Genomic DNA, 52,179 nt, shown 5'->3' with positions numbered 1-52,179 from the left:
GGTGGGGCTGCCGGCCGTGCGCCTGTCCGGAGACGTCGCAGGCTGGCGGCGGAATCAGCGTCGGGGCGTGTAGCGACCCTTGGACTGGCTGAGGAAATGATACGTGTTGTTCTTCGAATCCACCTCGAAGCCGACACCGGACTGTTCCATGCCGGGCCGGGTCATGGTCACCTGCGCATCGGTGCGGGCGCGGTTCTCCCGGGGGAACACGTCCAGGTGGTCGGTGCGGAAGGTGGTGGGCACCACGCCCGGGCCGGCCGGGCTGTCGCCAGCGACATTGCCGCGCAGCTTCAGTTCATCGCCCTTGGCGCTGAGCCAGCCGGTTTCGGCGCGCAGGGTCCAGTGCTTGCCGTCCTTGTCCGGCATCTCGAACAGCGGGGTGGTGAGGTTGATCGTCTGGTCGCCGCGCTGGCGCTCCAGCCGGGGCGCACGCAGGGTGGTGGATTCCTTGCCCTTTTCGTCCAGCGCGACGATCTGGAAATCGTGCAGGATGTAGTCCACGCCGATGTCCTGGCCTACCTTGGCCGGCCCTTTGTCACGATTGCGCAGTGCCGCCCAACTGCTGATCAGCGCGGCCAGCAGCAGGCCGATGCCAAGCAGGGTGCGCCAGTTCAGAGAAGGAGCATTCATGCGCCGAACCCCGCCAGCACCGCATCGACCCGGCCCTGTGCGGCCAGCAGCACGTCGCACAGTTCGCGCGCGGCGCCCCGCCCTCCCTCCGCGCGGGTCTGCCAGTGCACGCGCTCGGCGATCCACGGGTGGGCGTTGGCCGGGGCCACTGCCAGCCCGACTGCACCCAGCGGAGCGAGGTCCGGCAGGTCGTCGCCCATGAATGCCACCTGATCCAGGCCGATGCCGTGCTGCGCGCAGAGCGCCTGCACGCTGGCCAGCTTGTCGCCCACGGCGATCTGGGTGTCGATGCCGAGGTCCGCGCCGCGCCGGAGCGCAGACTGGCTGTTGCGCGCGGTGATCAGCACGGGGTGGATGCCGTGCTGCTGCAGCAGCTTCAGGCCCAGGCCGTCCTGCACGAAATATGCCTTGCTCTCGTTGCCGTCCCTGTCGTAGTACAGCCGACCGTCGGTGAGGGTGCCGTCCACGTCGAAGCAGGCCAGGCGGACACGGGCCGCAGCGGCATGCAGGTGGGCGGGGAAGGCGGGCAGGGGGGACCAGGGCATCAGGGCAGCGGGCTCGGCGGGGTCGGGTGGCACTACAGACTGAATGGGGTCTACGGACTGTCGGTTAAACCACCCGGGCCCGCAACAGGTCATGAATGTTCAGGGCGCCGACCGCGCGACCCTGGCCATCGACCACGATCAAGCCGTTGATCTTCTGGGTTTCCATCTGCCGCGCGGCCTCGACGGCCAGCTGGTCGGCACCGATGGTGCGCGGGTTACGGGTCATCACATCGGCGATCTTCGCGGTGCGCACGTCCAGTGCGCTGTCCAGCGCCCGGCGCAGGTCGCCGTCGGTGAACAGGCCGATCAGCACGCCATCGGCGTCGACCACGGCGGTCATGCCCAGCCGCTTGCGGCTCATTTCCACCAGCGCCTCGCTGAGGCTGGCCTCGGCGCCGACCCGGGGCAGGTCCTCACCGGTGTGCATGACGTCGGTGATGTGCAGCAGGAGGCGGCGGCCCAGGCTGCCGGCCGGATGCGAGCGGGCGAAATCGTCGGCAGTGAAGCCGCGCGCATCGAGCAGCGCCACGGCCAGTGCATCGCCCATCGCCAGCGAAGCGGTGGTGCTGGAAGTCGGCGCCAACGCCAGCGGGCAGGCCTCGGCCGGCACGCTGACGTCCAGGTGGACATCGGCAGCCGTGGCCAGGCTGGACTGCGGCCGGCCGGTCATGGAGATCAGCACGTTGCCCTGGCGCTTGAGCACCGGCAGCAGCATCAGCACTTCGTCGGACTCGCCCGAGTAGGACAGGGCCAGCACCACGTCATCTTCGGTAATCATGCCGAGGTCGCCATGGCCGGCCTCGCCCGGATGCACGTAGAAGGCCGGCGTGCCGGTCGACGCCAGGGTGGCGGCGATCTTGCGGGCGATATGGCCGGACTTGCCCATGCCGGTGGCGACCACCCGGCCGCGGCTGGCCAGAATCGCCTGGCAGGCCTGCTGGAAGGCCCCGCCCAGGCGGGAGGCGACCGCTTCCAGCGCCTGCCGCTCGATCTCGAAGACACGGCGGCCGCTGGCGACCAGGCTGGCCGGATCGACGGAACGGGGGGGCAGGAGGGACTCGGCCATGCGGACGCCACGCAGCGGAAGTAGAATGAGCGCTCATTTTATTAGGAAAGCCCGTTGGACGCCGACACCATCCGCAACCTGATCGAAACCGGCCTGCCCGGCGCCCGCGCCGACGTGCGTGGCGACGATGGCGTGCATTTCGAAGCGACCGTGGTCTGCGAGGCCTTTGCCGGCAAGATACCGTTGGCCCGCCACCGGATGGTCTATGCCACCCTGGGCGACCTGATGGGTGGCGCGATCCACGCGCTGGCGCTGAAAACCGTGACCCCGGCCGAAGCCGGCTGAACCGCAGAAGATCCCGAATACATGGCCAAGATCGTTGTGACCGGCGGCGCTGCGCTGCACGGTGAAGTGAGCATCTCCGGCGCCAAGAACGCCGTCCTTCCCATCCTCTGCGCGACCCTGCTGGCCGATGAGCCGGTGGAGATCACCAACGTGCCGCACCTGCACGATGTGGTCACCACGGTGAAGCTGCTGGGCGAGCTGGGCGCCAAGGTCACCATCGACCAGGGCACGCTGTCGCGCGGCAGCGCGATCGTGGTCGATCCACGCTCGGTGAACCAGCACGTGGCGCCATACGAGCTGGTCAAGACCATGCGCGCGTCCATCCTGGTGCTGGGTCCCCTGCTGGCCCGCTATGGCGCGGCCGAAGTCTCGCTGCCTGGCGGCTGCGCGATCGGTTCGCGTCCGGTCGACCAGCACATCAAGGGCCTGCAGGCGCTGGGTGCCGACATCGTGGTCGAGAACGGCTTCATCAAGGCCTCGGCCAAGCGGCTGAAGGGCGGCCACTTCACCTTCGACATGGTCAGCGTCACCGGCACCGAGAACGTGCTGATGGGGGCCGTGCTGGCCGAGGGCACCACCGTCCTCGACAACTGCGCGATGGAACCGGAAGTGACCGATCTGGCGCATTGCCTGATCGCACTGGGCGCGAAGATCGAAGGTGTCGGCACGGCCCGGCTGACCATCGAAGGCGTTGAGAGCCTGTCCGGTGGCCGCCATGAAGTGCTGCCTGATCGCATCGAGACCGGTACGTTCCTGGTCGCGGCAGCCATGACCGGCGGCAGGGTCACGGTCAACCGTGCGCGCCCCAACACCATGGACGCGGTGCTGTCCAAGCTGGTCGAGGCCGGTGCGAAGATCGAGACCACCGACGACACCATTACCCTGGACATGCAGGGCCGGCGGCCGAAGGCGGTCAACCTGACCACCGCGCCGTATCCGGCGTTCCCGACCGACATGCAGGCGCAGTTCATGGCGCTCAACTGCGTGGCCGACGGTGTCGGCGTGATCAATGAAACGATCTTCGAGAACCGTTTCATGCACGTCAACGAACTGCTGCGCCTGGGCGCGGACATCCAGGTCGAAGGCCACACCGCCATCGTGCGGGGCAGCGAGCATCTCAGCGGTGCACCGGTGATGGCCACCGATCTGCGCGCTTCGGCGTCGCTCATCCTGGCCGGCCTGATGGCCAGCGGCGAGACCACCATCGACCGCATCTACCACCTTGACCGTGGTTACGAGAACATCGAAGAGAAGCTGTCTTCGCTCGGCGCCACCATCCGGCGCGTGCCATGATCCTGCGCGGCAGGTTCAGCCCGCGGCGCAAGGCACTGCTGGTGCTGGTGCTGATCGTGCTGGCGTGGCTGGGTTATGCCTGGTACGCCGACATCGCGATCACCCGGGGCATCGAGCAGAAGGACATGGACTGGAACGGCGACGGCACGGTCTCGCGCGACGAGATCATCCAGTCGTTCTACGCGGTGGCGGTGAACGACCGCCAGGACGGAAACCGCCATTGCCGCACCTTTGTCTGGCGGGGGAGCGGCGAGCAGATCCGGGTGGACTGCCGCACCGAGTTCAAGCCGGCTGAAGCGCTACCGGCCGAAGCGAAGAAATAAGAAAACGCCCGCGCAAGCGGGCGTTTTTTTGCGTGGGTGGGGTCAGAGCCCATCCCGGAGGGGATGGGATCCGACCCCGGCACTCAGTTCATCGACTTGATGGTCAGGTCCAACGCGTCGCGGCCGCTTTCCCGCTGCAGCATCCGCGCCGGGACCGGGAACTCCGGCACGATCCAGGCGATCAGCTCCTTGTTGCCATCCGCACGCGAGACCTTGGTGGCCTCGTAGCTCCTGCCACCCACGGTGATCGACTCCTTGCCGACCACGCGGTAGGTCATGTTCTTGACCCGGCCCTCGTCGACCATGCGGTAGGTCAGCGGCTTGCCGGCAGCCAGGTCGCGCGCGATCGCCAGGTTGATCAGCAGCGCATCCATGTCACCGGATCTCAGGGCGATCGGCCCGGCGCGGTCCGGCTTGATGTCGCCGGTCCAGGTGGCCTGGTTGCTGGTCCAGTTGTAGTTGGCCTGCACATTGCGCTTCTTCACCAGCAGCGCCGATCGGTCCTGGCTGCTGAGCGGGCGCAGCTGTCCACGGACTTCCTCGAACACCGTGCTCTGGCTGAGGTCGGCGAGCTGGTTCTTCACCTGCAGGCTGTAGCGCCATCGGTTGGCACCTTCGCTGGCCAGGGTCATGGTGCCGTTGGCCTGCATGCCCATGTAGCTGGCCAGGTAATCGGCCTTGAACGGCTGCAGGGCCATGGCCGGCAGGCTGGCCACGGACAGGGCGGCCGCGGCGATCCAGGTGAGAGGGCGGGTCAGGGTGCTCATGCTCAGACTCCTTGGTATTCGATCAGGCGCAGGTCGACGCGGTCCTCGCCGTCTTCGCGTTGCAGGATGCGCACCGGAGTGGGGACACCGTTGGCGATCCAGAGAATGGTCTCGTTGTTGCCGCCGTTGGTCCGGTAGACCCGCAGCGCGTTGTAGGACAGGTCGCCGACCTCGACGTTCTCGGTCTGCGGCGCGGCCTGGTAGTCATGCTGGCGGACCTTGCCCATGTCCACGTAGCGGTAGTGCATGGTGGTACCCGGACGGGCATCACGCATGATTGCCAGGTTGATCAGCAGCGCGCTCTGGTCGCCCGGCTGCAGCGCAATCGGCTGCGCACGCTTCTTCTCGACATCGCCGCTCCACTGCGCGGTACCGGCCTGCCAGTCGTACGTGCCGACCGCCTTCTTGCCGAGGAACAGGCCCTTGCGCACCGTGCTTTGGCTAAGGGGGGCGTACTGGCCCCCGCGCTCCTCGAATACCGTGCTCTGTTCGATGTTCAGGCCCAGCACGCTGGCGAAGCCGCGGCGGCCGACCACCTGCATGTCCACCCGCCACTGGTTACCACCGGTATGGGTGACCTGCATGCTGGCATCGCCGGCCTCCCGGCCCTTGTAGAAGGCCTGGTAGGTGGCGCTGAACGGCTGCAGCGGCGGCGGCTCCCAGGCCAGGGCCGGCAGCATCGGTGCGGCCGGGGCGGCGGGAGCCTGCGCGGCTGGTGCCGGACTCGGCGGCGTGGGTGCCTGCTGGCCCCGGCCCGTGCCAGGGAACACGGCAAGCGACAGCAGCAATGACGTGGGCAGCAGGGTCGAGGTCTTCATGGAGGACAGGGCCGCAGGGGGAAACAGGATGCCAGCCGCGCAGTCAGCAGGGCGTGTGCATCGGTATCACCGGTTCAGGTTTCCGGCGGAATCTAGGACCAACGGGCTAAACAGGGGGTGACCGTCCAGCCACGGCTGGCCCTTCCGTTCAGCCAGGCGCCCGGCGCACAACAGCTCCAGCGTGGCGATCAACAGCGGGTGCTCCACGGCCAGCACGCGCTCGGCCAGCGTCTGCGCATCGTCGCCTGGCAGCACCGGCACCCGTGCCTGGGCCAGCACGGAACCGGCGTCCAGTTCGGGGACCACGAGGTGCACGCTGGCACCGTGCTCGGCATCGCCGGCCTGCAGCGCCCGCGCGTGCGTGTCCAGGCCCTTGTGCAGTGGCAGCAACGAGGGGTGGATGTTGACCAGGCGGCCATCGAAACGCTGCACGATGCCGGCGCCGAGGATGCGCATGTAGCCGGCGCAGACGATCCAGTCCGGCGTGACGGCGGCCAGTGCATCGCCCAGTGCCTGCTCGTAGGCGGCGCGATCAGTGAATTCCTTCGGCGCGTGTGCCCAGCGCAACGCCGGGCCGACACGCTGCAGGGCCTGTGCCGTGGGGCGGTCGGAAAACACGCCGACGACATCGGCGGGCAAGCGGCCGCTGCCGATCGCATCAAGGATGGCCTGCAGGTTGCTGCCACGGCCTGAGGCGAGCACCGCAATGCGGGTGGACGGGCTCATCGCGGTGCACTCGGCCGCATCAGCGGCCAGGCCAGCAGACTGCCCACGGTGGCCAACAGCATGTCGGCATGCGCGTCCCACATGTCGCCCTGCTGTCCGTTGTAGGCCTCGGCGGCATCCGGCGACAGCGCAAGCGCGATGGCCCACTCGAACCATTCGTAGGCCAGGCTGGAGCACATCACCGCCATCACGGCCAGGGCGAAGGCCTGGCCCGCGCGCAACGCCGGCCACGCATGGCGGGCCAACTGCAGCAGCGCAGGGGTGAAGCAGGCGCCATACAGGAAGTGGATGAGGCGGTCGAAGTGGTTGCGACGCCAACCGAACGCCGCATCGGGTGACCAGCCGGTCAGCGCCTGCACCCAGGCGTCATAAGGCACGTTGGAGTACAACCAGCGGGCCGCCACGCAATGCAGGATGATGAAGCCGCAGATCGCGATGAACGCGCCGTTGCCCAGCCAGCCGCGCCGGTCCACCCACAGCAGGGTGGCCAGTCCGACCACGGTCAACGTGCTGTGCAGGGCCTGTTCGACGGGCCACAGCGGATGGACCCAGCTGATCGCGAACACGGCCAGCGTCGCGGCAAAGGCCAGCTTCTTGGGCGCCGAAAAGCGGTAGGTACGGACGGCGTTGGTTGCGGCAATGGCAGGGCAGGACATGTCGGTCGATCTGGAGGGGGACGGTCGTTTGCCTGCCGGCTCAGACACTGACGTGGTCGCCGCGGTCAAACAGGGCGGCCATGTCAGGCTTGGACAGGAAGACCCAGGCATAGGCGGTCAGGGCCATGCCCAGTGGGCCCGCCAGCACCGCCAGCCACGCCGCGCGCCGGCACCAGGCCAGCCCGGTGCGATGCGACAGCAGGCGCGCGGTATGCAACTGCACGAAGCCGAGCACGGCAGCCAGCAGCGCGACCACGCCGTAAACCGTGGCCAGGGCCGCGCCATCATCCAGGCCGCGCGAGCCGGCGACCAGGCCGATGAAGCCGAGAAAGGCCAGCGCGGCCACCCAGTGGAAACCCGCCAGCGCGTAGAACAGCACTTTGAGCGTCTGCAGGTGGCTGGCCAGTTGCAACTGCGCCAGGGTCTGCCGTGGCAGCGGCGGCGGGGCGCCCTGGATCGTCATGCCGCCGTTCCCGGTACGTCGAAGGCGGCCTTGATCTGCGGGCGCAGCAGCGTGACCAGGGTGAACACCCCCAGAACGGTGCCGAGCGGCGCGCACAGGCAGAGCAGGCCGGCCACGATCAGGCACAGCAGGTGGCGACGGCGTCGGGCCAGGCAGCGACCGGCATGGATGACGAATGCGGCCATGCCCAGGCCGCCGGCGACGAACACGGTTCCCAGGATCGTGAACACCCAGCCGAACAGGCGCTGCTCGGCCGGCGACGAGGGCTGGCCCCCGGAGTTCATCGGCAGATGGCCGCTCAGCGCACTGATGCCGAGCACGATGTACACGACGAAGAACAGCGAGAGCAGCGCGATCAGGCCACCGAACACATAGTGGGCGATGGACAGCGCGCGCAGGTGGTCGCCATCCTGCGTGCTGAACGCCGGTACCGTCGCCAGTGGCGGCGGTACCGGGGTGGGGGCCAGGGGGGGCGTTGCGTCCATGCGGGATCCTCGGGGTCGGGTTCAGCCGATGCGGACGCGCTCGGCGCCTTCGGCGGTGACCACCTGGCCGATGGTCCAGTGCTCCAGGCCCTGGGCCTTGACCGCCTCGGACACCGCAGCGACCTGGTCGGCGGCCACGATCAGCACGAAGCCGATGCCGCAGTTGAAGGTGCGCCACATCTCGCTGTCGGCCACCGCGCCTTCCTCCTGCAGCCACTGGAACACCGGCGGCAGGGGCCAGCTGGACGCCTGGATGTCCAGGCCGAGGCCGTCGGGCACCACGCGGATGATGTTCTCGGTCAGGCCGCCACCGGTGATGTGGGCCATGCCGTGGATGGCCCCGCCGTGCGACTTCAGCAGCGACAGGACCGGCTTGACGTACAACCGGGTCGGCGCCATCAGCGCGTCCACAAGCTTGACCCCGCCTTCCAGTTCCAGGTCGGCCGGGCGGCCGGCACGGTCGTAGATGCGGCGCACCAGCGAATAGCCGTTGGAATGCGGGCCGGACGAGGCAATGCCGATCAGCACGTCACCGGCGACCACGCTGGCGCCGTCCTTCAGCTCGCTTTTTTCGACCGCGGCGACGGTGAAGCCGGCCAGGTCATACTCGCCCGGTGCGTACATGTCGGGCATTTCGGCGGTTTCTCCGCCGATCAGGGCACAGCCGGCTTCGGTGCAGCCGTTGGCGATGCCGCCCACCACGGCCGCGGCGGTATCCACGTCGAGCTTGCCGGTGGCGAAGTAGTCCAGGAAGAACAGCGGCTCGGCACCCTGCACCAGCACGTCGTTCACGCACATGGCGACCAGGTCGATGCCGATCGTATCGTGGCGGTTCAGCTGGTGCGCCAGCTTCAGCTTGGTGCCCACGCCATCGGTGCCCGAGACCAGCACCGGCTCGCGGTATTTGTTGGACAGGTCGAACAGGGCGCCGAAGCCGCCCAGGCCGCCCATCACTTCCGGGCGGAAGCTGCGCTTGACCAAAGGCTTGATCCGCTCGACCAGCGCATTGCCGGCGTCGATATCGACACCCGCATCGCGGTAGGTGAGGGGGGAGGGGGCGGAAGACGGGGTGTTGGTCACGGGCGTCGGCGCTGGCAGGGGTTGAACGGGCGATTTTAACAGGCCGCATTGGCGCAAAGACCGTATTCGGGCAACAATTCCCCCCGGATACGTCGAGCCAATGGATGTCCTGATGCGCCGCAGCCTGATTCTGACCCTGCTCATTGCGCTGAGCCTGCCGGTGGCCACGATGGCCCAGAGCGGCCTGCGCACCGAGGGTGATGTCGCCACCGCCACTGGCGCGTACGAGGCCGAAGTGCCCGTCAACAGCCAGGCCGAAGCCGATCGCAACGGCGCCCTGGCCCGCGCCCTGAGCGTGGTGCTGGGCAAGTTGTCCGGCGATCGCAGCGTGATGTCGCGCCCGGGGGTGGTGCAGGCGCTTCGCAACGCCAAGGACTACGTCGCCAGCTACGACTACAAGCAGGACCAGAGCGTGAGCGCCAGCGGCGCCCCCAGCTTCCGGACCCTGCTGGTGGCCCGCTTCCGCGAGGATGACGTCGATTCGCTGGTATCGGCGCTGGGCCTGCCGCTGTGGCCGCAGCCGCGCCCGAAGCCGGTGGTGTGGTTGGCCGTGGACGACGGCAGCGGCCCGCGCCTGGTCAGCGTGCAGCAGGCCAATGCCGCCCGCCCGCTGCTGAATCGCGCCATCGAGCGCGGCTACAAGCTCGGCCTCCCCAGTGGCGGCGCTGCCGAACAGGCGCTCGTCGGCGCCATCTGGCGGCAGGACACGGCCGCGGTGGCTCGCGCCTCCTCGCGCTATTCGCCGCCGATGCAGCTGATCGGCAAGCTGTACCGCGCCAACGGCGGCTGGAAGGCGGACTGGGTGTTCGTCGACAACGGCCGTGAACTGAACAAGTGGTCCAGCAATGATGCCAATGCCATGCGGGCGATGGCGGCCGGTGCCGATGGCGCCGCCGATGCGCTGGTCCGGCGGTATGCCAAGGCGGGGGCCGCCACCGGTGCGGCGGGCACATATCGCATCGTAGTGACCGGTATCAACAGCGCTGATGACTACCTGCGGCTGGCCGCCGGGTTGCGCGAGGTGCCGGTCGTGCGCAACGTCATCCCGCTGCGCGCTTCGGCTGGCCAGCTGGAACTGAACCTGGAAATGACCACGGGCCTGGCGGGCTTCAATCGCATGCTGGGCGACGGGGGCGTGCTGGTGCCGGCAGCGCCGATGCCAGCGCCGATCGACGACACCACGGGTGCGCCGGCGCCAGTCAGCAACGAGTACCGCTTGCGATGATCCAGACTCCGGAAGCCGAGATCGCGCAGCTGCTGCGCTGGCTGAAGTACATCCTGTTCGCCGGCCTGATCGGCTGGGTGGTCTGGCTGCTGGCGCCGATCCTGACCCCATTCGTGCTGGCATTGGCGCTGGCCTGGCTGGGCGACCCGCTGGTGGACCGCATCGAGGCCACCGGCCGTTCGCGCATGACCGGCGTGGTGCTGGTGTTCGCGGCCATGGTGCTGGTGATCGTGGCGCTGCTGCTGGTGCTGGTGCCGATGATCGAACGCCAGATCACCACCCTGATCGCGGTCGCGCCACAGGCCCAGGTCTGGCTGATGGAAAAGGGGATTCCCTGGTTCGAGCAGAAGACCGGCCTGGAGGTGATGCAGTGGCTGGATCCGGACCGCCTGATCGAATGGGTGCGCAGCCACTGGCAGCAGGCCGGCGGCTTCGCCACCACGTTCATGGGCTACGTCTCGCGCTCGGGCTTCGCGATGGTGACCTGGGTGGTCAACATCCTGCTGCTGCCGATCCTGGCGTTCTACTTCCTGCGCGACTGGGACAAGCTGGTCGAGCGGGTGGCGTCGCTCATCCCGCGCAACCACATCGGTACCATCAGCGCGCTGGCGCGTGAATCCAATGAGGTGTTGGGTGCCTTCATCCGTGGCCAGTTCCTGGTGATGCTGGCGCTGGGCGTGATCTACGCCGGCGGCCTGTCGCTGGTCGGCCTCAAGCTGGGCCTGCTGATCGGCCTGATTGCCGGCCTGATCAGCTTCATCCCCTACCTGGGCGCGACCACCGGGATCCTGATGGCCATCGTGGCCGCGCTGGTGCAGGCACAGGGCTTGGACCTGAAGCTGCTGATCCTGGTCGGGGTGGTATTCACGGTCGGCCAGCTGCTTGAGAGCTACGTGCTGACCCCACGCATCGTCGGCGACAAGATCGGCCTGCACCCGGTGGCGGTGATCTTCGCGGTGATGGCCGGCGGCCAGCTGTTCGGTTTCCTCGGCATGCTGCTGGCGCTGCCGGTGGCGGCGGTGAGCAATGTGCTGCTGCGCTACGCCCACCAGCGCTACCGCCAGAGCGAGCTGTACGCGGGCGAGAAGCCGGCGATCATGCTTGATGGCGTGATCGACCAGCCTCATATCCTTCTCGATCCGAATGACAAGGGCCCCGACCTGAAGTGATGGGTGTGCCGCAACTTCCGCTGGCCCTGCATTACCCGCGGGACCAGCGCCTGGAGACCTTCATCGGTGCGCCGGATGGCGCACTGGCGCAGCTGCATGCGATCGCAGTGGGTGCCAGCCACGATTGGGTCTACCTGGAAGGCGCGGCGGGCACGGGCAAGACGCATCAGGCGCTGGCGATGTGCTCCAGCGCCGAGCAGGCCGGGCGCCTGCCAACCTACGTCCCGCTCGCCAGCGCCGCCGGCCGCGTGCGTGCGGCACTGGACGGACTGGAGGCACGGGAACTGGTGGCGCTGGATGGCCTGGACGCGGTGGCCGGCCACCGTGAGGATGAAGTGGCGCTGTTCGATTTCCACAACCGCGCCCGCGCTGCACGCGTGACCGTGCTGTATACCGCGCAGAAAGCACCGGGCGAACTGGGGCTGGTGCTGCCGGACCTGCGCTCGCGGCTGGGCCAGTGCGTGCGCGTGCGGTTGCAGCCATTGGATGAGGAAGGCCGCGCGGCGGTGCTGCGCGAACGCGCGCTGCGCCGCGGCCTGGCGATCGACGAGGCGGCCATCGAGTGGCTGCTGTCGCACACCGGGCGCGAGCTGGGTGGACTGATCACGCTGCTGGACTGGCTGGACCGCGAGTCGCTGGCGGCGAAGCGGCGGATCACCGTGCCGTTCCTGCGCCAGGTGCTGGAAGAAGGCCGGCCTCGTTACTGAGGGTGGGGGTTGTTTGCAGGGCTGCGCCCTGCACCCGCCGAAGCCGAAGCAACGTCAACGTCAAAGGCGGGCTTCCTGAGGGGAGGCGGGGTGGCTCAGGTTGCGGGGGACGGCGCAAGTACGTCCATGTAGCCTCGATCGCGCCATCCATGGCGCTCACGCCCCCGCAACCTGAGCCACCCCGCCTTCGACAGGTTCCCGCGATCTGCCCGGACTGCGTACTGCACTGCTGTTGGTGGGTGACGACCTTGGTCGACACGTGTCTTGCTTATGGTGGGTGACGACCGTTGGTCGTCACCGGAGCAAGCGCAGCGAAGCGACCCGCTTTTGCTCTTCTTTCTTCCGTGGCAGGACGCGCACGGAAACTGTCAGAGGCCGGGCGGGGTGGGTTCGCGGGGGTGTCCGCGGCATGGATGCCGCGGCCAAGCCCCCAGGGACGGGTTCACGGCGTCCCCCGCGAATCCACCCCGCCCGGCCAAGCAAGGCTTCTGCTCTCAAAACATCCAGCCACGAGGGGCTCAGCCGTTCGCCGCCAACTCCGCATCCAGTGCGCGCAGGCGATCCACAGTCCCGACGTCGGTCCAGCGCCCGCGATGATGCTGTCCTGTGATCAGCCCCTGCGCCATGAAGTGCTTCTGCAGCGGCACCACCGAGAACCTCGGCGGGACCCACTCGCTGCCCGGCGCATCACCGATCACCGCGCGCCAGTTGGCCACGATCGAGGGGCGGTAGACCCCGATGCCGGCATAGGTCAGGCAGGGCCCCTGGCGGTCATGGTGCAGCCGGCCCTGCGCGTCCAGCCGGTAGTCTCCGTCCGGGTGCTGCGCCGGATTGTCGACCAGCACCAGGTGGGCCTGGCCCTGCGGCTCGCGCGGTAGCGTGGCGAAATCGAAATCGGTCCAGATGTCGCCGTTCACCACCAGGAACGGGGCGTCGCCCAGCACCGGGAGTGCATTGAGGATGCCGCCGCCGGTTTCCAGTGGCGTCTGGCCTTCATGCATGAAATGCAGGCGCAGGCCCCATTGGCTGCCATCGCCCAGCGTTGCCGGGAACTGCTCGGCCAACCAGGCGGTGTTGACTACCACGTCGCGCACTCCCAGCGCCGCGAGGCGTTCCAGGTGCCAGGCGATCAGCGGCTTGCCGGCCACCACCAGCAACGGCTTGGGCGTATGCAGGGTCAGCGGGCGCATGCGCTCGCCGAGACCGGCGGCAAAGACCAGCGCCTTCATCGCGTCACGCGCATCGGTGCGGCCAGCTCGGCCAGTGCCGGCTTGATGCGCTCTTCCAGCAGCCGCTGCAGCGGCGCCAGTTCACGGTAGCGGGGCAGCACTTCGTCCAGATAGCCGATGAAGCGCGGAGCGTCGTCCAGGTAGTGGCCCTTGTTGTCGCGGTAACGCAGGCGGCAGAACAGGCCAAGGATCTTGACGTGGCGCTGGATGCCCATCCAGTCGGCATCACGCAGGAAGGTGGCGCGGTCGGGCACCGGCAGCCCGGCGTCATGTGCGCGCTGGTGGTACTGCGCCAGCCACGCGTCCACCCGCTGCAGCGGCCAGCTCAGGAAGGCGTCCTTGAACAGGCTCACCGCGTCGTAGGCGACCGGGCCGCGCACGAGATCCTGGAAATCCAGCACGGCCGGGCCGTCGTCAACCGGCATCAGGTTGCGCGGCATGTAGTCCCGATGGGTCATCAGCTGGGCCTGGCCGAGCGCGTTGTCCATCAGGCGGCGGTGCACCAGTTGCAGGCCTTCGATCTCACCGCAGTCCAGCTGCAGGTTCAGGTGGCGCTGCAGGAACCACTCGTCGAACAGGCCGGCATCGCGCTGCAGCAGCGCTTCGCCGAACTGGCCGAAGTCGGCCGGCACCGGGATCGCCTGCAGCCGCAGCAGCTGTTCGATCGAGCGGCCGAACCATTCATCGGCGTTGCGCTCGTCGAGGATTTTGGCCAGGGTCGGGCCGCCGAGATCTTCCAGCAGCAGGAAGCCGGCCTCCAGGTCCTGTGCCAGCAGCGCGGGCACGCGCAGGCCATTGTCGTGCAGCAGCCCGCGCATGCGCAGCCACGGCCGCGGATCTTCCAGCCCCGGCGGGGCGTCCATCACGATGTGGCTGCCGCGGGCGCTGGTGGTACGCCAGTAGCTGCGCATGCCGGCATCGACCGAGGCGCGCTCGACTATGGCGTTGGCATCCTCAAGCTGGATACGGGCCCACTGCAGGCGCTGCGCGCTGCGCTGGGGATCGGAGGCGGGTTCGGTCATGCAGGCCTGTCCGGGCGCACCATGCGCCCTGCGTCGGGAACGGGGAAGAAAAGGAACCGGGTCAGCGACGGCCACTGAACAGGCGCAGAAGGGCCAGCACGGCCACTGCACCCACCACGGCACCGAGGAAGCCGGCCGGCTCACCGGGGGCGTACCAGCCCATGTACTGGCCGAACCAGCCGGCCAGCAGGGCACCGACGATGCCCAGCACGATGGTCAGCAGGCAGCCCATGCGGTTGTTGCCGGGCATGAAGAAGCGCCCGAGCAGGCCGACAACGAAGCCGACCAGCAGGATATACAGCCAGCTGGTGCTGCCGAACAGACCATTCATGCGCGCCGATTCCGCTTGGGTGTGGACGCAGCCTAGCAAGGCCGGGCTGCGTCCGTCACGGGTGCTGGTCAGCAGCAGCCGTGGTCGCCGTGGCGGGTGCCGCTGTCGGCCGCCACCGGCGAACCGCTGGTCTCGCCGCGCAGGCTGGCCGCGTAGTGTTCGCTGATCACCTTGGACACGCAGGCGGTGACCTTCTTGCCCATCGGGATGTGCAGGAACTCGTTCGGGCCATGCGCGTTGGAGTGCGGGCCGAGCACGCCGGTGATCATGAACTGCGCGCCCGGGAACTTCTCGCCCAGCATGCCCATGAACGGGATCGAGCCACCTTCGCCCATGTACATCGCCGGCTTGCCGAAGAAGGCCTGGCTGGCATCGTCGATGGCCTTGGTCAGCCACGGCGCCATGGCCGGTGCGTTCCAGCCGGTGGAGGCCTTTTCAAGGTCCAGGGTGACCTGCGCGCCGTTCGGCGGATCACGCAACAGGGCCTCCTTCAGCAACTCGCCGCAGGTCTTGCCGTCGGCGGTCGGCGGCAGGCGCAGCGACAACTTCACCGAGGTCTGCGGGCGCAGCACGTTGCCGGCCGATTCCAGCGGCGGCATGCCGCCGATGCCGGTGACCGACAGCGCCGGACGCCAGGTGCGGTTGAGCACCAGCTCGGTCAGGTCCTCGTTCATCGGGCGCAGTCCGTCGACCATCGGGAATTTCTCGAAGATCTCGGTATCGACCACTTCAGCAGCGCGCCTGGCCTGTTCCAGGCGTTCGGCCGGGATCTCCACGTTCATGCCGTCGATCAGGATGCGGCCGGTGTCCTGGTCCTCGATGCGCGACAGCAGCTGGCGCAGCAGGCGGAAGCTGGACGGCACCACGCCGGAGGCATCACCGGAGTGCACGCCTTCGTTGAGCACCTTCACGGTGAAGTTGCCGCCGGTCAGGCCGCGCAGCGAAGTGGTGCACCACAGCTGGTCGTAGTTGGCGCAGCCCGAATCCAGGCAGACCACCAGCGACGGCTTGCCGATGCGCTCGGCCAGGTGGTCGACGTAGGCCGGCAGGTCGTAGCTGCCCGACTCTTCACAGGCTTCGATCAGCACCACGCAGCGCGCGTGCGGCAGGCCCTGGGCCTGCAGCGCCAGCACGGCGGCCAGCGAACCGAAGATGGCGTAACCGTCGTCCGCACCGCCGCGGCCATACAGCTTGTCGCCGCGCAGGACCGGCGTCCACGGGCCGAGGTCGTCGTCCCAGCCGGTCATTTCCGGCTGCTTGTCCAGGTGACCGTAAAGCAGGACGGTGTCGTCGCCGGTCTCGGCGCCGGAGGCAGGAATTTCCAGGAAGATCAGCGGGGTACGGCCTTCCAGGCGCACCACTTCAACCTTCAGGCCGGGCAGCTGCTGGGCCTTGGCCCAGTTCTCCATCAGGGTGACCGCCTGTTCCATGTAGCCGTTCTGCACCCAATTGGCGTCGAACATCGGCGACTTGTTGGGAATGCGGATGTAGTCGACCAACTGCGGGACGATTTCGCTGTCCCACTTGTCATTGACGAATTGGCCGAGCTTGGCGCTGTCCATCTGAAACTCCGGTTGCATGGGCTGATCCGCGCATTCTACGCCTGTGCCGCGGGTAGGGTTTTTCCTACATCACGTCGGGTATTTGGCTGGCTTACGGAAATCCGGGAAACCGATAGGCTGTGCACATGTGGTGACGGACACTGTTCCTGCCGACGGGATTGCCGGTCGGGGCGGCCAGAATCACAAGGAGATACACGTCGTGCCTTGGAGTGTCGTGTTGAGGGCACTGGTGCTGGTCATGGGGATCGCCGGGGCGCATGCCGCCGAACCGATCGACATCAACCGCGCCGATGCCCAGGCGCTGCAGCAGGGATTGACGATGGTCGGAGCCGCCAAGGCCGAGGCGATCGTCGAGCACCGGCGCAGACACGGCCCGTTTCACAGCGTCGAGGATCTGACGCAGGTGAAGGGGATAGGGAAAGCGATCGTCGAACGGAATCGGCAGCGGATCACCGTGGGCAACAGGTTGTTGCCGGCGGATCCGGTACCCGGATCGGTACCGGTGCGGACCGTACCCAGGCGCTGACAGCAGGAATCGTCGGAACCGGCAGGAAGCTGGTTCACCGGACACGGACAGGATGGCCGTGCCCACCGACTGCCGCAGGACGCGGCACCAATCACCAGGAGGGTGGCATCACAGACCTGTGGAAGGGGCTGAGATACAAGCAGGACATACGCGGCCGCGTGCAGGATGCGAGGCCGTCCCCGCAGCGCAGGAAGCGAGGGGACGGCAGCAGGCCGACAAGGACGTAACGATTGCCCGGTACGACACAGGGTTGTGTCGCCGGGCAATTTCATTTCCGGCGCCGGATCTTGCCGCGGCCACTACGGGCTGATGGTGTACGGTGGCCGCTCCACAAGGACAGGACACCCGCTGGATGGCTCCGCATCGCCGCACGCCCCTGATCATCGCCCTTGCGCTGGCCCTGCCGTTGCCGCTGCTGGCGCGCGCTGAGGCTCCGGATCCTGCCAGGCTGGCCGCTGCTGCGGCGGGAGCAGGAGCGGCAAAAGTACGGGGGCCGACCGACCTGAAGCCCGGCGAATACCTGTGGCATCCGGAAATCTCGCCGACCGGCCCGATCGTGCTGGTGGTCAGCCTCGATGAGCAGCGCGCCTACGTCTACCGCAACGGTATCGCCATCGGCCTGACCACGATCAGCTCGGGCAAGGCTGGCCACGAGACGCCGACCGGCGTGTTCACCATCCTGCAGAAGGACAAGGACCACCGCTCCAACCTCTACAACAGCGCGCCGATGCCGTACATGCAGCGCCTGACCTGGGACGGCATCGCCCTGCATGGTGGCAGCCTGCCCGGGCACCCGGCCTCGCATGGCTGCGTGCGCCTGCCGCAGGCCTTCGCGCAGAAGCTGTTCAGCGAAACCCAGCGCGGCGACACCGTGGTCGTGGCCGATGCCAAGAGCGCGCCGATGACCCTGGCCTATCCCGCCGTGCTGGCGCCGGTAAACGCGCGCGGCCAGGCCCTGCCGGAGACAGCGGGTGGCGCGTCGGCGCAGGCCTGGTGGAACGACGGGGCGGCCCCGGCCGGGCAGGTCGGCATCCTGGTCAGCCTGCACGACCAGCGCCTGTACGTGCTGCGCGATGGCGTGATGATCGGCGAATCGCCGCTGAAGGCCGACGCGCTGCCGGCGTTCCAGGGCACCACCCTGTTCGTGATGGGGCAGGGCTACAGCGATACGCCCAGCCCGCTCGATGTGAACCAGCGGCTGCACCAGTGGACGGCCTATCCGCTGCTGGGCCAGGACCGGGCCCAGGCCACGCCGGACCTGCTGGCCACGCCGTCGCTGCCGATGGCGCTGCCGGCCGATTTTGCCCGCCAGCTGTACAGGGTGCTGGTGCCGGGCACGACCCTGCTGGTGACCTCGCTGCCGGCGGTCCGCCCAAGCCCGGCTGAATCCGGGATGCAGCCGGTCTTGGAATCCGAGCCGCCAGGGCCCACCCTCAAGGACAACTGAGTCCTGCGTTGTGCCCATGACTGCATCCCGCCTGTGCCGGCTGGCCACCTTCGGTCTGCTGGCGATTTCTGCCAGCGCGCCGGCGCTGGCACAGACGCCCGCCCTCGCCACCAGCGCCGATGACCTGGCTGCCGCGCTGTCGCGCAGCGCGCCCAGGGCCGACCGCCACGTGCTGCAGCTGGCGGCGCACGCCATGCGCTGCGCCCTGCAGCGGCCGGAGCTGGGCATCAACGGTGATCGCCTCAGCGTGATCGACTATTCGCGGCCATCGACCGAGCCTCGGCTGTGGGTGTTCGACCTGGCCAAACAGCGCCTGCTGTTCGAGGAATGGGTGGCGCATGGCCGCAACAGCGGCGAGAACCGCACCGAGCACTTCTCCAACCGCGATGGCAGTTACATGTCCAGCCTCGGTGCGTTCACCGCGCAGGAGACCTACATGGGCGGCAACGGTTATTCGCTGCGCCTGGCCGGGCTGGAGCCGGGCTTCAACGACCGCGCGCGCGAACGCGCGATCGTCATCCACGGCGCGCCGTACGTGAACCCGGCCACCGCACAACTGCAGGGGCGGCTCGGCCGCAGCCTGGGCTGCCCCGCGGTGCGCCTGTCGGTGGCCAGGCCGCTGATCGACGCGTTGCGTGGTGGCACGATGGTGTTCGCCTATTACCCTGACCAGGACTGGCTGAAGCACTCGCGGCTGCTGGGCGGTGAGTGCAGCGGCCAGGGCACGCTCGCTACGCGCTGATGCATGACGGCGCGCGGCATGATGCAATGCGCCGATGAACATCGACTCCCTGCTGCACACCCCGAGCCAGGTGATTTCCAGCCTGGACTATCGCCGCGAACGTTGGCGCAACGGCCTGGGCTGGACCCGTGAGATCCTGCGCCTGCCGGCACAAGGCGATGACTGGGCGCTGCGCCTGTCGGTGGCCGAGATCGAGCAGGACGCCGCGTTTTCCGCCTTCCCCGGTGTGGAGCGTGAACTGGTGCTGCTGCGCGGCAACGGCGTGCGCCTGCGCTTCGAAGATGGCCGCGTGGCCGAGGTCCTGCCGCCACACGGGCGCGTGCGCTTCGCCGGCGAGGAAACGCTGCACGGCGAACTGGTCGATGGCACCACCCACGACTTCAACCTGATGTGGAAGCGCGGGTTGTTGCAGGCCGAACTGCTGCATCGGCCACTGGTCGGCTCGATGTTCTTCTTCTGCGAACCGGGCGTGGCCTGGGCGCTGCATCTGCTGGCCGGTCATGCCGACTTCGGCGCCGACAGCACCCTGCCGGCGCTGCAGGCTGGCGATACCGCATGGTTGTCGGCCCGTGAGCGGCGACGGCATGCGCTGCAGGGCGGCGGTGAGTTGTTGGCGATCCGGGTGAGCGCGGCGAAGGGATGATCCCCTGGCGGCGGGCACGATGCATGGCGTGGATCTGCTGGAAAGGTGGTTGCCAACATGCGTGGACACGCGATCCCGTAGAGCCGGGTCCATGCTCGGCTGCGGTGCCGTCAGCCGAGCACGGGTGCGGCTCTACATCGCCTAATACACATCACGCCGGTAACGGCCGGCCAGCAGCAACGCTTCCTTGCCCGCCGCACCCAGGACCTGCTCGATCACCGCGTCCACTGCCGGGGCCATGCCCTGCAGGCTGCCGCAGACCAGGATCGTCGCACCTTCATCGACCCATTGCCGCAGCGTTGCCGCTTCGGCCAGCAGGCGGTCCTGCACGTAGCGATGTGCGCCACCGTCGCGGCTGAACACCGCATCCAGGCGCGCCAGCGTGCCGTCGGCCAGCATCGCCTGCAGCTCTTCGCCGAAGTGGAAGTCGTGCGCAGCGGTGCGCTCGCCGAACAGCAGCCAGGTGCGGTGCGCGCCTGAGTGTGCGCGCTCGCGCAAGTGCGCACGCAGGCCGGCAATACCGGTGCCGTTGCCGATCAGCAGCAGCGGCACATCGGCGGCCACGCCATGGAAATTATCGTTGCGGCGCAGGCGCAGCTGCACCGTTTCCCCGACGACCGCGTGATCGCACAGCCAGCCGCTGCCGATGCCTGGCGTGCCGTCGGCGCGCAGTTGCCGACGCAGCAGCAGCTCCACCGCACCGTCGGCCATTACCGAGGCGATCGAGTACTCGCGATGCGGCAGTGGCTGCAGGGTCGCGAGCAACGCCGGCAGATCATCCGGCGGGACCCGCGAAGGCAGGTGCGAGCGTTCGACGCGGGCCAGCAGCGTCTGCCCGTCGTCCAGCACCGTGTCCGCATCGAAACCCTGCGCATCCAGCCAGGCGCGCGCGCTGTGACGGGCATGCTGCGGGCCGATCTCGGCAATGTCGCCGGCCTGCCACTGCGCAGTGGCGGCGGGAGGCGGCTGCAGGCGCAGCCAGTACACCGGGCCACCCGGGCTGCCCGGGTTCAGATGCTCGCGCCGCAGCAGCGTCCACGGCTGGTACTCGGCCGGGGTCCAGTCGGGCAGTTCGCTGGCGTCCGCGCCGAGTTGTCCCAGCAACTGTTGCCAATGACGCAGGGCCCCCGGATCGGCGTTGTCGACCTCGATCGCATCGAACAGCGGATGCGCACCGTGCTGGCGGAGCCACTGGTCGAGCTGGTGGCCGAATCCGCAGAAGTGGCCATAGCTGCGGTCACCCAGCGCCAGCACGGCGTAGTGCAGGTGCTGCAGCGACGGCGGCGTGGCCATCACGCCGCGCAGGAAGGGCAGGGCGTGGTCGGGTGGATCGCCCTCACCGGTGGTGCTGGCGATGAACAGCGCGCGCTGGCTGCCGGCCAGCAGCGCTGCATCCACCTCATGCAGTCCGCGCACGCGCGCCGGGAGCCCCGCGCCGCGCAGGACTTCGGCGCTGCGTTCGGCGAGTTCGCGAGCGAAACCGGTCTGGCTGGACCAGGCCAGCAGGATCGGCACGGTATCGCCGGATGCGGCATCGTTGCGCGGGCGTCCTCGCCACCACAGTGCAGCGCAGGCCAGCGCGTACAGTACCGTGGCGAGCACCGCGATCTGCGAGTGCCGCGCCGGTGGCGCGCCCTGCCACCAGGCTTCGCCGAGGTGCAGGCGCAGCAGCGCCCAGCCGATCAGCGCCAGCAGGAGCAGCACCAGGGTGTTGCCGAGCCAGGCGCGCGACGGCCGAGTGCTCATGCGTCCTGCTCGTCGAGCAGGCGCTGGAAGGCGCTGCTGAGAAATTCCTGCGGGCCGTCTGCGGCGCGCTGCAGATAGCGCGCGGCCAAGCCTTCGCGTTCGGCCAGCGCCATGCCCTGCTCGCGACCGAGTACGGTCAGCGCAGTGGCCCAGGCATCGGCGTGCATCGCGTCGTCGGCTACCACGGTGACCGCTGCGGCAACCTGCCGTACCGGTCTGCCGGTACGCGGGTCGAGACTGTGGCTGTAGGCCTCGCCATCGGCCTGGTACTGGTGCCAGCGATCGCCGGAGGTGGCCACCGCCTTGCCGTCCAGCGCCAGCACCCGTGGCGGAGCATCGGTTTGCGCGTCTTCTTCCGGCGCGGATTCCACCAGTACGCGCCACGGCTGGCCGTCCGGTTTGCGGCCGTAGCCGGCCAGTTCACCGCCGACCTCAATCAGCGCTGCGGCAACGCCTTGTCCACGCAGCCACGCGGTGACGTGATCGACGCCGAAGCCCTTGGCGATGGCAGAAAGATCCAGTTCCAGCCCGCCCGGTTGCAGCAGCGCATCGTCCTGCCACTGCAGGCGCTGCCAGCCGCACCGTTCGCGGGTGGCCTGCAGGAGGCCGGCATCGGGCTGGCGGCGTTTACCGGCATGGGCACCGAAGCCCCACAGTGCAACCAGCGGACCCACGGTGGGATCGAACGCGCCGTTGCTGGTGGCGGCGATCGCCTGCGCACAGGCCAGGACGTGGCGCGTTTCGGCGGGCAGCGCGCACCACTGGCCGGCCTCGGCGCGGTTGTAGCGGCTGATGTCCGAGCCGCACTCCCAGGTGCTCATCTGCGCGACCACCTCATCCAGCCGCGCCTGGATGCCAGCATGCAACGGGTGCAGGTCGCGCTGGCACGGGGCGACCAGCGACACGCTCCAGGTGGTGCCCATGGTGGTGCCACCGAGGCGGGCGATGTCGAGCAGGGGATCGGTCATGGTGGTGTGCTGCGGGCACGATGCCGGGTGCCCGGCATCGCGCTCCAGGCCATTACTGCGGCAGTACCTCCAGCGTGGCGACGTAGCTCAGGCGGCGCTTGGCGGCCTGCTTCACCGAAGTCTTGCTGTCCTCGGTGCCGGTTTCCAGCCAGTACATGCCGGCTTCCGGCCAGGTCACCCTGATTTCGCCCTTGGCATCGCTGGTGACCTTCAGCTCGTCCTGCGCGTTGCGGTAGCGGGTGGCGCCACGCACGATCTCGAATTCCAGGCCTGCGGTCGGCTTGCCGTCGACCAGCACGCGGAACGTCGCTTCCTCGCCAGCGAACAGATCGTTCGGATGGCCGACGGCCACCAGCTCGATGCCACGGTTGGTCGGCTTCAGTGCGGTGTCGTTCGGCGCGCCGTTGGTGACGAAGGTCTCCACACGGCCGACCGACTGGCTTACTTCCAGCTTCTTCGCGTCCTTGGGCAGTTCACCGAAGGTGGCGGCGCTGCCGCGCCAGCGCTTGCGCTCGCCGTTCTGTTCGTAGGTGGCGAACAGGCCGTCATTGACCGACGCGATGCGGTAGGTGCCCGGCTGCTTCAGTTCGATGTCGAACACGCTGCGGTACTTGCCGGTGGACGCGTTCTGCGGCTGCACGCTGCTGCCGTCCGGCGCGGTGATCACCAGCGATTCCAGGCGCAGCGGCACGTGGTTGAAGTAGAACAGGTCGTTGGAGACCGCACCATCGACGGTGATCCACGGTGCATTGCCGGCGATCACGGTCTGCGAGGGCAGCAGCCAGGCCTTGTGGGCCAGGGCGGAGAAGGGAAGGGCAACGGCCAGGGCGGCGGCGAGGACAAGCGTGCGCTTCATGCGGAAGACTCCAGTGGATGCGGGGTGATGCGGCAAGGAGAAGGGGATTACGACTTAATCCCCTCCGTCCCCTTTTCAGGGTTTGACGGCGAGGGTGACCTGGCCCAGTTCGGTGCTGCCCTGCGCCTTGCCGCTCTGCGCGGCGGTGGCCGGCCAGGTGAAGGGGATCTTCAGCAGTTCACGGCCGCCAACTTCGCGCACTGCTTCCACTACCAGGGTGTAGTTGCCCGGGGCCAGCTGTTTCAGCGCCGGCTGCCTGTCGTTGAACGACAGCGCGTGCCGGCCGGCGGGTCGGGTCGGGCCGGTCACGCCGTCCACCGGTACCTGCAGGGTGCGGCCGCTCTTGCGCCACCACTGGCGCAGGTCGGGCAACCACTTGGTGCCGTGGCCTTCGCTGTTGCCGGTCTGCTGGTACCAGACCGACAGGTTGGCCGCGACTTTCTGGTCGGCGCCTTCCAGCCATACCGCCACATACGGGCGGTGGTATTCGGCCACGCGGAGCGTGGGCACTTCGACGTTGATGTCCAGGGTGGCGGCGTAGGCCGGCGAGGTGGCCAGCAGCCCGCTGAGGGCGATGGTCAGGGTGACGCGCATGGGGCGGCTCCGGGAATGGGGAAGGTCAGTGGATCAGCAGCAGGGCGACCAGCAGTGGAATCATCAGGCCGAGGCCGACCAGCGGCCAGGTCATACGCCGCTGCCGCGCATGCAGGTGCAACAGGAACAGGCCGGTGATGCAGAACACCAGGCAGGCCACGGCGAACAGGTCCAGGAACCAACCCCACGCCGGACCGGCGTTGCGGCCCTTATGCAGGTCGTTGAGGTAGGACACCGCGCCGCGCGATGTCGATTCGTATTCCACGGCGCCGGTCTGGCGATCAATGCTCAACCAGGCGTCGCCGCCGGGCCGCGGCAGCGACAGGTAGATCTCGTCAGCCGACCACTCGGCCGGGCGCCCGCCGATGGCAATACCCAACTGCGCATCCAGCCATTGCCGGGCGGGGCGCGGGATTGGAGCGTTGCCGTCCTCACGCGGGCCGAGTTGGCCAAGCAGCGCGGCGGGCAGTTCCACGTGCTGGTTGTGCACCTCTGGCTTGGCCTCGATCTTCGCCGCATGGTTGAGGGTCAGGCCGGTGACCGCAAACAACAGCATGCCGACCAGGCACACCGCCGAGCTGATCCAGTGCCACTGGTGCAGCGTGCGCAGCCAGAAGCCGCGGCTTTGTTGCTGCTGCACGGTGGAAGGGGCAGGGCGGGTCACGGCAGGGTAAGGGGTGGCCAGGGATTGCTCATTACATCATTGATGAGAATAGCTCGCAATTGCGTTGCTCGGTTCCGTGTTCCTCCAGCGGGGAGCCTGTGCCGGTCGAGGTCGGTGTCTGCCGGGGCAGCGGGCGCTCAGACCTCGCTCCAGCGCCGCAGCAGGTTGTGGTACACGCCGGTCAGCTGCAGCACTGCTTCGGCGTCGCCGCCGGTCTGTCGCAGGCGCTCGATCGAGCCGTCCATTTCCCACAGCAGGCGGCGCTGCACATCGTCGCGGACCATGCTCTGCACCCAGAAGAACGATGCCACGCGCGCACCGCGGGTAACCGGCCGGACCTGGTGCAGGCTGCTGGACGGATACACGATCAGGTCGCCGGCCGGCAGCTTCACTTCGTGCTCGCCGTAGGTATCGCTGATGATCAGCTCACCGCCTTCGTACTCGTCCGGCGCCGACAGGAACAGCGTGCAGGAAATGTCCGAACGCAGCTGTTCGCCGTTGGCCAGGTTCATCACCGCGCCGTCGACGTGGAAGCCGTAGGTGCCACCACCGCTGTAGCGGTTGAAGCGCGGCGGCAGGTATTTCAGCGGCAGCGCGGCGCTGAAGAACAGCGGGTGCCGGGCCAGTGCGACGAGGATGATCTCGCCGAGCTCGCGGCGCAGCGGCGACGCTTCGGGCAGCTGCTGGTTGTGCTTGGCCTGCGCGCCCAGATGGCCGACGGTCTCGCGGCCATCGGTCCAGTCGGCGGCATCCAGCCGGCGGCGGAACTCGGCGACCTGCCCGGTGCTGAGGATGTCGGGGATGTGCAGCAGCATGCAGGACTCCTCAGAGGGAAGGCGGTGCGACCAGGGCGCGCACCTGCGGATGCGGGGACGCGGCCAGCTCCGGCACGATGTGCGCCATGAACGCCGGGCTGCCGTGGGCCAGTGCAAGCCGCAGCCAGTGCACGGCCTGTTCGATCTGGCCGGCCTGCAGCAGGATCGAGGCGTAGTTGGCCTGGCCGCGGAAATCACCGGCTTCGGCCGCGCGCTGGTACCAGGCCAGGGCCGCCTGGGGGTCTGGTGCGGTGTCCAGGCCGTCTTCGAGGTGGCGGGCCAGCAGGTTCATCGATTTGGCGTGGCCCAGGTGCGCGGCACGGGTATACAGGGCCAGTGCCTGTGCGCGGTCCTGCGTCACGCCGCGGCCGGTGGCCAGCAGGTTGGCCAGGTTGTACAGGCCCCAGTCCAGCCCGGTGTCGGCGGCGCGCCGGTACCACACCGCCGCCAGTGCCGGATCGGGCGCAGTGCCCCGGCCCAGTTCATGGCAGCGGCCAAGCATGTTCATCGCCATCGGGGCGCCATTGTTGGCGGCGGTTTCGTACCAGAGCAGGGCCGCCGAGGCGTCCGGCGTGGTGCCTTTGCCTTCCATGTGCATCTGCGCAAGCAGCAGTTGTGCTTCGACCTGCCCGGCCTGCGCGGCATCGCGCACATTTGCGAAGGCCGCCTCTGGATCGTGCAGCAGCAGCTCGGCCAGGGCATCGCTGTCGATGGAGGTACGGGTCGCCATGGGGTGAGTATCGCCGGAAACAAGAACGGCGGCAGGAGCGCCTGCCGCCGTGGTGGAGCGGAGTTACATCAGAACTTCACGTTCAGTGCCAGGGTGGCCGAGCGACCCGGGGCGATGCTCGCGTAGTGCGAGGCATAAGCCTTGGTGAAGTAGGTCTTGTCGGTCAGGTTCTGCACGTTGAGCTGCAGGCTGATGTTGTCCTGGAGCGCGTAGCTGGCCATGGCGTCGAAGCGGGTGTAGCTGGCGATCCACTTGGTGTTGGCGACGTCACCGTACTGCTTGTCCGAGTAGAACGCACCGGCGCCCACGGTCAGGCCGATCGGGAAGCGGTAGGTGGTCCACAGGTTGGCGCTGTGCTTGGCGGTGTTCGGGAACACGTTGCCGTTGTACGGCGAGGGCACGTAGACGTTGGAGGGGCAGGTGCGGCCCACCGGTGCGCCACAGACGAAGCCGTTGTCCTTCAGCTCGGAATCGAGGTAGGTGTAGCCGCCATACAGGCTCCAGGCATCGGTCAGTTGGCCGTTGAAGCCCAGCTCGAAACCGTTGATCTCTTTCTTGCCGGCGTTCTGGCTGGTGCCATTGTCGACGGTCACGCGCGCGTTGTTCATCACGGTGTGGAAGATCGCCGCAGTGAGATTCAGGCGCTGGTCGAACAGGTCCCACTTGGTGCCCAGCTCGAGGTTCTTCGTATCCTGCGGCTTGAGGTCGGCCACGGCGGCACTGAGGCCGTCCGAACCGTCACCGCCGTCCATGCCCGGCGGGGTCGAGGAGGTACCCCAGGACAGGTAGATGCTGCCGTTGGCGACCGGCTTGAACACGACGCCGGCCTGGTAGTTCAGGAAGTCGTTGTCGTTGCGCACGCGGGTCGGTGCCTTGCCGGCCACCGGTGTGGTCAGGGTGGTGCGGAAGTCGTCGTAACGCAGGCCGAGGTTGACCATCCACTGCTCATTGAGCTCGATCGTGTCGAACACGTAGGCCGAGGTGGTCCTGGTGCGCTGTTCGACGTCCAGTGCCTTGTCGCTGCGGTACACCGAATGGGTGGCCGCCCACGGATCGCGCGGGTCGGGATTGGCGAAGTCGGTGCAGTTGTAACCGGTGGCCGCGCCGGTGGTCGGGCACTTGTTGTTGCCGGTCAGCGGATTGCTGGTGCCCGGAGTCATCAGGTAGCTGCCGCGGGTCATCTTCTCGTCGCTGTATTCCACGCCCGCGCTGTAGCTGTGCTTGAGCGCACCGGTCTGGAAGGCGCCGGTCAGGCCCAGTTGGTCGGCGAAGCTCTTGACGTCGACGGCGCGGCTGTTGGTACGGCGCCACAAGGTGCCGTAGTTGTTCGGGTTGCCCTGGCTGTCGTCTGGCTGGGTCCACAGGTAATCGTTGCTGGTGTTGCCCAGGCGCGCGATGTTGCGCAGCTTGTGGCCGCCAAAGTCGTAGCTGGCATCCAGGGTGCTGATGTCGGCGCGGGTGCGCTGGAAGTCACGGTCGACCAGCCCGTAGTAGTTGTTGCGGTCCGGCACCATCGGGCGGCCGTCGACCCACTTCGAGGCCGGCGCTCCGTTCGGGTTGCCGTACGGGAAACCACCGGCGTCCGGCAGGTCATCGCTCTGCATGTGGTAGTGGCTGGCGATCAGCTGCGCCGGGCCGTTCAGGCCGAACGCGATCGACGGTGCGATGCCCCAGCGGCTGACATTGGCGGCGTCGCGGCCGGCGATGTCGGATTCGTGCTTCATCAGGTTCAGGCGGGCGGCGATGCCATCGCCCAGCACGTAGTTGGCATCTACCGTGCCGCGCGCGTAGCTGTCGGTACCGAGGCCCATGCTGGCGTGGGTCTCGTTCTTCAGCTTCGGCGTCTTGCTCACCAGGTTCAGGCTGCCGCCACCGGAATCACGGCCGCCGTAGGCCGAGCTCGGGCCCTTGACCACTTCCACCTGCTCCAGATCGAACACTTCGCGGGTCTGCGAACCGACATCGCGCAGGCCATCGACGAAGACGTTGCTCTGTGAATCGAAGCCGCGGATGAAGGGCCGGTCACCGGTCGGGTTGCCGCCTTCGCCGGCACCGAAGGTGATGCCCGGCACCATGCGCAGTGCATCCTGCAGGTTGGTTGCACCGGTTTCGGTGATCAGCCTTTCCGGCACGATCGACACCGACTTCGGGGTGTCCAGCAGTTCGGCGGTGAACTTCGGCGAGGACGGATTGAACCAACTGCCGCGCACCTGCACCTTGTCCAGCTCGGTGGCGTTGCGGGAACCGGCGTCGGCGCCGTCGGCAGCCTGCGCGGCCAGCGGCGCGAAGCCGGCGGCCAGGGTGGCGGTGGCGAGCAGGGAAACGCGCGGGGCGTACTTGCGGGACGTGATGTAGGTCATGGCGTGGGCGGTAGTGGCCTGGATTGGAAAAGGGCGAGGACGAGCCCGAGCGGGTGGGCGTGCGTCGACAGGCGGGAAATGGTTCTGCAGGGCCGAGCCACGCTCGGCGGGCAGTAAACGCAATCAGGCGCACGGCAACGGCCGCAGGGCGCCTCAGCTGGCGTGCGGTGCGGGCGGCGCGTGGCTGGGATTCAACCGCAGCGCGGGATCGTGCAACTGCCAGCGCAACGCCTCGGAGCGCCACAGCGGGATATGTGCGATCAGGGGCGCGCGCAGGGGGGGCAGTCCGGCGCAGGGCGAGCTGCCCCCGCCATCCAGGGGCGGCTCCGGTGCCGGAGCGGCGTGCTGCGGGCATACGTCTGCCGGCGGTGCAGGAGGCAGCGGCGCGGCCTGGTGAAGACCGTCAGCGTTCACCTGCCAGCCGTGGGCGGAGAGTTCGTCTCCACGTCCTTCGTGCAGTGCCGACCAGCCCAGCAGCAGCGTCAGCAGCACGGCCACGGCCAGCGGCCACCCCTGGCGGGCGAGCTGGCACAACGTGGTGGTGGGCGCGGGCGAAGCCATGACGCAGGGGCAGGGTCGTTACGAAGATGTTACGTAGAATAACATCAACGATAATGATTCGCATATGCGCAATCGAGCCGGCGGTCCCTGTGGCCCGGCAGGGCCTTGGGAGGCCCTTCAGCAGGTTTCAGTAGATCTACCCCATGGGTGGACGCTCTTCACGCAGGATCGCCCTCAATCCCGGTCGTCGCGCGTCCAGACGGCGTCGTGTTCGCGTTTCACCGGGAACTTGGGTACCGGGGTATAGGCCGGGGCGCACAGGGCGCGGCCATCGCGCACATCGAAGCGCGCACCGTGCAGCACGCATTCCACGCTGCCTTCGGTGGTGTTGAACTCGCCTGAAGACAGCTCGAACTCTTCATGCGTGCACTGGTCTTCCAGGGCGTACAGCTCACCGTCCAGGTTGAACACCACGATCGGCGTGCCGGTCACTTCGTCGAACACGCTCTTCATTTCGCCCGGCAACAGCTCGTTGCCGGTACAGACGAAGGTCCAGGTTTCGCTCACGCGACCGCTCCGGCCAGCGGCTTTTCCAGGATCTCGAAGCGCAGGTCGTCGCGCTTGGGAATGCCGAAACGCTCGTCGCCGTAAGGGAACGGCTTCTTGATGCCGGTGCGCTGGTAGCCGCGGCGCTCGTAGAAGGCGATCAGCTCGTCGCGCACGTCAATCACCGTCATCTGCATCACCGGCACCTTCCATTCGCGTGCGGCGTGCGCTTCGGCCGCGTCCATCAGCTGCTTGCCGACGCCGCCGCCCTGCTGCGCCGGGTCGACCGAAAACATGCCGAAGTAGCCCTTGCCGTCGACGTCGGCGACGTGGGCGCAGGCGACCAGGCGGCCCTCCCGCTCGGCCAGCAGGATGGTGGAACGCGGACGGTCGAGGTCGGCCTGTAGGCCTTCGGCGTCGATGCGGGCGCCATCCAGCAGGTCGGCTTCGGTGGTCCAGCCAGCGCGGCTGGCGTCGCCGCGGTAGGCCGAGGTGACCAGGGCGATCAGGGCGGGGATGTCGGCCGGCGTGGCGGCGCGGAAGGTGAGGGTGCTCATGGGGACATTCTAGGTGGGGTGGCGGCGGGCGCAAATGGGGGAGTGGGGTCAGATCCCTTTCGCAACGCGAAAGGGATCTGACTCCGGTATCTACTGACTCAACGGCAGGCCATGGACCGACTGGCACGGGCCCGGAATCGGCGGATGCTCGGGGTCAGATCCCTTTGCGCAGCGAAGGGCCCTGACCCCCTGCTACCAGGAGCAGCCCATGCCAAGGCCACGGCGCATCGATGCGCCCGGATATCCGCAACATGTCGTCCAGCGCGGCAACAATCGTCAGCCCGTGTTCTTTGCGGATGGCGACCGCGTCGCCTACCTGCGCCTGCTGTGTCATCACGCAGGTCAGCAGCAGTGCCGGGTCCACGCCTATGTGCTGATGGACAATCACATCCACCTGCTGGCGACGCCCGATGTGTCCGGCGGCTTGTCTCGGATGATGCAGGCGGTAAACCGGGCCTACGTGCGCCGAGTGAACGATCGACAGGGCCGCACGGGAACCCTGTGGGAAGGGCGTTTCCATTCAACGCTGGTCGGCACTGATCGGTATCTGCTTGCCTGCCAGCGCTACATCGAACTCAACCCGGTCCGTGCGGGAACAGTGGCGCGCCCAGGGGACTATCGCTGGTCGAGCTATCGGGCCAATGCGTGTGGCAAACCCAATGCGCTGCTGGAGCCGCATTCGGCATTTGAGCTGATGGCTTCTGATGCGGATGAACGGTGCAGGCGCTATGTGGAGTTCATCAAGGAGGGCATTCCTGCCGCAGATCTGGCGGCGATCCGGCGAGCATTGCAGTCGCAACGGCGGTTGCTGGGAATGCTGATGGGGTCAGAGCCCTTTCGCATCGCGAAAGGGATCTGACCCCGGTGTGCCGGCTCAGCCCAACAGCTTCCGCACCTTCGTCAGCGCGGTCATGAACCGCTCGATCTCTTCGTGCGTGTTGTAGAACGCCAGCGAGGCACGGCAGGTAGCCGCGACGCCGAAGTACTGCAGCAGCGGGTGCGCGCAGTGCTGGCCCGAGCGCACGGCCACGCCTTCCAGGTCGAGCAGGGTCGCCAGGTCGTGCGCATGCGCGCCGTCGATCAGGAACGAGACCACGGCGGCCTTCTCCGGCGCTTCGCCGATGATGCGCAGGCCGTCGACGCGGCGCAGCTCTTCGGTGAGGTGCGCCAGCAGTTCGGCTTCGCGCGCTTCCACGTTCTCCTGCCCCAGTTGCCGCAGGTAGTCGGCGGCAACGCCCAGGCCGATGAAACCGGCGATGTTCGGGGTGCCAGCTTCGAACTTGTGCGGCGGGTCGTTGAACACGGTGCCGTCGAAGCTGACTTCCTTGATCATCTCGCCGCCACCGAGGAACGGCGGCATCGCATCCAGGTGTTCGCGGCGGGCCCACAGTGCGCCGGTACCGGTCGGGCCACACATCTTGTGGCCGGTGATGGCGTAGAAGTCACAGCCGATCGCAGCCACGTCGACCTTCCGGTGCGGCACGGCCTGCGAGCCATCAACCACGGTGATGATGCCGCGCTTGCGCGCTTCGCGGCAGATCTCGCGGACCGGGTTGACCGTGCCCAGCACGTTGGAGACATGGGTGACCGCCAGCAGCTTGACCTCGGGGGTCATTGCCGCGCGCAGCGCATCCATGTCCAGTGCGCCGTCAGGCGTGATCTCGGCCACGCGGATCGTGGCGCCGGTACGTTGCGCAACCAGCTGCCACGGCACGATGTTGGCGTGGTGCTCCATGCGTGACACCAGGATCACGTCACCGGCCTTCAGCCGTGGCAGCGCCCACGAATACGCCACCAGGTTGATGGCGAAGGTGGTTCCGCTGCACAGCACCAGCTCGCCGGGGCGGACGTTGAGGAAGCGGGCCAGCGTGTTGCGCGCGCCTTCATAGGCGTCGGTGGCTTCGCTGCCCAGCGCGTGCACGGCACGGCTGACGTTGGCGTTGTAGCGGCGGTAGAACTCGTCCACCGCGCCGATCACCTGCACCGGCTTCTGGCCGGTGTTGGCATTGTCGAAATAGACCAGCGGCTTGCCGTGCACTTCGCGCATCAGCAGCGGGAAGTCGAGGCGCACGCGGTCCCAGTCGGGGGCCCCGGTGTGTGCTTCGATCGGGCGCGGGGTGGACAGGTTCATGCCACACCCGCCTCGGCCAGGGCCTTGTCCAGGCGACGAGCCAGCTGCTCGCGCAGGGCATCGGGCAGGATCTTCAGCGGTTCGTGGCAGAACGCAGCGCTCAGCAGCGCCTGTGCCTGTGCCTGCGGCAGGCCGCGCGAGCGCAGGTAGAACAGCGCGTTGGCATCGAGCTGGCCGACAGTGGCGCCGTGCGCCGCTTTCACTTCATCGGCGTCGATCACCAGCGTCGGTTGGGTGTCGATCTCGGCGTCCGCCGACAGCAGCAGGTTCTTGTTGGACAGGTTCGCGTCGGTGCCATCGGCGCCTTCGCGGATCTGGATGCCACCATGGAACACCACGCGGCTGCGGTTGGCGGCTACGCCGCGCCACAGCAGCTCGCAGGCGGTATCGCGGGCGATGTGGTCGATGCCGAGGCGGGTTTCGACGTGGCGGCGGCCATTGCCGAGCAGCACGCCGTTGGCGGTCAGCTGGGCGTTGTCGCCTTCCAGTCGCACATTCAGTTCATGGCGGCTGAGCGCGGCGCCCAGTTCCAGGTCGACGCGGTGGTACTGCGCGTCGCGGGCCAGCACGGCGTCGGTGCGCAGGAAGCTGGTCTGGCGCGCGCTGCCGGCCTGCACGCGGGCGTGCTTGAGCACGGCGTCGCGGGCGACGTGGGCATGCAGCACGGTGTTGTCCAGGTGGGCGGAGTCACCGACGCTGAAGCGGTGCTCGACCACGCCGAGGCTGGCGCCGGCACGCAGTTCGATCAGGTGGCGGTGATGCCAGGCCAGGTCGGTCTCGCCGGCCACACTGGCGAACACCAGCTGCAGCGGCGCTTCGACCTGCACGCCTTCATCCACGCGCAGCACCACGCCTTCATCGGCCAGCGCGGCGTTGAGGCGGGCGAAGATCTCCTCGCTGCGCTCGTAGCGGCGGCCAAGGAAACGCACGGCGTCTTCGCCGGAGGCCAGTGCGGCCGACAGCGGCTGCAGCTGCACGCCGGCCGGCAGGTCCTGCACGTCGCTCAGCGCGGCATCCAGGCGGCCGTTGACGAACACCAGGCGCGGTGCCGGGATGTCGTCCAGCAGCGCGGCGTCCAGCGCCGGGCCCTGCAGCGGTGCCGCAGCAAACGCACGGCGTTCCAGCTGGCGCAGCGAGGTGTACTTCCAGGCTTCATTGCGGGCGGCCGGCAGGCCGTCGCGCAGGGCCGCATCCAGCACTTCGCGGCGCGCATCGCTGCCGCAGAAGGCCTGGGCCATCGAGTCGAGCAGGGCGCTCATCAGACCGCCGCCTCGGGCACGACCCGATCCTTCAGGAAGTCGTAGCCGTGCGCTTCCAGCTCCAGGGCCAGTTCCGGGCCACCGGTCTTGACGATGCGGCCGTCGGCCAGCACGTGCACCACGTCCGGCTTGATGTAGTCCAGCAGGCGCTGGTAGTGGGTGATGACCAGGAACGAACGGTCGGCGGCGCGCAGCGCGTTGACGCCGTCGGCCACGCTCTTCAGCGCGTCGATGTCCAGGCCCGAATCGGTTTCGTCCAGGATCGCCAGCTTCGGTTCCAGCACGGCCAGCTGGAAGATCTCGTTGCGCTTCTTCTCGCCACCGGAGAAGCCTTCATTGACGCCACGATGCAGCAGTTCGTCCTTCAGGTGCAGCACCGCCAGCTTCTGGCGCACCAGCTTGAGGAACTGCATGGAATCGAGTTCTTCCTCGCCGCGTGCCTTGCGCTGCGCGTTGAGTGCGGCGCGCAGGAAGTAGGTGTTGTTTACGCCAGGGATCTCCACCGGGTACTGGAACGCCAGGAACAGGCCGGCAGCGGCGCGCGCTTCCGGGTCCTGCTCCAGCAGGTCGGCGCCGTCGAACTGCACGCTGCCTTCAGTCACTTCGTAGCCGTCGCGGCCGGCCAGGACATTGCCCAGGGTGGACTTGCCGGCGCCGTTCGGGCCCATGATGGCGTGCACCTGGCCGGGCTTCACGTCCAGCGAGAGGCCCTTGAGGATTTCCTTGTCGCCGATGCGGGCGTGGAGGTTTTCGATCTTCAGCATGGTGGGGATTTCCGTGGGGCGGGCCAGGGCCCGCCGGTAAAGAGATTGCGTTTGCGAGGGCCAGGGGCGGGCGGTCAGCCCACCGAACCTTCCAGCGAGACTTCCAGCAGCTTCTTGGCTTCCACTGCGAACTCCATCGGCAGTTCGCGGAACACCTGCTTGCAGAAGCCGTCGACGATCATCGACACCGCGTCTTCCTGGCTGATGCCACGGGCGCGGCAGTAGAACAGCTGGTCGTCGGAGATCTTGGAGGTGGTGGCCTCGTGCTCGACGGTGGCGCCCGGGTTCTTCACCTCGATGTAAGGGAAGGTGTGGGCGCCACACTGCTTGCCGATCAGCAGCGAATCGCACTGGGTGTAGTTGCGCGCGCCATCGGCGTTGCGGTCCACCTTCACCAGTCCGCGGTAGGTGTTCTGGCCGCGGCCGGCGCTGATGCCCTTGCTGACGATCTTGCTCTTGGTGCGCTTGCCGACGTGGATCATCTTGGTGCCGGTGTCGGCCTGCTGGCGATGGTGGGTCAGCGCGACGGAGTGGAATTCGCCGACCGAGTCATCGCCCAGCAGCACGCAGGAGGGATACTTCCAGGTGATCGCCGAGCCGGTTTCGACCTGGGTCCAGGTGACCTTGCTGCGCGCGCCGCGGCATTCGGCACGCTTGGTGACGAAGTTGTAGATGCCGCCGACGCCGTTCTCATCGCCCGGGTACCAGTTCTGCACGGTGGAGTACTTGATCTCCGCATCTTCCAGCGCCACCAGTTCGACCACCGCGGCATGCAGCTGGTTCTCGTCGCGCATCGGCGCGGTGCAGCCTTCCAGGTAGGAGACGTAGGCCTTGTCCTCGCACACGATCAGGGTGCGCTCGAACTGGCCGGTGTGGCCGGCATTGATGCGGAAATAGGTGCTCAGTTCCATCGGGCAGCGCACGCCCTTGGGAATGAACACGAAGCTGCCGTCGGAGAACACCGCCGAGTTGAGCGCGGCGAAGTAGTTGTCACCCACCGGCACCACGGTGCCCAGGTACTGGCGCACCAGCTCCGGATGTTCCTTGATGGCTTCGGACATCGAGCAGAAGATCACGCCCTTCTCGGCCAGTTCCTTGCGGAACGTGGTGCCCACGGACACCGAGTCGAACACCGCATCCACTGCCACGCCGGCCAGCCTGGCGCGCTCGTGCAGCGGCACGCCCAGCTTGTCGTAGGTGTCGAGCAGTTCCTGCGGCACCTCATCCAGCGAGGCGTACTTCGGGCCCTTCGGCGCGGAGTAGTAGCTGAGCGCCTGCAGGTCGATCGGCGCGATCTCCAGCTTGGCCCAGTCCGGCATCGGCATCGTCAGGAAATGGCGGTAGGCGTCCAGGCGCCACTGCGTCATCCACTCCGGTTCGTCCTTCTTGGCCGACAGGGCACGGATGGTGTCCTCGTCCAGGCCCGGAGGCAGGGAGTCCGATTCGATCTCGGTGATGAAGCCGGCCGAATACTTGCGGCCGAGCTGCTCGTGGATCTCGCGGTTGGGGGTGTCGTCGTGGGCGACGGTTTCGATGGTTTCGGTGGCCATGGGGGCTGCCTGTGGATCAGGAGACGACGTCGACAGCGATGGTGCGGCGCTGTTCGTCATCGGCAAGGGGAAGAGGGGGCAGGATCTGCGCGAGGCTGACATCGCGCAGGGCCTCGGAGACCACGTCGTTGATCAACCGCCAACTGCTGCGCGCGCCGCACTTGGGCGCCATGCCGCACTGGTGGTGGTCGTGGCTGCATTCGGTCAGGGCCAGCGGCCCTTCCATCGCTTCAACCACCTCGAACAGCGAGATGTCGATGGCCGGGCGGGTCAGGCGGTAGCCGCCACGGACCCCGCGCAGGCCTTCGACCAGGCCGGCCTGGGCCAGCGGCTTGAGCACCTTGCTGACGGTGGGGGGCTCCAGGCCGGTGAATTCGGCCAGCTCGGTGGCACTGAGCACCTCGCCCGGACGGGCGGCAAGCACGGTCAGCACGACGGTGGCGTAATCGGTGAGCTTGGTGACGCGCAACATGGGGATGCGAGTGGTTCTTAAAGCGGACTGAAATTGTACGCTTTTATCCGCCGCCATCCAACCCGGGTATTCAGCTGGCGCTGGGCCTGATCCCGGCAGCGGGCCTGCCGCCCGGGCCGCCATGCTGCACCGGCCGGGTGAATTCCGCAATTGCCCGGAATGGGTGAGAATCCGGGTTCCTTTCGCTGCAAACAGCCTGTGCCGATGCCGAAGAAGATCCAAGCCCGCAAGTCCGCCATCCACGGCAACGGCGTGTTCGCCGTAGCCCCGATCAAGCAGGGCGAGCGCGTGATCCAGTACAAGGGCCTGCTGCGCAGCCACGGCGATGTCGATGCCGACGACAGTGGCGACGTGGAAAGCGGCCACACCTTCCTGTTCACGCTCAATGACGACTGGGTGATCGACGCCAACTACAAGGGTAATGACGCGCGCTGGATCAATCACAGCTGCGAGCCCAACTGCGAGGCGGTGATCGAGGAAGACGAGGAGGGCGACAGCCGGGGCGACAAGGTCTTCATCGAAGCCCTGCGCGACATCGCGCCGGGCGAGGAGCTGACGTACAACTACGGCATCGTGCTGGCCGAACGCCACACCGCGAAGCTGAAGAAGATCTGGGAATGCCGCTGCGGTTCCCCCAGGTGCACCGGGACGATGCTGCAGCCCAAGCGCTGACCCGATCTGTAGAGTCGAGCCATGCTCGACTGCTGTTAGCCGGTCATTGCTGGCCACCGTGCGGAGCCGAGCATGGCTCGACTCTACGAGAAGCCGCCGGGCTTGGCCCGGCGCAGCCTTATTTGCCCAGCACGGCGGCCGGCACCAGGTTGCCCAGGTTCTGGTTGAAGGTGACCACCAGCTTGCCGTTCTTCACCTGCGCCGACTGCACCTGCAGCGCGCCGAGCATGCCGGCCACGGCCGGATCCAGCTTGTAGATCGGTTCGCGCTGGGCATAGTCGCTCAGCCAGGCATTGAGCAGCCCGCGGGTACGCGAGTCGAGCCGGCCGCCCTGGTTGGCCGGGGTGAAGTCATCCACGCTCGGTTGCTGCAGATGGAACCCCTGGGTCTGTGCGTCATAGCGCAGGCCGCTGCTGAGCTTCACCGTACCCAGCCTGGCCGGGGTGCCGCCGGCGGTGGCCAGGGCCACGTCCATGCCAAGATTCAAGCGTTCGCCGGCCGGGAGGCTCAGCCGGGGATGGCTCATGGTGAGCGCGATCAGGCCGCCGAGGGCGTCCTGGGTCCGCGGGAAGCTGCCATCGAGGTATTGCTGCACATCGCTGGCACCGACCGACAGTTCGCGGCCTGAAATGGACGGGGCGGCCTGCGCGCCGATGGCAGCAGCGATCAGCACGGTGGAGGCGGCGAGGCGGGTCGTCAGGGAGCGCAGGCGCATGGCGGTGACCGATGGATGCAGGTTGGATGGATCAAAGAGTAGCTTTGCCGGCTGAATCGCGCGTGCATGCCGGGGCAGTGGTTCAGTCCAGCGTTGGCCGCAGCTGTGCCGACTGGATCTGCCAGCGGCGGCCGTCGGTGCTGGGTTGCACCCGGTACCAGCCACCGAAGTGGAGCGTGCCGGTGGCCGTGACCGCGCGGACCTGCACCGGCACTTCGAGCAGGCGGGGCGGTTGCAGATCGTCGCGCGCGACCGGGACCTCGCTGCGCAGGCGCAGGGTCCGCAGATCCTGCAGTTGCCGCAGGGCCGCATCGTCGGCATGCCGCGGGTCGCCCGGTGGGATCGCCCAAGCGGCGTCGCTGGCACTGCGGTCGCGGTTGAGCAATGCCGCCACATAGCGGTTGAGGACCACCGACGGCGGGTCGGCGTCGGCGGCCACTGCCGCATACAACGTATCGGCAGAGGGAGCGGAGGACGCGGGTGCTGGCACCTCGTCGGTGGAGGGGGCGGTCGTAGCCTCCACCGGCAGTGCTTCAGTGGCCGTCACCGCGGGAACGGCCGCGGCATCCGGTGGTGTCGGTCCGGAACACCCCGTCAGCATCCACGGCACGACCAGCAACAGAAACCTGCGCATGACTGCCTCCTCCCCGAGGCGACCAGGAGGGATGCAGTGTATCGGGTGTCACGTACTCAGCGGGAGGAGGGCAGCTGTTCCAGGGCGTCCAGCGCCGGCAGCACCTGCGCGGCGATGGTCGCCACGGCATGGCCCTCGGTTGCGGCGTGGCGCTGCACGATGTCGCGCAGCAGCTGGGTAGCGATCACCAGGGTTGCGCGCTCGTCGCCACTCAGGCCGGCGGTGCGCGGAGCCATTTCCAGCAGGCGCATCAGGTCGCGGCTGGCACGGTGCTCCAACTCGATGGTGCAACGCCCGGTGCACTGCAACCCGTCCTTTTCGATGGGGGTCACCGAGATCCGATAACGGGTGGAGGGGCTGGCCATGAGGGGTGCTCGCCGTAGCTGTGGAGGATGTGCCCACGATAGGCAAGGCGACCGCTGGCGGCGACGGCTGCCGCTGCACGCAGTGTTCCACCCGATACGTTCCGGTGGCCGGACAGGGCAGTCCCGGCCAATGGCAACGGGACTGTGAGCGGAAAAGCGGGGGCCGGGAAACGCTGTGTTGCGGCCGGCGTGCTGGGCGCATCCGCACTGGTGCGATCCACGGCCTGCACAAATGAAAACGGGACGGCCAGAGCCGTCCCGTCGGAATCCACTTTCGGGCGCGCGATTACAGCGCGGCGTCCTTCAGCTTCTTCAGCGGACGCACCTTCAGCTTGGTGGTGGCCGGCTTGGCGGCGAACCACTGTTCTTCCTTGGTGAACGGGTTGATGCCCTTGCGCTTCGGCTTGGCCGGCACATTGACGGTGGTGATCTTCAGCAGGCCCGGCAGGGTGAACGAGCCAGCGCCCTTCTTGTGCACCGAGGAGGCGACGGCGCTTTCCAGCGAGGCGAGCACAGCGCGGACGTCCTTGGCGATGACGCCGGAGGCTTCAGCGATGTGTGCAACCAGGCCGGACTTGGTCAGCACTTCCTTGATCGGCTTCGGAGCGGCCGGCTTGGCGGCTGCCTTCGTCGCGACTTTCTTCACTGCCTTCTTCGGGGCAGCCTTCTTAGCGGTCTTTGCCATGGTTTCCTGTTCCGTGAACGGTTGGTTGTTTGGTCGGCGCCGAACCCCGTCGGCAAGCGCAATGTAGGGCAACTCTCGGGCGCCGCCAATAGCCCGAAGCGCGGAAAGTGCATGTTTTTTCATATCCAGGCCGATTCAGTACATGACCTGTGGCAGGGGACAGGGGCTACGGTGCAGGCGCGGCGGCGGCGGTGGCAGCATCGGCGGGATGCGCGAAACTACTGAAAACAAGGGAAAATACGCGACGGACTGGCTGGCAAGTGCCCGCGCGCGCGGCTGTGGGCGGTGGCCGGCGGCATGCGGCCAAGCGACGCAGGGCTAACGTCTGCCATGCGAGGGTGGGCGTTCATCACCGCAACGCAGGAGCACGACATGGGAATCTCGCGACATGCCACAGCGCACTGGGAAGGCGATCTGAAGTCGGGCAAGGGGCAGTTGAGCACGCCGCAGAGTGGCTTGCTGGACAAGACACGCTATGGGTTCAACAGCCGCTTCGGCGACGAGAAGGGCACGAATCCGGAAGAGCTGATCGCGGCCGCGCATGCCGGCTGTTTCACCATGGCGCTGTCGGCCAAGCTGGGCGAAGCCGGCTTCACCCCGACCGCGCTGGACACCGAGGCCAAGGTCGACCTGTCGCTGGAAGGCGGCCCGCAGCTGTCGCAGATCCGGCTGAAGGTGAAGGCGGTGGTGCCCGGCATCGACGCGGCGCAGTTCCGCGCCATTGCCGATGACGCCAAGCAGAACTGTCCCGTGTCCAAGGCGCTCAGCGCGGTGCCGATCAGCCTGGAAGCCGAGCTGGGCTGAGCCGCCGCCTCTGTAGAGCCGAGCCCACGCTCGGCTTCAGCAGATGCCGTGATCTGGCCGGAATGCAGCCGAGCGTGGGCTCGGCTCTACCCCCTTACCAGTCAATGGTGCCGGTAATCACCGTCTGCACCTGGCCACCGGACCAGACGTCCCCGTCCTCATCGACCCACAGGGTCAGCCTTGCATCATGGCCGACTTCGCGGCCCTGGCTGACTTCGAACGGTGCGCGGCCGTGGGGCAGCGCGCCGCGCAGGTCCAGCCACGCGGCCAGCACGGCGTTGGCGGCACCGGAGGCGGCGTCCTCGAAGCGGCGGCCATTGCCGACGAAGGCGCGCACGGCCAGATCGAAACCCTCGCTGCCATCGCTGAACGCATAGGCGAATACGCCCATGCTGTCGGTGGATTCGGCCAGTTCGGCAATCGCATCCCAGTCCGGGCGCAGGGCACGCAAGGCCGCTTCATCGGCCACCTGCACCACCCACCAGGTGCGTCCGCCCCGCATGCGGGCCGGCGGCAACCTGCCGAGCGGCCAGCCTTCCAATGCCGTCCGCAGGCGTGGGTCGGTGGCGTCGGCGGTCTCCGCCAGCTGCGCGCGCGGAGTACGGATGGCAATGCGCTGCTGCGCGCCCTCGCCGCTGACGCGCAGCGGCAGGCTGCCGGCAAGGCCATCCTGCATCAGCACGCCGTCGACCGGCGTGGCCAAGCCCGCGCGCAGCACCGCATGCGCAGTCCCGACGCTGGGATGGCCGGCGAACGGGACTTCCTTCTGCGGGCTGAACATGCGCAGCCGGTAGCTGGCACCGGCGGCCTGCGGCGGGAACACGAAGGTGGTCTCGGGCAGGCGCGTCCAGCGCGCGATGGCCTGCATGCTGGCGTCGTCCAGGCCCTCGGCGTCGAGCACCACGGCCAGCGGATTGCCGGCGCCAGCGCGCGGGGAGAACACATCCAGCTGCAGGAAACGGCGGGTGGTCATCGGGGCGAAACTCCAGGATCGGGTGGCGCGCAGCTTAACGTGCCGTTGCAGCGCCGAGCCTATGCTCGGCTGCCGTGTGGTGGGCCGCAGCCGAGCGTGGGCTCGGCTCTACGGCCAACGGATATGCCCCTCAATGACCGGCTGCACCTGGCCGCCGATCCAGACGGTGCCCTGCGCATCCACCGACACCTGCACCTGGCCATCGCGGCCGACTTCGCGGCCTTGGCTGGCAATGTAGTTTCCGTGGTCGCCGGCGGGCAGCGCATTGCGTTGCCGCAGCCAGGCGCCGATCAGCGCATTGGCGCTGCCGGTGACCGGGTCTTCCGGCACGCCTGGTGCATCTGCCGGGCAGAATGCGCGTACGACCCGGTCATGACCGGGGCCGGTGTCGTCGGCGAATACCGCCAGCCCGGTCGCATCGGTGGCGATGCTCCAGTCGCGCAGCGCTTCCATGCCCGGCACCAGGCTGCGCACGGCAGCGGCGTCGCGCAGCGGCAGCAGCCACCAGCGTGCGCCGTTGTCCCACAGTTCGGGCGCGTGCCCCTCGGCTGCGAGAGCCAGCAGCGCCGTGGGCGCTGCGTCGGCTGTCGTGGCCAGCCGACGGGCCGGTGGGCTGGCCAGTTGGATCTCCAGTGCCCCGGCCGGGCCGCTCACCCGTACCGGCAGCAACCCCGCCGCGCATTGCTGCAGCAGGGCACCGTCGCGTGGTTGGACCAGGCCGCAGGTCACCGCCGCCCAGGCTGCGCCGACGCTGGGGTGGCCGGCAAAGGCCAGCTCGCAGGTCGGGGTGAAGATGCGGATGTGGTAATCGGCGCCGGGCGCGCTGGGACGCAGGAAGAACACCGTCTCGGACAGGTTCAGCCAAGCGGCCAGGGCCTGCATCTGGCTGCTGGAGAGCCGGTCGGCCTCGAGCACGACACCCAGGGGGTTGCCGGTGCCGGGGCGGGGGGCGAAGACATCGAGCTGCAGGTAACGAAGAACGGCCATCTGCGGGGGCATTGCGCTTAGAATCGGGGGTTCCGCCCCCGAGGGCGGCTTCCCCACATTCTACATAGCCAATCCATGTCAGCTTCCCCCCTTGTCGATCGTTGGATCGTACTGAAGTTCGGCGGCACTTCGGTGTCGCGTCGTCACCGCTGGGACACGATCGGGAAGCTGGCGAAAAAACGCGCGGAAGAAACGGGTTCCCGGGTGCTGGTGGTGGTTTCGGCGCTGTCCGGGGTCACCAACGAACTGACCGCGATCGCCGATGGCGCGGCGGACAGTCGTGATCGCGTGGCCGCATTGGTGGAACGCCATGAGGGCTTCCTGGCCGAGCTGGGCCTGGGCCGCGAGGTGCTGGCCGAGCGCCTGGCGGCATTGCAGGGCCTGCTCGACGATGCGCGTGCGGCCACGCGTCCGCTCGACTGGCAGGCCGAAGTGCTGGGCCAGGGCGAGCTGCTGTCCTCGACCCTGGGCGCGGCCTACCTGCGCGCCTCGGGCCTGGACATGGGCTGGATGGACGCGCGCCACTGGCTGGCCGCGCTGCCGCCGCAGCCGAACCAGAGCGACTGGTCGCAACGCCTGTCGGTGAACTGCCAGTGGCGTGCGGATGCCGGGTGGCTGGAGCGCTTCCGCGCACAGCCGACGCGCCTGCTGATCACCCAGGGCTTCATCTCGCGGCATGCCGACGGCGGCACCGCCATCCTCGGCCGCGGCGGCTCGGATACTTCGGCCGCGTACTTCGGCGCGCTGCTTGGTGCCAGCCGCGTGGAGATCTGGACCGATGTGCCGGGCATGTTCAGTGCCAACCCGAAGGACGTACCGGACGCACGCCTGCTGACCCGCCTGGACTATTACGAAGCGCAGGAAATCGCCACCACCGGCGCCAAGGTGCTGCATCCGCGTTCGATCAAGCCGTGCCGCGATGCCGGCGTGCCGATGGCCATCCTCGATACCGAGCGCCCGGAACTGCCGGGCACCAGCATCGACGGCAGCGCCGCGCCGGTGCCGGGCGTAAAGGCGATCAGCCGCCGCAACGGCATCGTGCTGGTATCCATGGAAGGTATCGGCATGTGGCAGCAGGTCGGCTTCCTGGCCGATGTGTTCGGCCTGTTCAAGAAGCATGGCCTGTCGGTCGACCTGATCGGTTCGGCCGAAACCAACGTTACCGTGTCGCTGGACCCGTCCGAGAACCTGGTCAACACCGATGTGCTGGCCGCCCTGTCGGCGGACCTGTCGCAGATCTGCAAGGTCAAGGTGATCGTGCCGTGCGCGGCGATCACCCTGGTCGGCCGTGGCATGCGTTCGCTGCTGCACAAGCTCTCGGATGTGTGGGCTACCTTCGGCCGCGAGCGCGTGCACATGATCTCGCAGTCGTCCAACGACCTGAACCTGACGTTCGTCATCGACGAGGCCGATGCCGATGGCCTGTTGCCGATCCTGCACGCCGAACTGATCGACAGCGGCGCGATGCCGGTGGAAGAGACCGAAGTGTTCGGGCCGCGCTGGCGCGAGATTGCTGGCACCGTGCGCCCGCGTGGCACGCCCTGGTGGTGGGGCCAGCGTGCGCACCTGCTGCAGCTGGCCGACGCCGGAACGCCGCGCTACGTGTACCACCTGCCGACGGTACGCGCCCGCGCCCGCGCGCTGGCCGCAATCAAGCCGATCGACCAGCGCTACTACGCGATCAAGGCCAACAGCCACCCGGCCATCCTGCAGTTGCTGGAGGCCGAGGGCTTTGGCCTGGAATGCGTGTCGCACGGCGAACTGAAGCATGTGTTCCAGCACCTGCCGGAGCTGTCGCCCAAGCGCGTGCTGTTCACCCCCAGCTTCTGCCCGCGCAGCGAGTACGAGGCGGCGTTCGCGCTCGGCGTAACCGTCACCGTCGACAACGTCGAAGCACTGCAACGCTGGCCGGACCTGTTCCGCAACCGCGAGCTGTGGTTGCGCGTGGACCTGGGCCGTGGCGAGGGCCACCATGCCAAGGTCCGTACCGGTGGCAAGGATTCCAAGTTCGGCCTGCCGATCGCCCGCGTCGACGAATTCGTGCGCGCGGCCACCGATCTGGGCAGCCGTGTGGTTGGGCTGCATGCCCATCTGGGCAGCGGCGTGGAGACGTCCCAGCACTGGCGCCTGATGTGCGATGAGCTGGCCGGTTTCGCCCGCCGCATTGGCAGCGTGCAGACCATCGACATCGGTGGCGGCCTGCCGATTCCATACAGCGACGAAGACGAGCCCTTCGACCTCGAAGCCTGGGCCGCCGGCCTGGCCGAAGTGAAGGCGTTGCACCCGGCGTTCCGCCTGGCCATCGAGCCGGGTCGGTACCTGGTGGCCGAGTCCGGGGTGTTGCTGGCCCACGCCACCCAGGTGGTGGAGAAGGATGGCGTGCGCCGCGTCGGCCTGGATGCCGGCATGAACGCGCTGATGCGCCCGGCGCTGTACGACGCCTGGCACGACATCGAAAACCTCAGCCGCCAGGGGGGCTATGCCGAGGCCGCGTTCGATGTGGTCGGCCCGATCTGCGAGTCCAGCGATGTGCTCGGCAGGCGCCGCAGGTTGCCGGTGTCGACCGCACCGGACGACGTGATGCTGATCGCCGACGCTGGCGCCTATGGCTATGTGATGGCAAACACCTACAACCAGCGGGCGCTGCCGCGCGAGGACGTGATCGAATGATGGCCTCCTGCCACCTGCACCCGCCCACCGACACGGCCCGCGCCAGCGCGTGGGCTCGTGCCTGACCGGATTCACCATGACTGCTTTCGACAAACACCAGGTTTCCTGCTTCCGCTTCGTCCGTTGCGAATTCGCCGCGGACACCGGTGTGGCCCGGCTGGTCTACGCCTTCGATGACGGCCCGGAGATGGTGGAAACCGTCTCCGTGCCGGGGGCGCCGTTCGTGCTGGACGACGCGCGCGCGGCCGCCGTGCAGCGTGCGCTGCAGTTGCTGCACCTGATCGCGGGTGTCAGCTACTACAAGGCTGGCGTGCCGGCAACGGTCAGCATCGACAGCTATGCCATCGATGCCGGTACCGCAGCGCTGGTGGAGGCGATCTACCTCAATGGCCTGGGTGAGTTTGCCTATCGCAATGGCCTGAACCTGCGCGGGCGCTTCCGCCTGCCGGTGCAGGGCGAGGCCGTGCAGGCACCGGTGCTGGGCCTGAAGCCGCATGCGCTGGTGGCCATTGGTGGCGGCAAGGATTCACTGGTCAGCATTGAAGCGCTGCGCCGCGCCGGGGTCGATGAAACGGTGACCTGGATCGGCGGCTCGCAGCTGATCCGCGCCTGTGCCGAACGCACCGGCCTGCCCACGCTGAACCTGGGCCGCGCACTGGCGCCGGAGCTGTTCGAGCTCAATCGCCAGGGCGCCTGGAATGGCCATATCCCGGTCACTGCGGTCAACTCGGCGATCATGGTGCTGGCCGCGTTGCTGCAGGGCGTGGACCAGGTGGTGTTCTCCAACGAGCGATCGGCCAGCTACGGCAGCCAGATTCCGGGAACTGGTGAAGTGAATCACCAGTGGTCCAAGGGCTGGGCATTCGAGCAGGCGTTCGGCAACCACGTGCAGGAGCGCGTGGCGGCGGATCTGCAGTACTACTCGCTGCTGCGGCCGTTGTCCGAGCTGGCCGTGGCCCGGCAGTTCGCCAAGACCGACTTCTACGACGCGCATTTCTCCAGCTGCAACCGCAACTTCCACATCCTCGGCGAGCGTCCGGTGAACCGCTGGTGTGGCGTGTGCCCGAAGTGCCATTTCGTGTTCCTGGCGCTGGCACCGTTCATGCCGAAGACGCGCTTGGTGCGCATCTTCGGTCGCAACCTGCTGGACGACATTGAACAGGCCGGTGGCTTCGACGCGTTGCTGGAATTCCAGGACCACAAGCCGTTCGAGTGCGTCGGCGAAGGCCGCGAGTCGCGAGCGGCGATGGCGACCCTGGCGCAGCGCCCGGAGTGGAAGGAAGACGTGCTGGCGAAGCGCTTCTGCAATGAAATCCAGCCGCAGCTGGACGCCACCGAACTGGATCTGGCGCCCCTGCTGCAGCTGCAGGGCGAGCACCGCATTCCGGCGGCGCTGTGGGAACGGGTGCGTGAAGATTTCAGCGCTTGAGGGAAAGCGCGTTGCGCTGTGGGGCTGGGGGCGTGAAGGCCGTGCGGCATTTGCCGTGCTGCGTGAACGCCTGCCGACGCTGCCGCTGAGCCTGTTCTGCCCGGCAACCGAAGCCGAGGCCGCACGCGCGGAAACCCACGGGGGGCTGGATGTGCGCGGCGAGCCGTCGGCAGAGGCGCTGGCCGCGTTCGAGATCGTGATCAAGTCGCCCGGCATCAGCCCGTACCAGCCGATGGCGCTGGCGGCGGCGGAACGGGGCACGGCCTTCATCGGCGGTACTGCACTCTGGTTCGCCGAGCATGCGGCTGACGACGGCATCGTGCACGACACCGTCTGCGTGACCGGTACCAAGGGCAAGAGCACCACCACTGCGCTGGTCGCACACCTGTTGCGTGCAGCCGGCCATCGCACCGGCCTGGTCGGCAACATCGGCCTGCCGCTTCTGGAAGTGCTGGATCCTCGGCCCGCGCCGGAATACTGGGCGGTGGAACTGTCCAGCTACCAGACCGGTGAAGTGGCGCGCAGTGGCGCCCATCCGCAGGTGGCGGTGGTGCTGAACCTGTTTCCCGAGCATCTGGACTGGCACGGCAGCGAACAGCGCTACATCGAAGACAAGTTGCGCCTGGTAACCGAAGCCGCGCCACGCATCGCGGTGCTCAACGCGGCTGATCCGCACCTGGCCGCACTGCAGCTGCCGCACAGCGAGGTAGTCTGGTTCAACCAACCGCAGGGTTGGCACATGCGCGGCGACATCGTGCATCGTGGCGAGCGGGCCGTGTTCGATACCCGCAACACGCCGCTGCCGGGGCGGCACAACCGCGGCAACCTGTGCGCAGTGCTGGCCGCGCTGGAAGCGCTGGGCCTGGATGCGGCGGCTCTGGCGCCTGCGGTGCAGGATTTCCGTCCGTTGCCGAACCGCCTGCAGCGGATCGGTGTGGCCGATGGGCTGACCTACGTCAACGATTCGATCAGCACCACGCCACATGCCAGCCTGGCGGCGCTGGAGTGCTTCGCCGGCCAGCGCATCGCACTGCTGGTAGGCGGCCACGATCGTGGCCTGGACTGGACCGATTTCGTGCAGCACATGGCGCATGACCTGCCGCCGGTGGAGATCGTGACCATGGGCAGCAACGGCCCGCGCATCCACGCGATGCTGCAGCCGCTGGCCGACGCCGGTCGCTTCGGCTTGCATGCCGCCGGCGATCTGCCGGAGGCGATGGCCTTGGCGCGCGCCGCGCTGGACGGGCAGGGCGGCGTGGTGCTGCTGTCGCCGGGCGCGCCGAGTTTCGGTGCCTACCGTGACTACGTGGCGCGTGGCCGTCACTTCGCCCAGCTGGCCGGTTTCGACCCGGACAGCATCAGCGCGATCCCGGGGCTGGGGATCGCCTGAACCGCCGGTTCGGGGTCGGATCCCTTTTCCGCAGGAATGGGCTCCGACCCCATCCACGCGTGGCGTGGATCTACCATGGGCACATTCCCGGACGGATTCGAGAAGCCCGATGTGCACCTTCATCACCGTATTCCTGCCCAGCACACTGGAGCACGCTACAGCGGCCGCGATCTTCGCCCGCAGCGGCCGGCGTCTGTCCGCGCAGGCGTCGCCCAGCCTGCAGCAGGCGGTCGGGTCCGACTGGCTGCCGTGGCTCAGTGCCGCGCACTGCGACTGCGGTACTGCGCTGGGCTCGATGCGAGCCATGCCGGAGTGGAAGGGCGATGCGGAACGCTGGCGGAAGAAGGGCTGGAGCGAGGCGAAGATTGCCCGTGCACAGGCCGAGCAGTTGGCGCGGCATGAGCAGGATCAGCAGGTGCGCCGGGACGAAGCCTTGGTCGACGCCGGCCAGTGGCTGCAGCGTATCGACGCGCTGTTGCAGGCTGGCGCAGCGCGCGTCGGCCTACTGGTGCGTGATTATGATGGGGCTGTGGGCGCCCGGCAGCCGAAGCCACCGGAGTGTCGCTGGTCATGGGCGCAGTTGGCCGCTGCAGATCTGCTGGCGTTGGAGCGGGGCACGTTGCATTGGGTCGAACGCGGGTAGTGCCGGCCGCTGGCCGGCAACCCGCCGGGAAATTCATCCACGCATGGCAAGGATCTACTATTCCTCGTTGATGAACGCGTAATCGCCCTCGATCAGCTGCTGCAGGTAGGCATCGAAGCTGGCCGCGATCACCGCATAGCTGTCCGGATCGTGCAGGTAGCGCACCACCTGGCCGACGGTGCCGCCCGGCGCCGGGTTGAAATCCAGGTACAGCATCGAGGTGCCGCCGTTGTTCATGCAGTGCGAGAAGCACAACCGGCGGCTCATCGGCAGATCGGCGTCGATGCCTTGGCCCAGGATCTCCGGCTCGTCATCCAGCCATTCTTCGTAGATCGAGCGGATGCTGTCATCCCACTGCTGCTGGTCCTCGAAGATCTGCGCGACCGAGCGCAGGTAGTACGGGTAGCCGCCGTCCTCCACGTCCGAGCCGAGCATCAGCACGCAGACCTTGCCGCCGGGGTACTCCCGGTAGTGGGTGCCATCCACGCGCGACAGCAGTTCCACCAGGCTGTCCGGCACCTGCGGCCACTGCGCGCGCAGGCGTTGCAGGTCCCCGGCGCTGGCGCCCTGCACATGGGCCCACTGCGGGGCGTCGTCGGCAGGCAGCCGCGGGATCAGGCCAGACAGAAATCGATCGACAAGGTTCATGCGACAAGAAGGGGACGGAGGGGATTAAGTCGTATCCAACCACACCTGCGTCACGCCGCCAATGCAGAATGCGACGCGGGAGGGGCAATTGCGGCTTAATCCCCTCCGTCCCCTTTTTCTTGCGGAGCAGGCGCATGAATCGTTGGCGATGCGGTGTGGCGATGATGCTGGGGTTGGCAGCGATGCCGGCGTGGGCGGCGATGAAGACCCAGCCGGTGGAGTGGAAACACCAGGGTACGACCTTCAGTGGCGTGCTGGTCTATGACGACGGCGACAGCGACAAGCGCCCTGGCCTGGTGATGGTGCCGAACTGGAAGGGCGTGAACGAATCGGCCGTCGAGAAGGCCAAGCAGCTGGCCGGCGATGACTACGTGGTGCTGGTGGCCGATGTCTACGGCAGGGACGTGCGGCCAAAGACCGATGCCGAGGCCGGGCCGGTGGCCAGCAAGCTGCGCAACGACCGTCCCCTGCTGCGCGCCCGCGCGCTGGAGGCGGTGAACGTGCTCAAGGCGCAGGCTGGCAGGGTGCCGCTGGACGCCAGCCGGATCGGTGCGGTCGGCTTCTGCTTCGGCGGCACCACGGTGCTGGAACTGGCCCGTGCCGGTGCGCCGCTGGCCGGTGTGGTCAGCCTGCATGGCGGGTTGGGTTCACCGCTGCCGGCGCAGGCCGGTGGCAGCCATCCTTCAGTGCTGGTGCTCAACGGGGCCGACGACAGGAGCGTGACTGCCGAGGACATCGCCGCTTTCCAGAAGGAAATGGACGCGGCCAAGGTCGATTGGGAGTTCACCAACTACAGCGGCGCGGTGCACTGCTTCGCCGAGCGCGATGCCAACAGTCCGCCAGGTTGCCAGTACAACGAGCGTGCGGCCAAGCGCGCCTGGAAGGCGTTGGACGAGTTCTTTGAGGAGCGTTTCATGTAGTGCCGACCAACGGTCGGCACCACCCGCCCTGGTAGGTGCCGACCGTTGGTCGGCACGCCGCCATCAATGCGAGCGCTGCACTGCGTAGCGGGCCAGGCCACGCAGGGCGGCCACGGCATCGTTGTCGGCCAGGCCATCGAGCGCGCGCTCGGCAGCCTCGGCATATTCTTCGGCGCGACGGCGGCTGTACTCCAGGCCGCCGGTGGCGCGGATCGCGGCCAGCACTTCCGGCATCGCCGAGGCGTCGCCGTCCTGCACGATGGTACGCAGGCGCTCGCGGGTGGCGTCGTCGGAGTGGGCCATCGCATGGATCAGCGGCAGCGTCGCCTTGCCTTCGGCCAGATCGTCGCCGAGATTCTTGCCCAGCTCCTCGGCATTGGCCGAGTAGTCCAGCACGTCATCGGCGATCTGGAAGGCGTAGCCCAGGTGCATGCCGTAGTCGAACAGGGCCTGCTGGGTTGTTTCATCCACTCCGCTGGCCAGCGCACCCAGGCGGGTGCCGGCGGCGAACAGCACCGCGGTCTTGCGCTCGATCACGCGCAGGTAGGCGGCTTCGTCGGTGTCCGGATTGTGCACGTGCAGCAGCTGCAGCACCTCGCCCTCGGCGATGCGGTTGGTGGCATCGGCCAGGATCTGCATCACCGCCATGCGCTCCAGTTCGACCATCAGCTGGAAGCTGCGCGAGTACAGGAAGTCGCCGACCAGCACGCTCGGCGCGTTGCCCCAGAGCGCGTTGGCGGTGCTGCGGCCACGGCGCAGGCTGGATTCGTCCACGACGTCGTCGTGCAGCAGCGTGGAGGTATGGATGAATTCGATGATCGCCGCCAGCTGGTGATGTTCCGGACCGGCCTGGCCGACCGCGTGGCCGGCCAGCATCACCAGCATCGGGCGCAAGCGCTTGCCGCCGGCGGAAATGATGTGGTCGGCGATCTGGTTGATCAGCACGACATCCGAAGACAGCCGGCGCCGGATCAGGGCATCGACGGCGGCCATGTCGGCCGCGGCAAGCGACTGGATCTGGGGCAGGCCCAGGGCGGGACGGGTGTCTTCGGTGATGGTCATGCGATCAGGCTTTCAGGCTCACCGTTGATTATAGGCGCTACCCGTGAATTCCGTCGCATGCCGTGCTGGCCCGCCGCTGCGGCCCGGACGCGCCTGCCGCCCGCGTGAATACGTATGCAGGCTGTGCCATGCCCGGGAGGCCGCCGCTAAGCTTGCGGAATCAGGATTTCGGCCCGCTGCCGGCGGGTCCCGCATGCCCGGAGGGGGGCTGTCGATGTCGCACTATCCATGGTGGCGCGGAGCCGTCATCTATCAGATCTACCCGCGCAGTTACCTCGATGCCAACGGTGATGGGGTGGGCGATCTGCCGGGCATCATCCAGCACCTGGACCACATCGCCGCACTGGGCGTGGACGCGATCTGGATCTCGCCGTTCTTCAAGTCGCCGATGGCCGACTTTGGCTATGACATCGCCGATTACCGCGACGTCGACCCGCTGTTCGGCACCCTGGACGACTTCGACCGTCTGCTGGCCAAGGCCCACGGCCTGGGCCTGAAGGTGATGATCGACCAGGTGCTGAGCCACACCTCGATCGAGCATGCCTGGTTCCGCGAGAGCCGCCAGGACCGCAACAACCCGAAGGCGGACTGGTACGTCTGGGCCGACCCGCGCGAGGACGGCACCCCGCCCAACAACTGGCTGTCGCTGTTCGGCGGATGCGCCTGGCAGTGGGAGCCGCGCCGAGAGCAGTATTACCTGCACAACTTCCTGGTCGATCAGCCGGACCTGAACTTCCATCACCCGGATGTACAGCAGGCCACCCTGGACAACGTGCGCTTCTGGCTGGACCGCGGCGTGGATGGCTTCCGCCTGGATGCGATCAACTTCTGCTTCCACGACGCACAACTGCGCGACAACCCGGCCAAGCCCGCCGGCAAGCGGGTGGGCCGCGGCTTCAGCCCGGACAACCCGTACGCCTACCAGTACCACTACTACAACAACACCCAGCCGGAGAATCTGGCGTTCCTGCAGCGCCTGCGCGCCCTGCTGGATCAATACCCGGGGGCGGTCAGCCTGGGCGAGATCTCCTCGGAGGATTCGCTGGCGACCACCGCGGAGTACACCCGTGACGGCCGCCTGCACATGGGCTACAGCTTCGAGCTGCTGGTGGACGACTACAGCGCGGCCTACATCCGCGATACGGTGTCGCGCCTTGAAGCGGCGATGACTGAAGGCTGGCCGTGCTGGGCGGTGTCCAATCACGATGTGGAGCGGGCGGTCAGCCGCTGGGGCGGTCACCCGGCCGACCCGCGCCTGGCCCGGATGCTGGTGGCGATGCTGTGTTCGCTGCGCGGTTCGATCTGCCTGTACCAGGGCGAGGAGCTCGG

General features: G+C 67.8%; 57 protein-coding genes (1 of these 57 only partly in view). 19 read left to right on the top strand and 38 right to left on the bottom strand.

All coding sequences use genetic code 11. The features are described from left to right. Positions 1 to 54: 54 nt before the first annotated feature. From lptC to A9K58_RS04125, 3 genes are all read right to left on the bottom strand, one after another. Positions 55 to 630 (bottom strand): LPS export ABC transporter periplasmic protein LptC, encoded by a 576-nt coding sequence (lptC, locus tag A9K58_RS04135; protein ID WP_065198126.1) that lies wholly within the window; start codon positions 628 to 630, stop codon positions 55 to 57. Beyond that, complete coding sequence (locus A9K58_RS04130; protein ID WP_065198148.1) at positions 627 to 1,175, bottom strand: KdsC family phosphatase; 549 nt, start codon at positions 1,173 to 1,175, stop codon at positions 627 to 629. The genes lptC and A9K58_RS04130 overlap by 4 nt, the downstream gene beginning before the upstream one ends. Before the next feature lie 64 nt (positions 1,176 to 1,239). Beyond that, positions 1,240 to 2,241, bottom strand: a complete 1,002-nt coding sequence (locus A9K58_RS04125; protein WP_065198125.1) for a KpsF/GutQ family sugar-phosphate isomerase — start codon at positions 2,239 to 2,241, stop codon at positions 1,240 to 1,242. A 54-nt stretch (positions 2,242 to 2,295) separates the two neighbouring features. On the opposite strand from A9K58_RS04125, the gene A9K58_RS04120 reads away from it, so the two are divergent. The 3 genes from A9K58_RS04120 to A9K58_RS04110 are packed head-to-tail and all read left to right on the top strand — an operon-like array spanning position 2,296 to position 4,142. Continuing rightward, the gene (locus A9K58_RS04120) at positions 2,296 to 2,526 is read left to right on the top strand and encodes a BolA family protein (RefSeq protein WP_065198124.1); all 231 of its coding nucleotides are present in this window, start codon (positions 2,296 to 2,298) and stop codon (positions 2,524 to 2,526) included. Positions 2,527 to 2,547: 21 nt separating this feature from the next. Continuing rightward, positions 2,548 to 3,819 (top strand): UDP-N-acetylglucosamine 1-carboxyvinyltransferase, encoded by a 1,272-nt coding sequence (gene murA / locus A9K58_RS04115; RefSeq protein ID WP_065198123.1) that lies wholly within the window; start codon positions 2,548 to 2,550, stop codon positions 3,817 to 3,819. Next, positions 3,816 to 4,142, top strand: a complete 327-nt coding sequence (locus tag A9K58_RS04110; protein ID WP_065198122.1) for a hypothetical protein — start codon at positions 3,816 to 3,818, stop codon at positions 4,140 to 4,142. Before murA ends, A9K58_RS04110 begins: the two co-directional genes overlap by 4 nt. A gap of 83 nt (positions 4,143 to 4,225) precedes the next feature. On the opposite strand, the gene A9K58_RS04105 is transcribed toward A9K58_RS04110, so the two are convergent. From A9K58_RS04105 to purM, 7 genes are all read right to left on the bottom strand, one after another. Then, positions 4,226 to 4,909, bottom strand: coding sequence for a DUF3108 domain-containing protein (locus A9K58_RS04105; protein WP_065198121.1), 684 nt, complete (start codon positions 4,907 to 4,909; stop codon positions 4,226 to 4,228). A gap of 2 nt (positions 4,910 to 4,911) precedes the next feature. Next, the gene (locus A9K58_RS04100; RefSeq protein WP_065198120.1) at positions 4,912 to 5,727 is read right to left on the bottom strand and encodes a DUF3108 domain-containing protein; all 816 of its coding nucleotides are present in this window, start codon (positions 5,725 to 5,727) and stop codon (positions 4,912 to 4,914) included. 66 nt (positions 5,728 to 5,793) lie between these two features. Further along, a complete protein-coding gene (purN, locus tag A9K58_RS04095; protein ID WP_065198119.1) occupies positions 5,794 to 6,453 on the bottom strand; it encodes a phosphoribosylglycinamide formyltransferase in 660 nt (219 codons plus the stop codon). Beyond that, on the bottom strand, positions 6,450 to 7,109 hold the full coding sequence (locus tag A9K58_RS04090) for a DUF2238 domain-containing protein (protein ID WP_065198118.1): 660 nt from the start codon (positions 7,107 to 7,109) through the stop codon (positions 6,450 to 6,452). Before A9K58_RS04090 ends, purN begins: the two co-directional genes overlap by 4 nt. Before the next feature lie 40 nt (positions 7,110 to 7,149). Then, a complete protein-coding gene (locus A9K58_RS04085; RefSeq protein WP_065198117.1) occupies positions 7,150 to 7,572 on the bottom strand; it encodes a hypothetical protein in 423 nt (140 codons plus the stop codon). Then, positions 7,569 to 8,057 carry a hypothetical protein gene (locus A9K58_RS04080; RefSeq protein WP_065198116.1) on the bottom strand — a complete coding sequence of 163 codons (489 nt, stop codon included), beginning with the start codon at positions 8,055 to 8,057 and terminating at the stop codon, positions 7,569 to 7,571. The genes A9K58_RS04085 and A9K58_RS04080 overlap by 4 nt, the downstream gene beginning before the upstream one ends. A 21-nt stretch (positions 8,058 to 8,078) precedes the next feature. Then, positions 8,079 to 9,137 carry a phosphoribosylformylglycinamidine cyclo-ligase gene (purM, locus tag A9K58_RS04075; protein ID WP_065198115.1) on the bottom strand — a complete coding sequence of 353 codons (1,059 nt, stop codon included), beginning with the start codon at positions 9,135 to 9,137 and terminating at the stop codon, positions 8,079 to 8,081. Between the two features lie 112 nt (positions 9,138 to 9,249). Between purM and A9K58_RS04070 the strand changes: the two genes are divergently transcribed. Genes A9K58_RS04070 through hda form a run of 3 tightly spaced genes read left to right on the top strand, consistent with a single transcriptional unit; the run spans position 9,250 to position 12,238 of the window. Beyond that, on the top strand, positions 9,250 to 10,362 hold the full coding sequence (locus A9K58_RS04070; RefSeq protein ID WP_231109244.1) for a DUF2066 domain-containing protein: 1,113 nt from the start codon (positions 9,250 to 9,252) through the stop codon (positions 10,360 to 10,362). Then, positions 10,359 to 11,531, top strand: a complete 1,173-nt coding sequence (locus tag A9K58_RS04065; RefSeq protein ID WP_065198113.1) for an AI-2E family transporter — start codon at positions 10,359 to 10,361, stop codon at positions 11,529 to 11,531. The genes A9K58_RS04070 and A9K58_RS04065 overlap by 4 nt, the downstream gene beginning before the upstream one ends. After that, positions 11,531 to 12,238 (top strand): DnaA regulatory inactivator Hda, encoded by a 708-nt coding sequence (gene hda, locus A9K58_RS04060; protein WP_065198112.1) that lies wholly within the window; start codon positions 11,531 to 11,533, stop codon positions 12,236 to 12,238. The genes A9K58_RS04065 and hda overlap by 1 nt, the downstream gene beginning before the upstream one ends. A 518-nt stretch (positions 12,239 to 12,756) precedes the next feature. Here the strand turns inward: hda and murU are convergent. The 4 genes from murU to A9K58_RS04040 form a co-directional block, all read right to left on the bottom strand. After that, positions 12,757 to 13,467: an N-acetylmuramate alpha-1-phosphate uridylyltransferase MurU gene (gene murU / locus A9K58_RS04055; protein ID WP_065198111.1), complete on the bottom strand. Its 711-nt coding sequence runs from the start codon at positions 13,465 to 13,467 to the stop codon at positions 12,757 to 12,759. Next, positions 13,464 to 14,489 (bottom strand): aminoglycoside phosphotransferase family protein, encoded by a 1,026-nt coding sequence (locus A9K58_RS04050; protein WP_065198110.1) that lies wholly within the window; start codon positions 14,487 to 14,489, stop codon positions 13,464 to 13,466. The genes murU and A9K58_RS04050 overlap by 4 nt, the downstream gene beginning before the upstream one ends. A 61-nt stretch (positions 14,490 to 14,550) precedes the next feature. Beyond that, positions 14,551 to 14,820, bottom strand: coding sequence for a GlsB/YeaQ/YmgE family stress response membrane protein (locus A9K58_RS04045; protein WP_065198109.1), 270 nt, complete (start codon positions 14,818 to 14,820; stop codon positions 14,551 to 14,553). Positions 14,821 to 14,888: 68 nt separating this feature from the next. After that, positions 14,889 to 16,382 carry a M20 family metallopeptidase gene (locus tag A9K58_RS04040; RefSeq protein ID WP_065198108.1) on the bottom strand — a complete coding sequence of 498 codons (1,494 nt, stop codon included), beginning with the start codon at positions 16,380 to 16,382 and terminating at the stop codon, positions 14,889 to 14,891. Positions 16,383 to 16,596: 214 nt separating this feature from the next. Here A9K58_RS04040 and A9K58_RS04035 point away from each other — a divergent pair, with 214 nt between their 5' ends. The 4 genes from A9K58_RS04035 to A9K58_RS04020 all read left to right on the top strand — a co-directional run bounded on the left by A9K58_RS04035 (position 16,597) and on the right by A9K58_RS04020 (position 19,740). After that, positions 16,597 to 16,908, top strand: coding sequence for a ComEA family DNA-binding protein (locus A9K58_RS04035; RefSeq protein WP_231109246.1), 312 nt, complete (start codon positions 16,597 to 16,599; stop codon positions 16,906 to 16,908). A 352-nt stretch (positions 16,909 to 17,260) separates the two neighbouring features. Beyond that, entirely contained in the window at positions 17,261 to 18,355 is a 1,095-nt protein-coding gene (locus A9K58_RS04030) for a L,D-transpeptidase (protein WP_065198106.1), read from the top strand. Positions 18,356 to 18,371: 16 nt separating this feature from the next. After that, positions 18,372 to 19,097, top strand: coding sequence for a murein L,D-transpeptidase catalytic domain family protein (locus A9K58_RS04025; protein ID WP_065198105.1), 726 nt, complete (start codon positions 18,372 to 18,374; stop codon positions 19,095 to 19,097). 34 nt (positions 19,098 to 19,131) lie between these two features. Continuing rightward, positions 19,132 to 19,740 carry a HutD/Ves family protein gene (locus A9K58_RS04020; RefSeq protein WP_065198104.1) on the top strand — a complete coding sequence of 203 codons (609 nt, stop codon included), beginning with the start codon at positions 19,132 to 19,134 and terminating at the stop codon, positions 19,738 to 19,740. A gap of 141 nt (positions 19,741 to 19,881) precedes the next feature. On the opposite strand, the gene A9K58_RS04015 is transcribed toward A9K58_RS04020, so the two are convergent. The 11 genes from A9K58_RS04015 to A9K58_RS03965 all read right to left on the bottom strand — a co-directional run bounded on the left by A9K58_RS04015 (position 19,882) and on the right by A9K58_RS03965 (position 30,077). Further along, positions 19,882 to 21,486, bottom strand: coding sequence for a sulfite reductase subunit alpha (locus tag A9K58_RS04015; protein ID WP_065198103.1), 1,605 nt, complete (start codon positions 21,484 to 21,486; stop codon positions 19,882 to 19,884). Beyond that, positions 21,483 to 22,454: an FAD:protein FMN transferase gene (locus tag A9K58_RS04010; protein ID WP_065198102.1), complete on the bottom strand. Its 972-nt coding sequence runs from the start codon at positions 22,452 to 22,454 to the stop codon at positions 21,483 to 21,485. Before A9K58_RS04010 ends, A9K58_RS04015 begins: the two co-directional genes overlap by 4 nt. Before the next feature lie 52 nt (positions 22,455 to 22,506). Further along, a complete protein-coding gene (locus tag A9K58_RS04005; protein WP_065198101.1) occupies positions 22,507 to 23,310 on the bottom strand; it encodes a DUF4198 domain-containing protein in 804 nt (267 codons plus the stop codon). Between the two features lie 75 nt (positions 23,311 to 23,385). Further along, the gene (locus A9K58_RS04000; RefSeq protein WP_065198100.1) at positions 23,386 to 23,904 is read right to left on the bottom strand and encodes a DUF2271 domain-containing protein; all 519 of its coding nucleotides are present in this window, start codon (positions 23,902 to 23,904) and stop codon (positions 23,386 to 23,388) included. 25 nt (positions 23,905 to 23,929) lie between these two features. Beyond that, the gene (locus A9K58_RS03995; protein ID WP_065198099.1) at positions 23,930 to 24,568 is read right to left on the bottom strand and encodes a PepSY-associated TM helix domain-containing protein; all 639 of its coding nucleotides are present in this window, start codon (positions 24,566 to 24,568) and stop codon (positions 23,930 to 23,932) included. Between the two features lie 137 nt (positions 24,569 to 24,705). Next, positions 24,706 to 25,383, bottom strand: a complete 678-nt coding sequence (locus A9K58_RS03990) for a Fe2+-dependent dioxygenase (protein ID WP_065198098.1) — start codon at positions 25,381 to 25,383, stop codon at positions 24,706 to 24,708. A 10-nt stretch (positions 25,384 to 25,393) separates the two neighbouring features. Continuing rightward, on the bottom strand, positions 25,394 to 26,113 hold the full coding sequence (locus A9K58_RS03985) for a tetratricopeptide repeat protein (protein WP_065198097.1): 720 nt from the start codon (positions 26,111 to 26,113) through the stop codon (positions 25,394 to 25,396). A gap of 68 nt (positions 26,114 to 26,181) precedes the next feature. After that, positions 26,182 to 28,473: a TonB-dependent receptor gene (locus A9K58_RS03980; protein WP_065198096.1), complete on the bottom strand. Its 2,292-nt coding sequence runs from the start codon at positions 28,471 to 28,473 to the stop codon at positions 26,182 to 26,184. Between the two features lie 153 nt (positions 28,474 to 28,626). Next, a complete protein-coding gene (locus A9K58_RS03975) occupies positions 28,627 to 29,034 on the bottom strand; it encodes a hypothetical protein (RefSeq protein WP_065198095.1) in 408 nt (135 codons plus the stop codon). Positions 29,035 to 29,208: 174 nt separating this feature from the next. Beyond that, the gene (locus A9K58_RS03970; RefSeq protein ID WP_065198094.1) at positions 29,209 to 29,541 is read right to left on the bottom strand and encodes a non-heme iron oxygenase ferredoxin subunit; all 333 of its coding nucleotides are present in this window, start codon (positions 29,539 to 29,541) and stop codon (positions 29,209 to 29,211) included. Then, a complete protein-coding gene (locus tag A9K58_RS03965) occupies positions 29,538 to 30,077 on the bottom strand; it encodes a GNAT family N-acetyltransferase (protein WP_065198093.1) in 540 nt (179 codons plus the stop codon). Before A9K58_RS03965 ends, A9K58_RS03970 begins: the two co-directional genes overlap by 4 nt. Positions 30,078 to 30,285: 208 nt before the next feature. Between A9K58_RS03965 and A9K58_RS03960 the strand changes: the two genes are divergently transcribed. After that, the gene (locus tag A9K58_RS03960; protein ID WP_065198092.1) at positions 30,286 to 30,936 is read left to right on the top strand and encodes a transposase; all 651 of its coding nucleotides are present in this window, start codon (positions 30,286 to 30,288) and stop codon (positions 30,934 to 30,936) included. A 15-nt stretch (positions 30,937 to 30,951) separates the two neighbouring features. On the opposite strand, the gene A9K58_RS03955 is transcribed toward A9K58_RS03960, so the two are convergent. The 5 genes from A9K58_RS03955 to A9K58_RS03935 form a co-directional block, all read right to left on the bottom strand. Continuing rightward, positions 30,952 to 32,208, bottom strand: a complete 1,257-nt coding sequence (locus tag A9K58_RS03955) for a cysteine desulfurase (protein WP_065198091.1) — start codon at positions 32,206 to 32,208, stop codon at positions 30,952 to 30,954. After that, positions 32,205 to 33,467 (bottom strand): Fe-S cluster assembly protein SufD, encoded by a 1,263-nt coding sequence (sufD, locus tag A9K58_RS03950; protein ID WP_065198090.1) that lies wholly within the window; start codon positions 33,465 to 33,467, stop codon positions 32,205 to 32,207. Before sufD ends, A9K58_RS03955 begins: the two co-directional genes overlap by 4 nt. After that, positions 33,467 to 34,231 carry a Fe-S cluster assembly ATPase SufC gene (gene sufC, locus A9K58_RS03945; RefSeq protein ID WP_065198089.1) on the bottom strand — a complete coding sequence of 255 codons (765 nt, stop codon included), beginning with the start codon at positions 34,229 to 34,231 and terminating at the stop codon, positions 33,467 to 33,469. The genes sufD and sufC overlap by 1 nt, the downstream gene beginning before the upstream one ends. Before the next feature lie 74 nt (positions 34,232 to 34,305). Further along, positions 34,306 to 35,781 (bottom strand): Fe-S cluster assembly protein SufB, encoded by a 1,476-nt coding sequence (gene sufB, locus A9K58_RS03940; RefSeq protein ID WP_065198088.1) that lies wholly within the window; start codon positions 35,779 to 35,781, stop codon positions 34,306 to 34,308. Positions 35,782 to 35,797: 16 nt separating this feature from the next. After that, positions 35,798 to 36,253 (bottom strand): SUF system Fe-S cluster assembly regulator, encoded by a 456-nt coding sequence (locus tag A9K58_RS03935; protein ID WP_065198087.1) that lies wholly within the window; start codon positions 36,251 to 36,253, stop codon positions 35,798 to 35,800. Between the two features lie 204 nt (positions 36,254 to 36,457). Here A9K58_RS03935 and A9K58_RS03930 point away from each other — a divergent pair, with 204 nt between their 5' ends. Further along, positions 36,458 to 36,925, top strand: a complete 468-nt coding sequence (locus tag A9K58_RS03930; protein WP_065198086.1) for an SET domain-containing protein — start codon at positions 36,458 to 36,460, stop codon at positions 36,923 to 36,925. A 118-nt stretch (positions 36,926 to 37,043) separates the two neighbouring features. Here A9K58_RS03930 and A9K58_RS03925 read toward each other — a convergent pair whose 3' ends face one another. From A9K58_RS03925 to A9K58_RS03910, 4 genes are all read right to left on the bottom strand, one after another. Beyond that, positions 37,044 to 37,640 carry a YceB family lipoprotein gene (locus A9K58_RS03925; RefSeq protein WP_065198085.1) on the bottom strand — a complete coding sequence of 199 codons (597 nt, stop codon included), beginning with the start codon at positions 37,638 to 37,640 and terminating at the stop codon, positions 37,044 to 37,046. A gap of 82 nt (positions 37,641 to 37,722) precedes the next feature. Beyond that, positions 37,723 to 38,274: a hypothetical protein gene (locus A9K58_RS03920; RefSeq protein WP_065198084.1), complete on the bottom strand. Its 552-nt coding sequence runs from the start codon at positions 38,272 to 38,274 to the stop codon at positions 37,723 to 37,725. A 56-nt stretch (positions 38,275 to 38,330) separates the two neighbouring features. Beyond that, a complete protein-coding gene (locus A9K58_RS03915) occupies positions 38,331 to 38,639 on the bottom strand; it encodes a DUF3861 family protein (RefSeq protein WP_065198083.1) in 309 nt (102 codons plus the stop codon). A 286-nt stretch (positions 38,640 to 38,925) separates the two neighbouring features. After that, on the bottom strand, positions 38,926 to 39,324 hold the full coding sequence (locus tag A9K58_RS03910; protein ID WP_010483539.1) for an HU family DNA-binding protein: 399 nt from the start codon (positions 39,322 to 39,324) through the stop codon (positions 38,926 to 38,928). A gap of 372 nt (positions 39,325 to 39,696) precedes the next feature. On the opposite strand from A9K58_RS03910, the gene A9K58_RS03905 reads away from it, so the two are divergent. Further along, on the top strand, positions 39,697 to 40,128 hold the full coding sequence (locus A9K58_RS03905; protein ID WP_065198082.1) for an OsmC family protein: 432 nt from the start codon (positions 39,697 to 39,699) through the stop codon (positions 40,126 to 40,128). 94 nt (positions 40,129 to 40,222) lie between these two features. Here A9K58_RS03905 and A9K58_RS03900 read toward each other — a convergent pair whose 3' ends face one another. Both A9K58_RS03900 and A9K58_RS03895 read right to left on the bottom strand, forming a co-directional pair. Continuing rightward, complete coding sequence (locus A9K58_RS03900; RefSeq protein ID WP_065198081.1) at positions 40,223 to 41,101, bottom strand: PhzF family phenazine biosynthesis protein; 879 nt, start codon at positions 41,099 to 41,101, stop codon at positions 40,223 to 40,225. 108 nt (positions 41,102 to 41,209) lie between these two features. Continuing rightward, positions 41,210 to 42,088 carry a PhzF family phenazine biosynthesis protein gene (locus A9K58_RS03895; protein ID WP_065198080.1) on the bottom strand — a complete coding sequence of 293 codons (879 nt, stop codon included), beginning with the start codon at positions 42,086 to 42,088 and terminating at the stop codon, positions 41,210 to 41,212. A gap of 75 nt (positions 42,089 to 42,163) precedes the next feature. Between A9K58_RS03895 and A9K58_RS03890 the strand changes: the two genes are divergently transcribed. The 4 genes from A9K58_RS03890 to A9K58_RS03875 all read left to right on the top strand — a co-directional run bounded on the left by A9K58_RS03890 (position 42,164) and on the right by A9K58_RS03875 (position 48,220). Further along, entirely contained in the window at positions 42,164 to 44,758 is a 2,595-nt protein-coding gene (locus A9K58_RS03890) for a bifunctional aspartate kinase/diaminopimelate decarboxylase (RefSeq protein ID WP_065198079.1), read from the top strand. 76 nt (positions 44,759 to 44,834) lie between these two features. Then, positions 44,835 to 46,187, top strand: a complete 1,353-nt coding sequence (gene murL, locus A9K58_RS03885) for a UDP-N-acetyl-alpha-D-muramoyl-L-alanyl-L-glutamate epimerase (protein ID WP_065198078.1) — start codon at positions 44,835 to 44,837, stop codon at positions 46,185 to 46,187. Beyond that, complete coding sequence (murD, locus tag A9K58_RS03880; RefSeq protein ID WP_065198077.1) at positions 46,168 to 47,577, top strand: UDP-N-acetylmuramoyl-L-alanine--D-glutamate ligase; 1,410 nt, start codon at positions 46,168 to 46,170, stop codon at positions 47,575 to 47,577. The genes murL and murD overlap by 20 nt, the downstream gene beginning before the upstream one ends. A gap of 109 nt (positions 47,578 to 47,686) precedes the next feature. Further along, positions 47,687 to 48,220, top strand: a complete 534-nt coding sequence (locus A9K58_RS03875) for a hypothetical protein (protein WP_065198076.1) — start codon at positions 47,687 to 47,689, stop codon at positions 48,218 to 48,220. 57 nt (positions 48,221 to 48,277) lie between these two features. On the opposite strand, the gene A9K58_RS03870 is transcribed toward A9K58_RS03875, so the two are convergent. Further along, positions 48,278 to 48,868, bottom strand: a complete 591-nt coding sequence (locus A9K58_RS03870; protein ID WP_065198075.1) for an SMI1/KNR4 family protein — start codon at positions 48,866 to 48,868, stop codon at positions 48,278 to 48,280. A gap of 134 nt (positions 48,869 to 49,002) precedes the next feature. Here A9K58_RS03870 and A9K58_RS03865 point away from each other — a divergent pair, with 134 nt between their 5' ends. After that, entirely contained in the window at positions 49,003 to 49,788 is a 786-nt protein-coding gene (locus tag A9K58_RS03865) for a dienelactone hydrolase family protein (protein ID WP_065198074.1), read from the top strand. A 63-nt stretch (positions 49,789 to 49,851) separates the two neighbouring features. Here the strand turns inward: A9K58_RS03865 and A9K58_RS03860 are convergent, their stop codons facing one another. Further along, positions 49,852 to 50,850: a polyprenyl synthetase family protein gene (locus tag A9K58_RS03860; RefSeq protein ID WP_065198073.1), complete on the bottom strand. Its 999-nt coding sequence runs from the start codon at positions 50,848 to 50,850 to the stop codon at positions 49,852 to 49,854. A 214-nt stretch (positions 50,851 to 51,064) separates the two neighbouring features. Between A9K58_RS03860 and A9K58_RS03855 the strand changes: the two genes are divergently transcribed. Continuing rightward, positions 51,065 to 52,179, top strand: the 5' portion of a protein-coding gene (locus tag A9K58_RS03855) for an alpha-glucosidase (protein WP_065198072.1). Its footprint extends 499 nt past the window's final position; the window shows 1,115 of its 1,614 coding nt (coding positions 1-1,115); it begins with the start codon at positions 51,065 to 51,067; its stop codon lies off the right edge, out of view.

Source organism: Stenotrophomonas maltophilia, from assembly GCF_001676385.1.
Lineage (GTDB): Bacteria > Pseudomonadota > Gammaproteobacteria > Xanthomonadales > Xanthomonadaceae > Stenotrophomonas > Stenotrophomonas maltophilia_J.
Note: the sequence above shows the minus strand (reverse complement) of the source record. Positions and strands in the feature narration are given on the sequence as shown.

Bases quoted from the DNA above. Each gene is read 5' to 3' on its own strand.
- sufC (WP_065198089.1), bottom strand. From the start codon at position 34,231: ATGCTGAAGATCGAAAACCTCCACGCCCGCATCGGCGACAAGGAAATC.
- A9K58_RS03990 (WP_065198098.1), bottom strand. From the start codon at position 25,383: ATGCTGCTGCACATCCCCGACATCCTCAGCACCGGGCAGGTCGCCGAG.
- A9K58_RS04130 (WP_065198148.1), bottom strand. From the start codon at position 1,175: ATGCCCTGGTCCCCCCTGCCCGCCTTCCCCGCCCACCTGCATGCCGCT.
- A9K58_RS03905 (WP_065198082.1), top strand. From the start codon at position 39,697: ATGGGAATCTCGCGACATGCCACAGCGCACTGGGAAGGCGATCTGAAG.
- A9K58_RS03960 (WP_065198092.1), top strand. From the start codon at position 30,286: ATGCCAAGGCCACGGCGCATCGATGCGCCCGGATATCCGCAACATGTC.
- murA (WP_065198123.1), top strand. From the start codon at position 2,548: ATGGCCAAGATCGTTGTGACCGGCGGCGCTGCGCTGCACGGTGAAGTG.
- A9K58_RS04110 (WP_065198122.1), top strand. From the start codon at position 3,816: ATGATCCTGCGCGGCAGGTTCAGCCCGCGGCGCAAGGCACTGCTGGTG.
- A9K58_RS03980 (WP_065198096.1), bottom strand. From the start codon at position 28,473: ATGACCTACATCACGTCCCGCAAGTACGCCCCGCGCGTTTCCCTGCTC.
- A9K58_RS03895 (WP_065198080.1), bottom strand. From the start codon at position 42,088: ATGGCCGTTCTTCGTTACCTGCAGCTCGATGTCTTCGCCCCCCGCCCC.
- sufD (WP_065198090.1), bottom strand. From the start codon at position 33,467: ATGAGCGCCCTGCTCGACTCGATGGCCCAGGCCTTCTGCGGCAGCGAT.
- A9K58_RS03965 (WP_065198093.1), bottom strand. From the start codon at position 30,077: ATGAGCACCCTCACCTTCCGCGCCGCCACGCCGGCCGACATCCCCGCC.
- A9K58_RS03930 (WP_065198086.1), top strand. From the start codon at position 36,458: ATGCCGAAGAAGATCCAAGCCCGCAAGTCCGCCATCCACGGCAACGGC.
- A9K58_RS03985 (WP_065198097.1), bottom strand. From the start codon at position 26,113: ATGGCGACCCGTACCTCCATCGACAGCGATGCCCTGGCCGAGCTGCTG.
- A9K58_RS04015 (WP_065198103.1), bottom strand. From the start codon at position 21,486: ATGAGCACTCGGCCGTCGCGCGCCTGGCTCGGCAACACCCTGGTGCTG.
- A9K58_RS04025 (WP_065198105.1), top strand. From the start codon at position 18,372: ATGACTGCATCCCGCCTGTGCCGGCTGGCCACCTTCGGTCTGCTGGCG.
- purN (WP_065198119.1), bottom strand. From the start codon at position 6,453: ATGAGCCCGTCCACCCGCATTGCGGTGCTCGCCTCAGGCCGTGGCAGC.
- sufB (WP_065198088.1), bottom strand. From the start codon at position 35,781: ATGGCCACCGAAACCATCGAAACCGTCGCCCACGACGACACCCCCAAC.
- A9K58_RS04005 (WP_065198101.1), bottom strand. From the start codon at position 23,310: ATGAAGCGCACGCTTGTCCTCGCCGCCGCCCTGGCCGTTGCCCTTCCC.
- A9K58_RS03920 (WP_065198084.1), bottom strand. From the start codon at position 38,274: ATGCGCAGGTTTCTGTTGCTGGTCGTGCCGTGGATGCTGACGGGGTGT.
- A9K58_RS04065 (WP_065198113.1), top strand. From the start codon at position 10,359: ATGATCCAGACTCCGGAAGCCGAGATCGCGCAGCTGCTGCGCTGGCTG.
- A9K58_RS03910 (WP_010483539.1), bottom strand. From the start codon at position 39,324: ATGGCAAAGACCGCTAAGAAGGCTGCCCCGAAGAAGGCAGTGAAGAAA.
- A9K58_RS03915 (WP_065198083.1), bottom strand. From the start codon at position 38,639: ATGGCCAGCCCCTCCACCCGTTATCGGATCTCGGTGACCCCCATCGAA.
- A9K58_RS04030 (WP_065198106.1), top strand. From the start codon at position 17,261: ATGGCTCCGCATCGCCGCACGCCCCTGATCATCGCCCTTGCGCTGGCC.
- A9K58_RS03900 (WP_065198081.1), bottom strand. From the start codon at position 41,101: ATGACCACCCGCCGTTTCCTGCAGCTGGATGTGTTCTCCCCGCGCGCT.
- hda (WP_065198112.1), top strand. From the start codon at position 11,531: ATGGGTGTGCCGCAACTTCCGCTGGCCCTGCATTACCCGCGGGACCAG.
- lptC (WP_065198126.1), bottom strand. From the start codon at position 630: ATGAATGCTCCTTCTCTGAACTGGCGCACCCTGCTTGGCATCGGCCTG.
- A9K58_RS04090 (WP_065198118.1), bottom strand. From the start codon at position 7,109: ATGTCCTGCCCTGCCATTGCCGCAACCAACGCCGTCCGTACCTACCGC.
- A9K58_RS04000 (WP_065198100.1), bottom strand. From the start codon at position 23,904: ATGCGCGTCACCCTGACCATCGCCCTCAGCGGGCTGCTGGCCACCTCG.
- A9K58_RS03870 (WP_065198075.1), bottom strand. From the start codon at position 48,868: ATGAACCTTGTCGATCGATTTCTGTCTGGCCTGATCCCGCGGCTGCCT.
- A9K58_RS03935 (WP_065198087.1), bottom strand. From the start codon at position 36,253: ATGTTGCGCGTCACCAAGCTCACCGATTACGCCACCGTCGTGCTGACC.
- A9K58_RS04045 (WP_065198109.1), bottom strand. From the start codon at position 14,820: ATGAATGGTCTGTTCGGCAGCACCAGCTGGCTGTATATCCTGCTGGTC.
- A9K58_RS03860 (WP_065198073.1), bottom strand. From the start codon at position 50,850: ATGACCATCACCGAAGACACCCGTCCCGCCCTGGGCCTGCCCCAGATC.
- A9K58_RS04105 (WP_065198121.1), bottom strand. From the start codon at position 4,909: ATGAGCACCCTGACCCGCCCTCTCACCTGGATCGCCGCGGCCGCCCTG.
- A9K58_RS04040 (WP_065198108.1), bottom strand. From the start codon at position 16,382: ATGGACAGCGCCAAGCTCGGCCAATTCGTCAATGACAAGTGGGACAGC.
- A9K58_RS04085 (WP_065198117.1), bottom strand. From the start codon at position 7,572: ATGACGATCCAGGGCGCCCCGCCGCCGCTGCCACGGCAGACCCTGGCG.
- A9K58_RS04125 (WP_065198125.1), bottom strand. From the start codon at position 2,241: ATGGCCGAGTCCCTCCTGCCCCCCCGTTCCGTCGATCCGGCCAGCCTG.
- A9K58_RS03975 (WP_065198095.1), bottom strand. From the start codon at position 29,034: ATGGCTTCGCCCGCGCCCACCACCACGTTGTGCCAGCTCGCCCGCCAG.
- A9K58_RS04020 (WP_065198104.1), top strand. From the start codon at position 19,132: ATGAACATCGACTCCCTGCTGCACACCCCGAGCCAGGTGATTTCCAGC.
- A9K58_RS04050 (WP_065198110.1), bottom strand. From the start codon at position 14,489: ATGACCGAACCCGCCTCCGATCCCCAGCGCAGCGCGCAGCGCCTGCAG.
- A9K58_RS04080 (WP_065198116.1), bottom strand. From the start codon at position 8,057: ATGGACGCAACGCCCCCCCTGGCCCCCACCCCGGTACCGCCGCCACTG.
- A9K58_RS03875 (WP_065198076.1), top strand. From the start codon at position 47,687: ATGTGCACCTTCATCACCGTATTCCTGCCCAGCACACTGGAGCACGCT.
- A9K58_RS04100 (WP_065198120.1), bottom strand. From the start codon at position 5,727: ATGAAGACCTCGACCCTGCTGCCCACGTCATTGCTGCTGTCGCTTGCC.
- A9K58_RS04070 (WP_231109244.1), top strand. From the start codon at position 9,250: ATGCGCCGCAGCCTGATTCTGACCCTGCTCATTGCGCTGAGCCTGCCG.
- A9K58_RS03865 (WP_065198074.1), top strand. From the start codon at position 49,003: ATGAATCGTTGGCGATGCGGTGTGGCGATGATGCTGGGGTTGGCAGCG.
- A9K58_RS03890 (WP_065198079.1), top strand. From the start codon at position 42,164: ATGTCAGCTTCCCCCCTTGTCGATCGTTGGATCGTACTGAAGTTCGGC.
- A9K58_RS03955 (WP_065198091.1), bottom strand. From the start codon at position 32,208: ATGAACCTGTCCACCCCGCGCCCGATCGAAGCACACACCGGGGCCCCC.
- murL (WP_065198078.1), top strand. From the start codon at position 44,835: ATGACTGCTTTCGACAAACACCAGGTTTCCTGCTTCCGCTTCGTCCGT.
- A9K58_RS04010 (WP_065198102.1), bottom strand. From the start codon at position 22,454: ATGACCGATCCCCTGCTCGACATCGCCCGCCTCGGTGGCACCACCATG.
- A9K58_RS03925 (WP_065198085.1), bottom strand. From the start codon at position 37,640: ATGCGCCTGCGCTCCCTGACGACCCGCCTCGCCGCCTCCACCGTGCTG.
- murU (WP_065198111.1), bottom strand. From the start codon at position 13,467: ATGAAGGCGCTGGTCTTTGCCGCCGGTCTCGGCGAGCGCATGCGCCCG.